Source organism: Streptosporangium fragile (assembly GCF_039534445.1).
Classification (GTDB): domain Bacteria; phylum Actinomycetota; class Actinomycetes; order Streptosporangiales; family Streptosporangiaceae; genus Streptosporangium; species Streptosporangium fragile.
In genome coordinates this window covers 1-57671 of record NZ_BAAAVI010000013.1, presented here as the reverse complement: position 1 = coordinate 57671, position 57671 = coordinate 1, and the positions used below count along the sequence as shown (strand labels likewise).

Sequence of the window (57671 nt, the reverse complement as noted above, 5' to 3'; positions counted from 1 at the left end):
GGCCGCCGCCTTCCCACCCGGCGGGCGGGGGACCGGCCGCGTCCCCCCGCCCCGTCAGGGCGTGCTCGTCGAGGAAACCGGTGTGGGTCTCGCCCGCCCGGAACGCCGGGTGACGCAGGACCTCGACCAGCAGGTCCCGGTTGGTGACGGGGCCGTGGATCCGCGCGCCCGCCAGGGCCGCGGCGAGCATGCGCACGGCGTCGTCGCGGGTCGGCCCGTACGAGACGAGCTTGGCGAGCATCGGGTCGTAGTGGACGCCGATCTCCGAGCCGTCCTCGACGCCGGAGTCCAGCCGCAGGCCGTACCGGCCCGGGGGCGGGGCCTCGAAGCGGGAGCGCACGCCGGGGATCTCGAAGCGGTGCAGGACGCCGCTCTGCGGGAGCCAGCCGCGGGACGGGTCCTCGGCGTAGAGCCGTACCTCGACGGCGTGCCCCGACGCCCCGGGTGGCGCCCCGGGCAGCCGGGCGCCCTCGGCGATCCGCAGCTGGAGCTCGACGAGGTCGACGCCGTGGACGCACTCGGTCACCGGGTGCTCCACCTGGAGCCGGGTGTTCATCTCCAGGAACGCCACCGTGTCGTCCTTGACGAGGAACTCGACCGTCCCCGCACCGACGTAGCCGATGGCCCCGGCGGCCGTGACCGCCGCCTCGCGCAACCGCTCCCCGACCGCGGGGGAGATCCCCGGCGAGGGGGTCTCCTCGATCACCTTCTGGTGCCGCCGCTGGATCGAGCACTCCCGCTCGCCCAGCGCCCACACCGTCCCGTGCGCGTCGGCGAGGATCTGCACCTCGACGTGCCGGGCACCCTCCAGCAGCGGCTCGACGAACACCGTGCCGTCCCCGAACGCGGACGCGGCCTCCCGGCGCGCCGACTCGACCGCCTCGGGCAGGTCGTCGGTCAGCCGCACCACGCGCATCCCGCGCCCGCCGCCGCCCGCCGACGCCTTCACCAGCAGGGGGACGGCCCACCCGGACGCGGGCCCGCTCATCCGCGTGAACACGGTGTCGAGGTCGCGCTCCAGGTCGTCCATCGAGTAACCGGGCCCCGCGGTGAAACCCGGGAGCACCGGGACCCCGGCCGCGGCCATCAGCGCCTTGGCCTCGATCTTGGAGCCCATCGCGGCGATCGCCTCCGGAGGCGGCCCCACCCAGACCAGGCCCGCCTCCAGCACGGCCCGCGCGAAGCCGGCGTGCTCGGACAGGAAGCCGTAGCCGGGATGGACCGCGTCGGCGCCGGACGCGCGGGCCGCCGCCACGATCCGCTCCACCGACAGGTAGGTGTCGGCGGGGGTGACGCCGGGCAGTCGCACGGCGTGGTCGGCCTCGGCCACGTGCGGCGCGCGGGCGTCGGCGTCGGAGAAGACCGCGACGGTCCCGATGCCGAGGTCGCGGCAGGTGCGGAAGACGCGCCGGGCGATCTCACCCCGGTTGGCGACGAGAAGACGGCCGATCACGGTCAAGGGTCACATCCGGAAGACGCCGAAGCCCGAGGGCTCCGGGGCGGGGGCGTTGTTGACGGCCGACAGGCACAGGCCCAGGACCGTCCGGGTGTCGCGGGGGTCGATCACCCCATCGTCGTAGAGGCGGCCGGACAGGAAGAACGGCAGCGACTCGGCCTCGATCTGCGCCTCGACCATCCGGCGCATCGCCGCGTCGGCCTCCTCGTCGTAGGCCTGCCCCCGGGCCTCGGCGGCGGACCGGCCGACGATGGACAGCACCCCGGCGAGCTGGGCGGGTCCCATGACGGCGGACTTCGCACTGGGCCAGGAGAACAGGAACCGGGGGGCGTAGGCCCGCCCGCACATGCCGTAGTTGCCCGCGCCGTACGAGGCGCCCATGACGATCGTGATGTGCGGGACGGTCGAGTTGGACACCGCGTTGATCATCATGGCGCCGTGCTTGATGATGCCGCCCTGCTCGTAGTCCTTGCCGACCATGTAGCCGGTGGTGTTCTGCAGGAAGACCAGCGGGGTGCGGGTCTGACCGGCGAGCTGGATGAACTGCGCGGCCTTCTGGGCTTCCTGGCTGAACAGGACGCCCCGGGCGTTGGCCAGGATCCCGACCGGGTAGCCGTGCAGCCGGGCCCAACCGGTCACCAGACTCCCGCCGTACAACGGCTTGAACTCGTCGAACTCGCTGCCGTCCACGATTCGCACGATCACCTCGCGCGGGTCGAACGGGATCTTCAGATCCTCCGGCACGATGCCCAGCAGCTCGTCCTCGTCATGGAGCGGATCGCGCGCGGGCCGGGGCACGGTGCCGAGCCTGCGCCAGTTCAGGCTCCGGACGATCCGCCGCCCGATCCGCAGCGCGTCGTGCTCGTCGGCGGCCAGGTAGTCGGCCAGGCCGCTGACGCGGGCGTGCATCTCGGCGCCGCCCAGCGACTCGTCGTCCGACTCCTCCCCGGTGGCCATCTTGACCAGTGGCGGCCCGCCGAGGAAGACCTTCGCCCGCTCCTTGACCATCACCACGTGGTCGCTCATCCCGGGCACGTACGCCCCGCCGGCGGTGGAGTTGCCGAAGACGAGGGCGATCGTGGGGATCCCGGCCGCGGACAGGCGGGTCAGGTCGCGGAAGATCCGCCCGCCGGGAATGAAGATCTCCTTCTGCGTCGGCAGGTCCGCCCCGCCGGACTCCACCAGGTTGACCAGCGGCAGCCGGTTCTCCAGGGCGATGTCGGCCGCCCTGAGGGTCTTGCGCAGCGTCCACGGGTTGGACGCGCCGCCCCGCACGGTCGGGTCGTTGGCGACGATCACGCACTCGACGCCCTCGACCACCCCGATCCCGGTGACCACGCTCGCCCCCACGGGGAACTCGCTGCCCCACCCCGCCAGCGGCGACAGCTCCAGGAACGCCGAGTCGGGGTCGACGAGCAGCTCGATCCGCTCCCTGGCGAGCAGCTTGCCCCGCCGCCGGTGCCGTTCGACGTACTTGCCGCCGCCGCCCGCGACCGCCTTGGCGTGCTCGGCGTCGAGCTCGGCCAGCTTGGCGAGCATGGCCTCGCGCCGGGCGAGGTAGTCGTCCCCGGAGACGTCCAGTCGGCTCACGAACCCGCTCCCTTTGTCGACGCGGGCGTCAGGCCGATGGCCCGTGCCCAGAGGGTGGAGAGCATGGCCACGGCGGTCCGCTCGTCCGTCCGCTCGCCGAGGTCGAGCCAGACGTGGGCGAAGTGCTCGACCATCCCGCCGAGCATGACGGCGGTCAGCCGCGGGTCCAGCGACGGATCGGCCAGGCCCTGCTCCTGCAGGCGGCGCAGCCCCTCCGCGCCCCGCCGCACGAAGACCTCGCGCAGCTCCAGCAGGAGCCCGCGGAAGCTCTCGTCGCCCGTCGCGGCCTGCTCCAGCATCCGTACCAGCCGGGAGTTGGCCGCCCAGGCGCGCAGGTAGAGCAGGTTGGCGGCTTCGATCCTGGCGTACGGGTCGTCGGGGACCGTGGGCCCGACGACGCTGGCGGTGAACATCTCGCCCACCACCGCGGCCGCCACCTCGCGGAACAGGTCCTCGCGCGAGCCGAAGTAGGTGTAGAAGGTGCCGTGCGACACCCCGGCCCGCGCGCAGACGTCGTCGACGCGCACGGCCTCGTAGCCCCGCTCCTCGAACGCCTCCCGCCCGGCCTGGACGAGCGCCGCCCGCGTACGCCGGCCCCGGCTGCTCAGCGCCTCCGACTTGACGATCACGTCAGTTACGGTAGTCCACGACCCGTCCGCCCGCCAGAGCCCGCACGCATGTTCCGGCCCACCGGGGAGCCGCGACGCACGGACGGCACGTCAGCGGACCGCACGACGCCCGCGGCGGCCGTCGGCCTGCCCGCCGGAATCGCGATCGGGACCGCCCCGGACGCCGTGCGGCCGGTCGGCCGCACGGCGTCGCGGAGACCTCGGCAGCCCCCGGTCACGGCCGCGGCTGCGAGAGGACATGCGGCACCAGGCTCGCGCGGGAGCGCGCCATGACCGCCAGGAGGGCGTGGCGCTCGTCGGCGAAGTCCGCGGGCTCGCGGTCCTCGCGTTCGGCCCGCTGGTAGAGTATGGCCAGTTCGGTCGCGGCCTGCTGGTAGTCGGACATCGCGTCGCCCATCCCGACCCGCCTGGCCCATCGCCGGGCCCGCCTGCGGGTGCGCAGCGAACCCAGCATGCCGATGTCCTCGGCGGTGATCAGCCCGGTCGGCACGTACACCCGCAGGTCCCGGCCGATCCTGGTGACCAGCCGCTGGCGCTCCCAGACGGTGACCGTGACCAGCCCGCCGGTGACGACCATGCCCAGCAGGTAGACCCCGCCCAGCGCGGCCGGGGAGTTCAGCGCGGCGGCCCCGTTCCACATGCCGTGCAGCACCACGGCGCCCGCGTAGCCCAGCGGGACGGCCAGGAAGCGGCCCCTGCCGCGGGTGGTGACCGCGTAGGCGACGCCGAGCCCGATCATCGAGGTGGCGAGCGGGTGCAGGAGCGGTGTGAGCACGCCCCGCATCACGAAGGTGGCCACCGTCGCCGCCGTCCCGGCCACGTTGAACGCCGCGGAGTAGTAGAGGACGTTCTCCACGGCGGCGAATCCCAGGGCGACCATGGAGGCGTAGACGATGCCGTCGGTCGGCCCGTCGATCTCGTGCCGGCACCGCCAGAGCAGCCACAGCAGCGCGGCGCCCTTGGCCGCCTCCTCGACCATGGGCGCCACCGCGACCATGGTCGCCGTCCGCGCGTCCTGCGGGCCCATCCCGGCGGCGGCCACCGCCGCCTCACCGGCCAACTCCAGTCCGATGGAGACGACCACCGCGATCCCCGCCCCCCACACGAAGGCGAAGAAGAGGGTGAGCCGAGGCTCCGGCTCCAGCCGGTCGAGCACGAGCACGGCGGCGAGCAGGATGGGCAGGGGCGCCAGCCCCAGGGCGACCGACAGGCCGAACCCGTCGCCGCCACTGCTCATCAGGATGAACCCGAGGGTCGCCAGGGCGCAGAGCCCGGAGACCGCCAGACCGATGATCAGTCCCTTGCTCGGGCGGGCCGGCGGCACGCGCGGGTGGGTCTTCGCGGCCCGCGGGACGGCCGCCGGTTGCGTATATGTCATCGTCGTCTCCTTGTGGTCATTTCCGGCGGAGGCGGTCGCTCTCGCTGGAAGGACCTCCACCGTGACCCGGCCCGGTTGACGACGGCTTGCAGCACACGATCGCGATTAACGCTCTGACCTGCGGATATGCCTCAGAGGGTGGGTGTCGGAAGGAGCCCGGAGGACGAGGGCGGGCTCGCCCCGCCCGGCCGCGGCCCCGTTCCCCGGCGGGCGACCCCGGGGGACCGCCCGGTAAGCCACATGAAAGCGGGTTACAAGCGGCAGCCGCCGCGCCGGCCGACGTCGTGACCGGCTTGAAGACCTTGTCGGTTACGTGAAACGGCCCTGCCGGCGGACCGGCACCCGGTCCCGCGGGACGTGGAACGAGTCACCCGCGGGAAGGAGCGTGGATCACCCCGCCGATGGACGAGCGCCGACACGGCCGCCCTCTACCATTTTCACCGCGGGGGTGACGTCATCGGGGAGAACGGCCCCTGAGAATCCTCCCGCACGGCGTTACCGACAGTATTCGCTACACGGTTGAAGGACGGTCGACCGCGACGGTCCTGACGGCTGTGCCGAGGTCTAGGTGGTTCAGTGGAGTTCCGGGTTCTCGGCCCCGTGGAAATCTACGACGACGGAACCCCGGTCGATCTCGGTGGCCGGCGTCCGCGCGCAGTGCTGGCCCGGCTCCTGATCGCCCGGGGAGCGGTGGTCTCCACCGACACTTTGATCGAAGACCTGTACGACGGCGCGCCTCCGCCGAGTGCCCTGTCGACCCTGCAGTCGTACGTCTCCAACCTGCGCCGGATCATCGAGCCGGGGCGGAACCCGCGCACGCCGCCTCGGCTGCTCATCGGGCGGCCGCCCGGCTATCTGCTGGCCACCGGCGACGTCGACGCGCTCCGCTTCACCGAGTTGGTGAACCGCTCGGAGTTCGGGCCGCCGGGGCAGGCGCTCACCTGCCTGGACGAGGCGTTACAGCTCTGGCGCGGGATGCCCTACGGCGAGTTCGGCGACGAGACATGGGCGGTCACGGAGGTGAACCGCCTGCGCGAGCTGCGCCTGGTCGCGATCGAGCGGCGGGCGCAGGCCCTCCTGTCCCTCGGCCGCCCGCAGGTGGTGATCCACGAACTGGAGGCCGAGACGGCTGCCAACCCGCTGCGCGAGCGGCTGTGGTGCCTGCTCGCGCTCGCCCTGTACCGCACCGGCCGCCAGGCTGACGCGCTCGCCGTACTGCGCGGCGTCGGCACCATGCTCACCGACCAGTTCGGCCTGGATCCCGGCCCCGAACTGCGGGCCCTGGAGAACGACATCCTCCAGCAGGTCGAGTCGCTCGATCCTGTCAACGTCACCGCGAGGCTCGCACCTCCCGAGCCCTCCCCGCCGCGGCGGGTGCTGCACGGCAGGGAGAGACAACTCGCGGAGCTGAAGAGGCTGCCGGTCAGGGCGGCGGCGAGCGGCGTGGCCATCGCCGCGGTGAGCGGCGAGCCGGGCATCGGCAAGACCTCCCTGCTGGAGGCCTTCCGCGACCACTGCGCCGACCTGGGCCACCTGGTGCTCTGGGGACGATGCCACGACACCGAGGGAGCACCCCCGCTGTGGCCGTGGCTTCAGGTGCTGGGTGTGCTCGCCCAGCACTGCCCGCCGCCCGACCGGACGGCCCTGGCCGGCCTCCTGGACGACCGGGCGCCCTCCGGGCCGGCCGAGGGGGCGCTGCTCCGCCGGAACCAGGCCATCGCCCAGTGGCTTGCCGCGGCCTCGCGGAACCAGCCCCTGGTGATCGTCCTGGACGACCTGCACTGGGCGGACCCGGCCTCGCTCGATCTGCTCAGAGACGTGATCGTCCTCACCGGCGGACCGGTGGACAGCGCCGCTCTGACGTTGGTCACCGCCTTCCGCGACATGGGATTCCACCGCGGGGCCGCCCACGGGACCGTGCTCCGCAACGGCACGACCGGCCTGTCGGTGGACGAGCTGCTGGGCCGCCTGGTCGGCTACGACCTGCTCCGCCTGCGTCTCACCGGCCTGGAGGCCCACGAGGTACGGGCCGTCGCGACCGAGATGGGCGCGGACGTGGACGAACCGACGGCCCACAAGCTCACCGCGCGTACCGGCGGGAACCCGTTCTTCGTCCGCGAGAGCGTCCGGCTGCTCGCCCAGGGGCACGCGCTGAACACGGTGCCCGACGCGGTCGCGGAGCTGGTCCGCCTGCGGCTCGGCACACTCGGGCCCGAGGTGGGGGAGGCCCTCAGGACCGCCGCGGTGATCGGCCGGGACTTCGACCCCGCGATCGTCGCGGAGATCTGCCGCGGTGAGGCGTACGACCTGCTGGACCAGGCGGCCCAGGCCGGGTTGCTCATCCCTCGCGACGGCCGGATGACCTTCGCCCACGACCTGGTCCGTGAGACTCTCGTGCGGGACATCCCGCCGCTGCGCAAGGCGATGATCCACCGTGAGGTGATGGCCGCTCTGTCGGCCCGGCCCGGCAGTGACGTGGCCGTCATCGCCCACCACGCGGTCGAGGCCGGTCCGGCGGCGTACGGCGAGGCGGCGCGTTGGGCCCAGGAGGCGGCCGAGCAGGCGAGTCTGCGCCTGGCCTACGAGGAGGCGGCCCGGTGGTGGGGGGCGGCGATCAACGCCCATGACGTCTCCGGGGGAGACGCGGTCGATCATGTGGAGTTGCTGCTGCGGCAGGTCCGCGCCCTGCTGGAGGCGGGGGACCCGATCGGCGCGCGGCAGGCGCGGGCGAAGGCCGTGCAGGTCGCCGATCGGGCCCGGACGAGGCCGGAGCCGGCCGTCCGCGCGCTGACCGCGCTCGACGCCCCCGCGCTGTGGACGCTGCGCGATCCGTACAAGGCGGTGGAGCCGCGGCTCGTGCACCGTTTCGAAGCCGCGCTGCGCGAGCTGCCCGAAGGGGACAACCCCGAGCGGGTCCGGTTGCTGGGCGGCCTGGCCCAGGAGCTCTACGACGGGACCGGCGATCCGCGCGGCCACGCCCTGTCGGCCGAGGCCGTCGCGATGGCCCGCCGCCTGGACGATCCGCACCTGCTGATGTGGGCGCTCAACGCGCGCCACCTGGCGCTGCCCCAGCCCCAGCGCATCCCCGAGCTGGTGGACATCGCCGACGAGCTGTACGATCTGGCGCTGTCCACCCGGGCGGCGGGCTTCGAACTGCTCGCTCGCATGCTGCACACCCACAACAAGCTGGAGCTGTTCGACCTGGCCGGTGCCGACGAGGCCGCCGCGCGCTGCGACGCCCTGCTGGAGCGGATGCCGCTGCCGTGGCCGCGCTTCCAGCACACCCTGTGGCGGGCCAACCGGCTCGCCCTGGACGGCCGGTTCGACGACGCCGAGGCTCTGTACGATCAGGCCGAGGCCCAGGCCGAACGGCTCGGCGTGTGGCACGCCAGGCAGTCGGTGGTCATGGGGCGCATCGGCCTGCACTGCCAGCGCGGCACCATGGCCGAGATCGGTCCCCTCGCCGACGTGATCGCCGGTGTCCATCCCACCATGGGCCATGACGCCCGGGTGCTGTACCTGTGCGCGCACGAGCGCGTCCGGCAGGCCCGGGATCTCGCCGGTGAGCGCCGGCCGGTCCCGCCGTCCGACTGGTCGTGGCTCTCCGCGACCTGCCTGCGGGGCGCCGCCCAGGCCGCCCTCGGCCGCCGGGACGAGTGCCGGACGACCTACGCGACGCTGCTGCCCTACGGCAGACGGATCTCGGCGCTGTCCGCGGTGATCTGCGTGGGCCCCGTCGACTGGTACCTGGCCCTGCTCGCCGCGGCCGCCGGTGATCACCACGCCGCCCGCCGGCACCTGACCACGCTGGAGCGGCTCGCGGACCGCAACGGGCTCACCTGGTGGCGTGACCGGGCCAGGGCCGCGGCGCGAACGTCGCCCGCGCACCCGGCGGATTCGGCGACCCGCCGAACAGGCGGTGAGCCGTCCGGCGCGGACAGGACGTTTCCTCTGGCGGTGCCCGGCGACGGCTCCGGATGCCCGAGCCGGGTCGGTTCCGACCTGGCCCAGCCGGCCCTGCCGCACGAGAACCTCGCCACGATCTGCTCCTGGACGACCGCCGGGGCCGCCGGCCGGTGAACCGGTGGCGGACCGGGCGGTCGGCGCCGCACCCGGGGATTCGCCCCGTCAGCCGCAGTGGCTCCAGCCGCTCTTCCACGACAGGGAGCCGTGCGAGCCGCCCCAGATGACGCACTTCCTGGCGGCGGAGAGCCGGACGGGGCCCGCGTACGAGGTGAAGTTGCCGGGGTTGCTCCCGCTCGCGCCGCCCTGCACCTGGAGGATCGCGTTCATCGAGATCCTCCCGGGGATCACGTACTTGGACATCGTGACGACGCAGTTCTTGCCCGCGCCGGAGTTGTAGAGGAGGTAGATGGTCGCGACGCTGCCCAGGGCGTGGGAGTTGACGACCTTGTAACCGCTCCCGCACACGCCGGTCGCCGTGTAGGGGTTGGGCTTCTGCGTCGCGCTCGTGGGCTTCGGGGTCGGTTTGGCGGTGGTGGTCGTGGGCTTCGGGGTCGGTTTGGGGGTGGTGACCGTGGGCTTCGGGGTCGGTTTGGGGGCGGTGACCGTGGGCTTCGGCGCCGGTGAGGGCGCGACGGTGGCGCTCGGCTTCGAGTCCGCCGGGGGTGTGGAGCTCCGCGAGGGCTTCCCCTCCGGTTCCCGGGTCGGTCGTCCCGTACCGCGGCCCTGGCCGTTCGCCGACTGCGCGGAGGACCGCGCCGTCCACCGGGACGCGCCGGGCGTGACCGCCACGGCCTTCTCCACGTCCTCGGACGCGGTGGGAGTGGGCGACCCCTCCGCGCTCGCGGGCGGGTCGTCGGGGACGAGCGTCGGGTCCGGTTCCGCGGTGCCGGCGGGGGGAGCGGTGAGCGCCGTGGCGGCGGCCCGCGAGGCCGCGGCCTTCTCGTCGTTCTGCAGGACCACCGCGGCCCCGGCGGCCACGGCGAGCGCGACCACCCCCGCCACGCCGGAGAGCAGGAGCCCGACCGGCCGGCGGGCGCGCCGTTCCTCCTCGCGGGGCTCCCGGTCCTCCTGCCGGGCTCCGCCGTGCGGCCGGTCCTGCCGCGGCATGTCCGGGTGCCGCCCGGCGGGGTGCGCGGTGTCCGGGTGCGCGACGCCGGGCTGCGGCCCGGCGGGCGCCGGGGGAGCGCCGGGGGCCTGGCTCCGCGCCGGGGCGGTGGGGGTGCCGCCCATCAGGGTGTTGACGAGCTGCTCCGCGGTGGGACGCCGGGCCGGGTCCTTCGACAGGCAGGCGGCGACCAGGTCCCGCAGCGGCCCCTCCAGACCGCCCAGGTCCGGCTCCGCGTTCAGGATCCGGTTGATCACGACGGGGATCGAGTCCTGGCCGAACGCGGGCGTGCCGGTCGCGGCGAAGACCATCGTGACGCCCCAGGCGAAGACGTCGGCCGCGGGGGTCACCTCGCCGGGGCCGAGCTGCTCGGGGGCGAGGTAGGACGGTGTCCCCATCATCGTCCCGGTCGCGGTCATCCCCGGCGAGTCCAGCGCCCTGGCGATGCCGAAGTCGATCACCACCGGGCCCTCGGGGCCCATCAGCACGTTGGCGGGCTTGAAGTCGCGGTGCAGGATGCCCGCCCGGTGGATCGCCGTCAGCGCGGTGGCCGTGCTGATGGCCAGGCGCTCCAGCGCGGCACCGCGCCGCGGCCCCTCCTGGTCGACGAGTTGGCGCAGGGACGGGCCGGGGACGTACTCGCTCACGATGTACGGCTGGCTGCCCGCGAGGTCGGCGTGGAGCACCGGCGCGGTGCAGAACCGGGCCACCCGCTGGGCGACCGACACCTCGCGCAGGAAGCGGGACCGGGCCTCGGGGTCGGAGGTGAGGCCGTGGTGGAGGAGCTTGACGGCGACCTGCTCGCCCGCCGGCCCTCGCCCGAGGTAGACGACGCCCTGACCGCCCTCCCCGATCCGCCCGGTCAGTTCGAACGAGCCCAGGCGTCGCGGATCCTCCGCCGTGAGCGGCTGTGCCACGATACCCCCCGGACGAAACCTGACTAATGGTTTATGTGGTGCAGAACGCTACCAGTGTGAGGAAGGGCGTGAACCTTCATGGAGGCGCGGTAGCGGCCGAGGCCCCCGCACCTCCCGCCGCCGCGGCCGCCCGCACCGGGCCGCTCAGATGGCCTTGCCGGGGTTGAGGATGCCGAGCGGGTCGAAGACCTGCTTGATCCCGTGGTGGAGCTCCTCGGTGACCGGCCCGGTCTCCAGCGAGAGCCAGCGCCGCTTCAGCAGGCCCACGCCGTGCTCGCCGGTGAGCGTGCCCCCCATCCCCAGGGCCTCCCGGAAGACCTCGTCGGCCGCCGTCCACACCGCGGCCGGCGGTTCGGCCAGCGCCCGGTCGAAGATGAAGACCGGGTGCAGGTTGCCGTCGCCCGCGTGGGCGACCGTGCTGATCAGCACCCCGTGCCCGGCCGCGATCGCCTCGATCTTCTCGATCATGTACGGCAGCGCGGAGCGCGGCACGCACACGTCCTCCACCAGGCACTTTCCCAGCCGTTCCTGGGCGCGGTAGGCCATCCGCCGGATCCCGATCAACTCCTCGGTCTCCCGCGCCGACGACGACACCGCCACGAACGACGCGCCGTTGGCAGTGCACAACTCCGCCATGCGCGCGGAGACGGCCGCGCCGTCCGCCGCGTCCGACTGCGCGATCAGCATCGCCCGGGTCGAGTCCGCCAGCCCGATGTTCCGCCAGTCGTCGATGGCCTTGAGCGTGGTGCGGTCGAGCATCTCCAGCAGGGACGGCTGGCACCCGGCCGCGATGATCGCCGAGACGGCGGCGGCGGCGTCCCTGAGGGAGGCGAACTCGGCTCCGATCGTCGCCGGGGAGACCGACGGCGCCCTGCGCAGCCGGACCGTCGCCGCGGTGATCACTCCCAGCGTGCCCTCGGACCCGACGAACAGCCCGGTCAGGTCGTAACCCGTCACACCCTTCACGGTGCGCCTGCCCGTGTCGATCACACGCCCGTCCGCGAGCACGACCTCCAGGCCCAGCGCCGAGTCGCGGGTCACGCCGTACTTCACGCACCGCAGCCCGCCCGCGTTGGTGGCCAGGTTGCCGCCGATCGTGGAGATCTCGTACGAGGAGGGGTCGGGGGCGTACATCAGCCCGTGTTCGCGGGCGGCCCGGTCCAGGTCCGCGGTGATGACGCCCGGCTCCACCACGGCGATCTCGTCGTCGGGGGACAGTTCCCTGACGGCCGCCATCTTGTGCAGCGCCAGCACCACGCATCCCTCGACGGCGGTCGCCCCGCCGGCCAGGCCGGTCCCGGCGCCCCGGGGGACCACGGGCACGCGGTGCGCGGTGGCCCACCTCATCACGGCGACCACATCGTCCCGGCTGTGCGCCAGCACCACGGCGAGCGGCCTGCCCGGTTCGACGAAGGTCTGGTCACGGGAGTAGGTGTCGGTCACGTCGGGGTCCGTCAGGACCTTCTCCGGTGCGAGCGCGGCGACGAGTTCGGCGATAGCGGTCACAGGGGGAGACTGTACGGCCCTCCCCCGCGGGGGCCCGCAGGCGCCCGGAACCCCTGCTCCGACGACGGCCGCCGCGCGGGTGCCGGCCGCCCCGGGGCCGAGGCGGTCAGGACGGGGTCCGGCCCGGCGAATCTCCTCTTCACGACGGCCCGGACCGACAAGGGAGAGCACGGGGGTAAACCGCCCGGGAGGCGGATCCGGCCTGCCGGATCCGGCCCCGCCGCCGCCCGTGGCGGGGCCTACGATTTGAGCGGGCAGGCACCCGACCGGATAGGGGCAGCGTGGGAGAGCTTCGAAGCAAGGCCGAGCACACCGAGGTCATCAAGACCGGGGGAAAGGTCTGCGTGGTCGTCAACACGCGCTCGCGCCGCGGCCGGCGCCGCTACTCCGAGGTGGCCCGCCTGCTCAGGGCGGAGGGGTTCGACCCGATCCGGATCTTCCCCGTGGTCGACCCCAGGCGCCTGCGCGCCACCCTCGAAGAGGCGCTGGCGGCCGGGCCCGACCTGCTCGTCGTGGGCGGCGGCGACGGCACGCTCAGCGCCGCGGTCAAGCACGTCGCCCACCGCGACGTCGCCCTCGGCGTGCTGCCCCTGGGCACCACCAACAACTTCGTCCGCAGCCTCGGCATCCCGCTCGACCTGGCCGGCGCGATCAGGGTGTTCCGCACCGGGAAGGTCGCCGACGTCGACCTGGGCGTCGCCGGCGACCGCGAGTTCGCCAACCTGGCCAGCTTCGGGGTCTCCGTGGAGGTGGCGGGCAGGGTCAGGCATTGGGTGAAGCGCATCCTGGGCCGCGCGGCCTACCCGCTCACCGCCCTGACGATCCTCCCGAGCCACCGGCCGTTCCGCGCCTTCCTCACCGTGGACGGCCGCCGCCACGAGCTCCTCACCCACCAGCTCAACATCGCCAACGGACGCTTCCACGGCGGCTGGCAGGTGGCCAAGGACATCAGCATCGACAACGGCCTCCTGGTGGCCTACCAGCTCGGTTCGGGCAAGCGCCTGCGCCTGCTGGTGGAGACCATGATCCGGGCCACCACCGGCCGCTGGCGCAGCCTCGCGGGCGGCCCGTTCGTCATGGGCCGGGAGATGCGCCTGGAGACCGACCCCCCGATGGCCGCCGACGTCGACGGCGAGGTCCGCCTGATGACCCCCATCACCATCCGCACCGTCCCGAACGGCCTGCGGGTGATGGTCCCCGACGACTTCGTCGACTCCTGAACCGATTGATGTGGCGTTTCGTGGGTAGTCGTCCTTTTCCGAGGGACGGAGGACACCATGGCATCCCTGATCGACCGCATTCGCAACTATTTCAGGACCCCGCAGGGCCGCAGGAACGTCGAGAAGGCCAAGGCGATGGCCCGTGACCCGCGCACCCAGCAGAAGGCCCGCCGGCTCCTGAGCCGCTTCCGCGTCGGCCACACCCACCGGTAGCCCCGCCGGCAGGTGAGGTCCGTACGGGCCCGCCCGCACCCGCCGACCGGCGGGTGCGGCTCCCCCATGCCCGCCTCCGGCCGGCCCGGGCCTGCCACATCACGAGTTCACCTCAGTGAGCGTGCGGGGCCCAGAAGGCGACCAGGCGGGCGACGCCATGCTCCACACTTTTCCAGGAGCCGGTGAAGGCGAGGACCGCAATCGCGGCGGTGGGGAACCCGGAACGGTTCATCCGGGACAACAGATCGCCCTCGGCCTCACCGGCGAGCGCGTCGGCCAGGGCGTGGACGCCGGGGTTATGGCCCACGATCACCAGATCGCCCACCTCCTCGCCCACCTCGTTGACAAGGGCGAGGAGTTCTCCGAGGGAGGCCTCATACAGCCGCTCGTCATAGACGGTGCGGGGCCGCCGGGGCAGTTCGCCGACCGCGAGCTTCCACGTCTCCCGGCAGCGGGCGGCCGTCGAGCACAGGGCCAGGTCGGGTGCGATGCCCGATCCGGCCAGCCAGCGGCCGGCGGCGGGGGCGTCCTTGCGCCCGCGGTCGGCCAACGGCCGCTCGTGATCGTCTCCGTCGGACCATTCGGCCTTGGCCTGGCGCAGGCCACGGCCTGCACCTCCACCTTCCACCTTGATCCAACAAGTTACCGCCAGTGCCGTATCAGGCGACGTTCGCCCTGTGGTCAAGCGTTTCCGCTGACCTGCAAGTGAGGCACAAGTGAGTTCTGCGATTTTTGCCACGATGCTGAGATCGCAGGAGGGTTTCCATGGGGGTTCGCAACTTCTTCCCGGCCGACCGGATGCGCAGGTGGACGACGCCGTTCCTGCCGTACGCGTCCGGACCGGGAGGGGGTCTGGAGACCGCGCGGCTCGATTCGCAGGCCATCGGGGACAGGAAGGAGATCTCGCTGGGAAAGGGGGTGCGCATGAGGGGGCCCATCGAGGCCACACCGGATCTGGAGACCCGGGTGGAGCCGTCGCGACCCTGGCGGACCGCCTACGCGGCGTACTCGGATGTCTCCGACAAGGACGATGAGAAGGCGGCCTCCGTCTCACCGACGAGTGGGAAAGCCGAGACGTCCGACGAGACCACCGCGACGGACGCCCGGAAGCGCCTCAGGAGCCGCGCGCCCGCCCGGCCGAAGATGGCGGCCATCGCCGTCTTCACCGCCGGCTCAACGATCGCCCTGGTCGCCCTGGTCGCGTTCGGCACCGTGCTGGACCAGGTCTGGCTGATGCCCCCGCTTGTCGCCAGCGCCGCCCTGGTCTTCGGCGCGCCGACCCTGCCACTGTCGCAGCCGCGAAGCGTGATCGGCGGTCAGCTGCTGGCGGCGCTCACCGGATTCGCCGTACTGGCCGTCGCCGGCTCTTCCATCTGGGCCGCCGCCGTCGCCGGCGGCCTGGCCCTCGGGGTCACGGCCCTGACGCGCACGCCGCACTCACCCGCCGCCGCCACCGCGACGGTCGTGGTCGCCCAGCAGCAGCCCATGGTGCCGTTCCTGCCGATACTCGTCACCGCAACCGTCGTCCTGGTGATCATCGGCATGCTCATCGGACGCAGCAGGGTGACGGCGCGCTACCCCACCTACTGGTGGTGACGACCACCGACTCTGCCGCTTCGCCCGGGAGACCGCACTGACCGGTTGCCATGCCCGGCTCGCATTCACTCCGCCGGTACGCAGGGCCGCCAGGCCCGAGCACCGGAAACATGGCGTTGCGTTCGAGCCACCGGGAAAACCTCCGGAACAGTTCCGGGCGTTACGCGGATCAACGCGACAGCCACCGGCATTCCACAGCCCATGGACCGGAACAGATCACTGACTTCCGATGCGCTTCTCCCGGTCACGAATGCCGGACGATCGATGCCGACGACCTCCCCGAACTCGCCCAGCACCTTCGCGATCAGGAAGGAACGGGGTCATGAACGCCACGACGGCCGTGGGGCCACGCCCGGGCCACCAGCGGGCGTCCGGCCGGGGAGTATCCGATCGGCGTGGCCGCCGCCGTCGGCCGTGACACCTTCCGGCAAAGCACCTGCTAGCAGGCGAGATCTGAGCGTTGTCGTCGGCCCCGCAGGTTCTCCAGCGCGGCCGCGACCTCACGAACCTGCTCAGGTCGCCGGGTACACCAGTCGGAGACGTCGTTGAACCATCGGTTCCAGACGGAGCCGACAGCGTCAGCGGTGATCTCTTCTCTGCCGCATACGAGAGCGACGAGATCACCGACTTCGGGGTCGTACTCGTCGTCAGGGGCCCCCATGCCCAGCAGACCTTCGGGGTCGTAGCGGTTGATCAACGCGCGGACGGCGACGGCCAGCTGATCATCAGTCATGACTCCAGCATGCCCCGGCACAGCGGCGAGCGGCAGGCGTCAGCTCGGTGACGCGGACCCGAGCGGGGCCAGGGTGCCTGGTGATCTCGCGGCTGTCGATTCCGCTTGACCTTGACACAGTGACAAGGTCTTCACTGCTGCCAAGGAGGTGGTCCCGATGACCATGCAGAGACAGGACACGGATACGATGCGAGCTTTCCGGGAGCTGGAGGACAGCCGCTCGTCAGTGCGGCTGCGGGCGGCGATGGCGATCGGTACGACCCCTGACCCGCGGTTCATCGACAAGCTCATCGAACGATGCGCGACCGAACCCGAATTCTATGTGCGCGATATGCTGACGTGGGCGCTCACCCGCCACCCGGCATCCGTGACGGTTCCGGAGCTTCTCAAGGAGCTCCGCTCGAAGCGCGCGCAGGCGCGAAGCCAGGCGCTGCACACGCTGTCCAAGATCGGGGATCGGCAAGCGTGGCCGGCGATCACACGGGCGCTTCTGTCCGACGCCGACGACGAGGTGGCGCGGAGCGCCTGGCGGGCAGCGGTCGTGCTCGTGCCCGAAGGCGAAGAGCCCGAGTTGGCCGCGGCGTTGTCGAGACAGCTCGGGCGCGGCGGACGTGAGATGCGGCTGAGCCTCAGCCGGGCGCTGGTCGCGCTCGGTGAGGTGATTGTGCCCACGCTGCGCGCTGCGAGGACGGACCTCGACCCGCGCGTGCGCGCGCACGCGATCGCCACGGAACGACTGTTGCGCGACCCGGATGCCGGATTCGAGTTCGCGATCGAGGAGGCCAAGCGCGTCATAGCCCTCGGCAGCACCGGCAAGGAGGAGCGATAGGCAGTGTTGATCGGTGATGTGGCACGGCGGTCCGGGGTCAGCGCCCGCATGCTCAGGCATTACGACGCACTTGGCCTGGTGCGGCCAACGGGTCGTAGCGGCGCGGGCTATCGGGAGTACTCCGGCGAGGACGTGCGGCGGATCTTCCATATCGAGAGCCTGCGGTCCTTGGGGCTGTCGCTGCGTGACGTCGGGCGCGCGCTCGATGACCCCGACTTCACGCCCTCGGAGCTCGTCGACAACCTCATCCGCCAGACGCGAGAACGCATTGCGGCTGAGACGGAGTTGCTCACGCGACTGCGTCGGATCGACGCCGTGGAACCCGCCGACTGGGAGGATGTCCTCCAGGTCGTCGCACTGCTGCAGGCGTTGGGGTCAAAGAGCGCCGGCAAGCGCCAGCGCGCGGCCTTGTCCGCAGCCGAAGAGGTTGCGGTGCCAGTGGAAGCACTGGTCGAGGCAGCGCTGAGCGAAACGGACCCGAACGTCGCCGGAGCCCTTCGCTGGGCTTTGGCGCAATCGGGCGATGACGGCTTGGCGCTGCTGGCGGAGGGCCTCGGCTCACCGGTAGCCGAGGTGCGCAGACGTGCCGTCCAGTCCATCGCCGAGATTCCGGGCGGTGCGGCGACCACACTGCTGCAGGACGCCCTCGCGGACCCCGACATCGCGGTCCGCAGGTATGCGGCTCCGGCACTCGGGGCACGTGGAGTGGCCGACGCGATCCCGACGCTCATCGACATGATCGTCGAGGGGACGAACGACGTCGATGCGGCCGATGCCCTGAGCGCGCTAGCGAGTCGTCCCGCGTTGGTGGATCGGATCGCTACCGGGCTTGTCGATCGCCTCACCCACGGCAGCGTCGAATCGTCCGCACGTCGACGGCTGACACAGGCGCTCGCGGATATCCCGGGAACCACGGCGTCACGAGCCCTCGCAGATCTGTCACATGACGAGGACCGTGCCGTTGCGCTTACCGCGACATACATTCTCGGGATACGCGACGCACGATGACGGATCTTTCCCGGGGTGCTGTGCGCGGCGCCGGACCACGAGGGTGCTGTCCTCGCAGCGGAGGATCTTGAGGCGAATCGGGTAGGGTGGCCCGTCATGGCCGAACACCCCTCCTATCTCACTGCCGCAGCGAATGCCTACGACGCCGTCGCCGCTCTTTACGCCGACCTCACCCAAGGCGCGCTCAAGGACCAGCCGCTGGATCGTGCGGCGCTGGGCGTGTTCGCCGAGGTCGTGCGGACCGCCGGTGGTGGGCCGGTCGCCGAGCTCGGATGCGGCCCTGGACATGTGACGGCGTACCTGCAGAAGCTGGGACTGGACATTTTCGGCCTCGACCTGTCGGCGGTGATGATCGATCTTGCCCGTGAGGCGTATCCGGACCTGCGCTTCGAGGTCGGTTCGATGGACGCCCTGGACCTGGCCGATGGAGGGCTGCGGGGCATCGTGTCCTGGTACTCCGTCATCCATACGCCCCCGCAGGAGCTGCCGGCGTACTTCAGGGAGTTCCGCCGAGTTCTGGCCCCGGGCGGCCATCTCCTGCTCGGCTTCTTCGAGTCCGAAGGAGGGCCGGTGACGCCCTTCGACCACAAGGTGACGCGGGCATATCGGTGGCCGATCGACGAACTGGCCGCGCTGGCACGCGCCGCCGACTTCGTCGAAGTCGGCCGGGTGCTGCGCGAACCTCACGCGGAGGAGCGGTACCGCCAGGGCCGCCTACTGATGCGCCGACAGTAAAGGCCGATCTCGCGCTAAGATCGCATGCTCGAAATCGTTGGAGGGGATCCGAGCCACCACCTGAGCTCCTTGAGCTTATCGACCGCGCCAAAGCCACCGGCCGGCTGCGCCCCCACTTCGCCGACCAGAACATGGTCATCCTGCTCATGGCCAACGCCGGCGTCATCACCGCCCCCGACAGCTCAGCCCGCCTGATCGCCTACACGATCCAAGCCTTCACCGCGCCCCAGCCCGCCACCTTGCCGCCCCCGCCCGACCCCGACGCCCTGGCCCCGGCCATGCTCGGCCTGGCCTGCACCCCGCCACCGTCCTGAGTCCGACCTGCAGACTGCATCCGCGTACGGAAATCACGGCATCACCTGAAGTGCCTGGAGGATATGGGGCCACGCCGCCGCTCCCAAGGCGGCGTCCGCGCCTGGTGATCCCCCATACAGATAGCGTGTCGACGCCGGAGCAGGTGACTCTCCAGGCAGACGAGGGCGGTGGCCCGCATCCGAACTGCTGACGATACGAACCGGACGACCCATCGCCGAGCGGCGGGCGGCCAGTTCTTCGGCGAAGGAAAGCGACGGCCACATCCGGTCATCCGCGCCCGCCACGAGCAAGAGGTCGCCGGTCGCTTGCTCGACGGGAATCGCCGCGGCTTCTGCCGTTCCGGTGAATCTCGTACGGCTGCGTTCATAGAGCGTGCGGTAGGCCACCGGGGAACCTTCCGGCTCTGCCGGAGCCCAGGTGTCGTCATAGGGAACGAACGGCACCGGCTCTCCCCGCCAGGTCCACGAGGACCGGTACGGGTGAGTGCGTCCATCGACGCCCGGCCCGATGTTCGCCCAGACGAGCGAGGTGGGCGACAGCGCGACCACCGCATCGATACGGGGGTCGAGCCCGGCAATGAGCAGCGCGGCCTCGGCACCTTTGGAGACCCCGACAACGCCGACGCGCCGCACCCCGGCATTCAGAAGCAGGCCCACGGCGGTGCTGAAGGTCTCCAGCGGGATCTCGCAGATTCCCCCCGGTTGTCCGGGGCCACCGAACCAGCGGATCGACAACGCGACGGCACCCCGCCGGGCCAGCAGGCGCGACCGCTCGATCTCGATGCGCCCGCTGGAGCCGGCCAGAACAAGGACACCGACGTCTCCGCCGCCCCCGGGCGTGATCATGATCCCTTCGTAAGGGGTGGTAAGGCTGCGCTCGGTGATCTCCACACATACTTCCTATCCAAGATCGGGGCGTCAGCGTGGGGCGCCAACGCCATCGCAGCTCGGTGGATCGTGATCTCAAGGCTGTGGCTGGAGTGGTTCGAAGTCCTGCCCCTGGGCGCGGTGGTGGCGCCGGAAGTCCTCCGGATCAGGCAACGTTTGCCCTGTCGGGTGCTCTGAGAGGATGGGCCGCATGGACGAGGAAGTCATCCCGATTCTTCACGTCAAGGATGCCGCTGTGGCGGTCGCGTGGTACGACCGTCTGGGCTTCACCCAGCAGTGGGAGCATCGCTTCGAACCGGGACTTCCCGCGTTCGTCGAGGTAGCCCGTGGCCGGGTGAGGTTGTTCTTGTCGGAGCACAAAGGCGACGCCCGCCCGGATACGTTGGTCTACCTCCGCGTCCGTGATGTCGACGCCGTCGCGGACGAGTTCGGTATCCAGGTGAAGGACGCTCCGTGGGCGCGCGAGATCGAGCTGCGTGATCCTGACGGCAACCGGCTACGGGTGGGCACACCTACGGAATGAACGCTCCCGGCCGGCGCGTGGCAGCGAAACTGTGCCGGTGGCTGGGGTGCCTTGGAGGCTCCGGACGTGCAGCCCACCAGGGTTGAAATCTCCGGAAGTGGAGAGAGCGCCGAAGCGTGACCAGAGAAGGTTCACCGAGCGCCCGGTCTGAGCTCATCGACGCGGAGAAGGCCAATCACCAGGTCGCGGCGATGCGCGCGTGGCTGGGCGTGTCGCGGCCGGGCTACTACGAATAAGGGGGACCACGTCGACCCCTCCCCGGTCGGTGGGTGGTTGAGCGGACCTCGTGACCGCCTGGCCGCACCGGTTCAAGCGGCTACGCGTCCGCTGGATCTGACCTCGGGCGAGTGAGCGAGGACTGTCTGCCGATCAGTGGTCCGAGTGTGATCCGGCGGCCGTGTCGTTCCTTCGTGCGACTCCGCGGTGCGTCCGGAAACGGTGTGCCCGGAATGCGGAATCGCCCCTGCCCCGTCGAGGCCTCGACTGGGGCAGGGGCGATTTGATCAGTGGAGGTGCGCGGCATGCTGCCGGGCGAAACCTCGGAACACCGGGACGGTCACCGCATCCACCAACCGCTCGCCGATGCCCGGGTGATGGCTGGCCATGAGCGCCTTGGCTGTCTCGTGCTGCTACGGGGTGAGCACCTGACCCCGGGGTCAGGCCGGAGGCGCGCACGCCGTCACCGGCCCACTGCAAGCCACTGGTGACCGGGAGCCGGAAAGGGGGCAGCCAAGGTGGGCCGGAAACCCACAATCGCGATCTTGGCCGAGCGAGTCGAGGGAGGTCGGCTGCCGGGGCGGGCGACCCCTCGCATTCGCAGCTTGAAACGCTCGCCCGATGATCATTTATGGTCACAGCCCTGGGCCACCCGGGCCAGGTTCTCGCCGAAGAACCCGGCGATCCTTTCGACGGCGAGGTCCACGTACTGCTTCCTGTCATAGAGGTCAACGTGACTGGCACCGTCGATCCAGTGGATCTCCTTGGGGCCGGTGGCGCGCTGGAAGGCTTCGACGCTCATCCATGACGTAACGGCGCGGGTGCCGACGATCATAAGCAGCGGCCGGCGCCCGATCAGCGGGATCGGCGCGAAGGCGTCGAAGGCCGCCATCTTGTCGATGCTGTTCCATGTGAGGAAGCCCGCCGAGCGGGGATGCCGGGCACGTTCGGTGCGGTAGTACTCGAAGCCCTCGGCACCGTGCTCTCCACCCAGCGCACAGGCCTGCTCGACGGTGTCGGGAAAGAGAGTCAACACCGGCGGTTCCTCGCCCCGGGCCTCAACGGTGCGGGCGTGGGCCGCGGCGTCCAGCATGCCGAGGAACACGGCCGGGTCCTGGGCGCCGTCGGCCCCCAGGCGGAACTGGCGGGCGACGTCGACGGCGCTGACGGTGGCGAGGGCCTTGACGCGGCGGTCGCCTGCGGTGGCCGAGAGGGCGTAGCCGCCGGAGGCGCAGATGCCGAGCACGCCGATGCGGTCCGGATCGACGTCGCCCCGGCTGGTGAGGAAGGAGACGGCGGCCTTGAGATCCTCGACGCGCTGCGCGGGGTCCTCCAGGCCGCGAGGTTCGCCGCCGCTCTCGCCCTGGTAGGCCGCGTCGTAGGCGAGCGTGACGAACCCCCTTTCGGCCAGGTGTCGGGCGTAGAGGCCGGCGGTCTGTTCCTTCACACCGGTGCCGGGGTGGCCAACGACGATCGCCGGACGCGGCTCCTCGGCCGGGGTGTCGGGAAGGTGGAGATGGCCGGCGAGCGGGATGCCGGCGCTGTGGAAGGTGACGTCGATCTTCGTCATGGGACTCTCCGTCCAGTGGTCAGCCGGCCCGGCACGGTGCCGGGCACGTGTCCACAGTCGTCGCAGTCCTGGGGAGGCAAAAGCGGCGAGTTCCTGCCTAGGAAAAAACCTGCCCCCTCCCCCTCACCACTTCAAGCCCGACAATGGAGGACATGAGCACCATGTCCGGCCCCGGCGAACTCGGCGCCTTCCTCAAGGCTCGCCGGGCACAACTGGCCCCGCAGGACCTCGGCCTGCCCGAGCAGGACTCTCGCCGCAAGGTCGCGGGGCTTCGCCGCGAGGAGGTCGCCCAGCTCGCCGCGATCAGCGTCGACTATTACACGCGGCTGGAGCAGGGTCGTGTCCGAGCCTCCGCGTCGGTGCTCGCCACGCTGGCTCAGGCACTGCGTCTCAACGACGACCAGCAGCGGTACTTGTATCAACTGGCCGACAAGGCCGACGCGCGGCCTCGGAGGCGTCGGCCCGCGCAACGCGTGCGCCCCGCCATGCGGCGCCTGCTCGATCAGCTCACCGGTACCCCCGCCATCGTTCTGGGCAAACGGCTGGACATCCTGGAATGGAACGCGGGCGCCGCCGCCTTGTACACCGACTTCTCGCAGCTCCCCGCGGACCGGCGCAACTACCTGTACCTGCTGTTCACCGACCCGATCATCCGGGGCATGCACCTGGAGTGGGAGCACGACGCCCGCGACGCCGTCGCCGCCCTGCGCATGGAGTCCGCGGCCGATCCCGACGACCCCCAGCTCGCTCGGCTCGTCGGCGAGCTGTCCGTGCGGGACGCCGACTTCCGAACCTGGTGGGCGGAGCATCGCGTCAACAACGCCGCCTATGGCACCAAGCGCTACCGGCATCGGCTGGTCGGCGACCTCACCCTCGATTGCGACACGTGGAGCAGTCCCGACGGCTCGGAACAGCGCCTCATGGTCCTCACCGCCGAGCCCGGTTCCCCGTCGCACGATGCGCTGCTCATCCTCACCTCATGGGCGCCCGGACAGCCGAGCGGGAGTCTCCCTTCCGCGCCGCGATGATCGGCGCGTCCCGGCCGAGCTCGGCCGATTGCCGGTACGGTCGTGGTCTTCCTTCCGCGGGGCCGATCCGGCGGAGGTAGTGCGCCGCTGTCAGCCGCGGCGGGAACTCCGGAAGCAAACACCGGCCGAGCCGCCGTCGCCGGAGGCCCTCGGCTCGACGACCCGCGGGCGCTGTCGTCCTTCTGGCGCGACGTACTGGGCTACGTCCGCCCCGGCCCGCCCGGAGTCGACCTGTCCGAGGACGCCGACCCGCCGGCCGCGTGGGACGACTTCCTCGCGCGGGTCGGCGTACCGGAGGAGCAGCGCGTCCTTCCTTGTCGAATTGCGCTCCGTGACAAGAACTGTGCACTGACAGGCAACAAGCGCCGCTTGTGACGCTTGTACGATTCTTGCGAATTAAGTGCGGAATCGATTCCCACTCAAAATCGGAGAAAGTTCGTATTCTCCTAACCCGCCAATGAGGAGGACTGATGCGCAAGGCCAGAACAACGGTGCTGGCGATACTGGGCGCGGTTGGACTGACACTGTCAGCCGCCCCGGCACAGGCCGGGTCCGCTCAAGCCATGGGCAACGCGCCGAGTTGTGTCGCCGTCTGGCACAAGGTCGGCAACGTCACCAAGACCGGCTACGCCCGCAACGACTGCTCCAAGAGACTCAGGCTGAAGATTGTCTGGGCGCACGGCGCGGATGGCGCCTGCCACACCGTGGACCCCCGCAAGCAGATCAAGCACAAGATCCCCCGCGGCCCGCGGACGTTCGACGGCGCGAGCACGTGCTGACCAGCGCCGCTGCCCTTCCCGGGCGACGGCGAGAGCGATCGGTCACCGTCTGCGACTGAGGATTCATGAGCAAGGCCGGGACAACGGTGTGGTGACACCGGGCGCCGCACGATAGGGCAGGAGGCGCTGCCGTTTCGGCATCTCAGGCGCAGCGGGCACCCGCCGGGGATACCCGGCGGGTGCGCCGGTCGGGTCTGATGCCGGGAACACCGCAGGTAGCAGCCTCTGCCGCCAATTTCTGTACCGATCCTCCCCGAATGCCGATCGAGCTGCGCGAGCGTGGCGAGCCCCGTCACGACCCGTGGGGGTTCAACCCGTTCGAGCGCCGCTGAGCTGCCCTGCTCCCCACAGGTCCACGTGGCCGGCGTCCGGGACGGCGTGAAACCCCCTGGGCTCGGCCGCCATGCGCGGGCTTCCGGCATGGGGTTCATCAAGCCTTGAGGTTGGTGGCTGCCTGGCCGGCGGAGCGGGTCGCCGGACAGGCAGCCACCGGGTGGGGTCAAACGCGCAGCAGGGCCTTGACGGCGCGGCGCTCGTCCATGGCCCGGTAGGCCTCGGCGGCCTGCTCCAGCGGCAGCGTGAGGTCGAAGACCTTGCCGGGGTCGATCCTCCGGTCCCAGATCAACCCGATCAGCTCGGGCAGGAACCGGCGCACCGGGGCCGGGCCGCCGAGCAGACTGACCTGGGCGAAGAAGAGCTCTTCGCCGCTGAGCGCGACGTCGTGGTTGACGCCCACGAAGCCGACGTGGCCACCGGGGCGGGCGGAGCGGATGGCCTGATGCATCGACTCCTGGGTGCCGACCGCCTCGACGACCGAGTGGGCGCCCACGCCGCCGGTCAGGTCCTTGACCTGGGCCACGCCGTCGTCTCCGCGCTCGGTGACGATGTCGGTGGCGCCGAACTCCAGCGCGAGCTTCTGGCGCGTCCTGTGGCGGCTCATGGCGATGATCCGCTCGGCGCCGAGCTGCTTGGCGGCCAGCACCGCCAGCAGGCCGACCGCGCCGTCGCCGACGACCGCGACCGTCTTGCCGGGGCCGGCCTGCGCGGCCACCGCGCCGAACCAGCCGGTGCCCAGCACGTCGGAGGCGGCCAGGAGGCTGGGGATCAGCTCCGCGTCGGGCATGCCCGGGGTGGCCACGAGCGTGCCGTCGGCGTGCGGGATCAGGGCCCGTTCCGCCTGGGTGCCGACCTCGTTCATGAACACGCGGTGGACGCAGGAGGAGGGGTAGCCGGAGCGGCAGATCTCGCAGGTGCCGTCGGAGGCGACGAACGAGCCGACGACGAACTGGCCGGGCCTGACGTTCTTGACCTCGCTACCGACCTCCTCGACGATCCCGACGTACTCGTGCCCCATCGGTATCGGCCGGTCGACGGAGTCCACCCCGCGGAAAGGCCACAGGTCCGAGCCGCAGACACAGGCCGCCGACAGCCGGATGATCGCATCCGTCGGGGCGGTGATCTTCGGGTCGGCGACCTCCTCCACCCGGACGTCGCCGGGGGCGTGCAGCACTACACCACGCATATCGTTCACTCCTTGAGCGTGTTGTCCGGCACCTGTTGCTTTCAGCAGCCCACACCCGCTCGGCACTGGCACGGATCGGGCAGACCGCTCTCCGGCCGTCCGGGCGCCACCTGCAGGTACGCATCGCAGATGCGTCCCAGCGGGGTGGGCATGCTGGTCACCTATCCATAAAAGCGCCGGTCAGGCGGGCGAAGAAGGCATCGGTGAAAGGTGTACCGACAGGGCACCCCTGCCAGGTGCGAGGCCGCATACCGTGAGGAGGGTGGACATCCGGCCCCACGCCGGGCACGGCCATCCACAGCCGAAGCCTCGGCTCTCGCCCCTACCGCCCGACCCGGGGCTTCCGGTGGACGCGGCCCGTTCCAGCCGTATTCCGGCGGCACCCCACCTAGGCCCGCACCGTCTTGCGGAGGTGCGGGCCGGGCGGATGGGCGAGGTCGCCGCCGCAGAGGCACCGCAGGTAGAACGTGGGGTGGCGGACGCAGCCCGCGCAGAAAAGGCGATGGCAGGCGCCGCAGACGGACAGGCCCTCGACCCTGAAGGAGTCACGGCACACGGCACAGTGCCGGGTACCGCGGAGCAGCGCAGCGGCGTCCGAGCCGGCCAGTGCGCGGCTGTGCTCAATCAGCTCCGGCACGTCCGCCGAGATCCCGACGGGAGCGGAGCCCGCCCAGCGCTCCGCCGCGACGAGACAGAGCCCGATCAGCGGGTCGTCGGGCCGCCCGTCGGCCGACCACAACTCCGCCCGGTTGTTCAGCCGCGCCGTCAGACCGCGGTCCGCCGGATCCCGGCCGAGGGCGACGGCCTCCACCGCGGCCCGGTCCCGATGGTTGACCGGCCTGCGGATCACCGGTTTTGCGCGGACGGCCCGGGCCCGGCGCATCGCGTACTCGATCTCACCGCGCTGGTAGGCCGCCTCGACCAGGTACCTGAGCTTCTGCACCGAGGTCGTGCCGCTGACGGCCGTGAAGTGCTCGCGCAGCGCCACCCACGCGGCGTCGGGCCGGACCGGCCCGCGCCGTCCGTCGAGCACGCACCGGAGCAGGTCGCCGACGTCCAATCCCGCCTGGGAGAGCAGATCCAGGACCTGGTCGAGGAGCCGGGAGTCGTCCGCTTCGACGAGGTCCACCGCGGCCATGGCGAGCCACCGGAAGTTCATGGCCATGTCCTCGGTGTCGGTCTGCAGCGCGACCTTCGCCGCCAGCTCGTCATCGCCGCTCACGACGTAGAACAGGTGCATCGCCGCGCGCGCCGACGGGTCGTCGGGATCGGCGGCGTAGGAGTGCCGCACATACGGCAGCGCACGTTCCGGATCGTCGAGGCTCAGCCACGCCTGAGCGAGAATCGCGGTGTCGGCCTCCTCGGCGAACTCGCCGACGGCCTCCCACGCCTCGGTCACCTCACGGAGGCGGACGACGTCGGCCTCAGCCCCGGTCGCCTCGACGAGCTCCACCAGTGCCACCACCAGGTGCCGCACGAAGGTCAGCGCGGTGCCGCGGGGGATCACCCGAGCGATAGGCCGCGCCTCGCCCGGCCGATCCGCCTGCTTCCCGGATCCGACGGGCAGGACGTTATCGCCGGGAAGGTCGTGGAACGCCCGCCACAGGGATCCGGGCCGCCCCGGTTCGCCGAGGACCCGGGTGCACAGCTCCTCGATGCGCCTGAGCGCCGGGACGGAGCCGACCTCGTACAGCCGCGCGCACTCCGGCAGCCAGGCGGCCCACCCGAAGGACACCCGCAGGTGGACCGCGTCGTGCCGCACCGCCGCCAGGGACTCCGCCATCTCCGACGGCGCGGACTCCATCGGGTACCACACGACGGCCGTCCCCGCCGTGCCGCCGAGCCGCGGCCGCTCCCGATCGCCGAACCCCACGTACCGGCCGTAGACGTCGATGATCTCCGCGGCGGTGGGTCGTCCGGCCGGCTCGTCCGACAACGCCCGCCCGACCAGGCCGGCCAGCCACGCCCACTCGCGCGGCACGGCGGGGCCGAGCCCGTCACGCAGGGTCGCGCCCCACGCCCAGATGTCCATGGCGGGATCGGCGGGAGCGCCGCCGAGCTGCTCCGGGGCCGCGTACTCAGGGGTCATCCGCCAGCTGGTCGCCGCTCCCGCCGGAGCGAGCGTCTCCAGGTCCGCCAGCAGCGTGCGCCAAGTGACCGCCTCACCGGTGATCTCGTCGCCCCAGTGCGCGAAGAGCACGTTCTCCGGCTTGACGTCGCCGTGGACGACTCCGTGGTCGTGGAGTTTGCGGAGCGCGCACACCAGGGCCATCCCGTGGTAGGCCAGTTCCGCCACGCCGGTGTCCCCGGCCTCCAGCCGGTTCCTCAGGCTGCCGCCCTGGCAGTACGGCAGGCACAGATAACCCAGACGGGTTCCGCTGATCAGGCTCAGGCGCTCCTCGATCGGCAGGAGGCCGCCGTACCCGAACCGGATCAGGCGCAGGGCCTCGTCGATGTGGGTGGTCCAGGCCCGCGCGCTCACCGGCGCCCGCCGCCCGAACCCCTTGAGCGCCTGGAGCACTCCGTCCGGGCGGCGTCCCACCAGCACTTCCGCGTGGGGTCCGGTGATCCGCCGGACGATGTCGTAGCCGGGCAGCTCGTCGATGGCCGGGGCGGTCACGAGGGTCTCTGCCGCGCGGAGCGCCTCGGTGAAGTAGACGGCACCGAACGGGTCGGTGAACGATCCGCCGCTCATGCCTGCCCGATCTGGAGCGCCGCGTAGGAGTCGCAGACCTCCGACCAGCGTTGCCGGTGGAACGCCAGCGTGCTCCGGATGAGGGCGCCCAGCTCCTGGCCGAGCTCGCCGTCGAGCGAACGGTAGAGGTGGTCGAGCACGGTGGTGCCGGAGGTCCGCCAGCGGCCGTCGGCCTCGTCGCCGCGCAGTTCGCCGGTCGGGAAGTACGCCAGCACGGCGCCGATGAACGTACGCTGCGGCACTGCCGTCAGGGCGTCGCCGTAGGCCTTCGCGGCCGCGTGGACCCGCACCCGCACCGGCTCGTACTCGAGGCGGAGCCTGCGCAGGAGAGCGGCGACCTCCCGCACACTCTCGGTGTAGTGCGGGGTGCCCTCCTCCCAGGCGTCCGGCGTGCGCTCGAGGAGCGTCTCGAACATCACCAGGTAGTCCCGGTGCACGGCCTCCAGGTCGGACAGCAGGCGTTCCAGCACGTCTGGGCCCGCGGTCCGCGGGGACGCCCGGATCTCCCCGACGGAGTCGAGCACCGCCCGCGCCATCGCCACAGAGCCGCCGCCCGGGTAGTGATGGTGGTGGACGGTCTGGTCCCCGGCGATCTGGGTGATCCGGCCCTGTCCGGAGGCGGTGGCGTCCTGGGACGTGCCGCCCGTGCCGCGGTCGCGTCGGGTGGTCACGGCGGCGGCGCCGAGGAGGGAGCCTGGTCGCCGCCGACCTGGGTGACCGCCCCGTCTCCGGCCGCGGTCGCCCGCTGGGTGACCGCCCCGTCCACCGCGGTGCCTTCGCCGATGCCCGTGGAACCGCCGATCTGGTGGATCCGGCCGCGATCGGACGCCGTGGCCCGCTGCGATACCCGACGGCCCGCGGGGGAGGGCGCCGTCAGCCCGTACACCGTCACCGCCAGCGCGACCACGGCGACGAGGACACCGATCGAGCTGGCGATCTTGTCGGCCTTGTCCGGCCCGACCATCATGAAGTAGACGCCCAGCCCGATCACCGCCGCGGCCGTCACTCCGGCGCCGATTCCCGTGCGAACGTGTCTGGCCATGCGCCTATCATCAGCCACCGTCCGGCCCCGCGCCAGCGATCGCCGGCACCCGGGAGGGCCGCCCGGCCGATTCTCCCGGTCGCCATGACTTTTCGACGAGCGCGACGTGGCCGTCGCGCGCCGGCGCCCCAGGGGCCCGGGACCCGGGGGACGGCCATCTGCCGGGGTCCCTTCCGCGGGTTACCCGCCGCTCCGCCGCGGGTCCGGGCCGCCTTCCCGGTCAGCGCCCGGACATCCGGCGGAACCTCATCTTTATCTTGTCGAGCAGCGCCTCCCGCTCGGGTGCGCCGCTCTCGCGCGCGGGCTCGCCCGCCCGGGGGCGGTCCGGCACGTCGGCGTGTACCGGGTGGGGGGCGACCGGGTGCCGCCGGCGCGCCCGCCGCAGGTCGACCAGGGCCTCGCCGGCGGTGGGGCGTTTGTGCGGGGCGTGGTCGCGCATGCGGCGGAGCACGTCCATGACCTCCGCGGGCGCATCGCCCGCGGGGGGTTCGGCGTCCGGGCCGGCCGGCGGCAGCTCGCCCGTCAGCAGCTGGAAGGCGATCACCCCGGCCGCGTACACGTCGGACGCGGCCGTCATCCGCTCGGACATCGCCAGGAACTCCGGGGCCGCGTAATGCGTGTCGAGGACGTTGGGCAGCTCACCCGCCACGGTGTGCGCGCGGGGGCCCGGCTTGGCGTAGTCGAACCCGGTGAGCATCGCCCGGCCGTTCTCGGCGACGAGCACGCACGCGGGGCTCAGCGCCCGGTGGATCACGTTGTTGGCGTGGACGTGGGACAGGCCCAGCAGCATGTCCTCCACCACGTCCAGCCTGGCGTCGGTGGAGAGCGTCCGCCGGGAGGCGGTCAGATGCAGGTGCAGCGCCTGCCCGTGCACGTCGTCGAGGACGAGCACGAACCGGCTCTCGTCGTCGATGGCGAAGAAGTCGCGCGCCCGCACCACACACGGGTGCGGCGGGATCCTGGTCAGGGCCTGGTAGGCGTTGGTGATCAGTCGCCGCTCGGCCGCCCGCGGCCCTTCCTGGGCCAGCGGGTCGGCCCGGTAGACGCGCAACAGGACCGTCTCGCTCTCCGGGACCGTCGCGTTGATCGCGCGGTACTCGGTGACCCGGGTGTCCCCGCCGAGCTGTTCCTCGACCTCCCAGTTGCCGAACCGCGGCGGCGCCGTGGAGCGCCGCACGCTGCCGTTCAGCGCCTCGATGATCGCGGTGCCGTACGGTGCGGTGTCGGTGGTGTAGCCGCGCCTGACGCGGGAGACGTCGCTCAGCGTGCGGACCAGCCCGGCCAGGTCGGTGACGTGCCGCGAGTCCCGGCCGGCCGGATCGACCAGCTCCGCGTCCTGGCCGGTCAGCACGACGACGCTGTCGACGTAGACGCGCTCCAGTTCGCGGCGGCGCTGCATGAGCAGGCCTTTGAGCGCGCGCCCGTTGCCGCGCAGCTTGGTCACCGGGGAGCCGAACGCCTCCCGCCGCGCGGGGAACCAGCGCGTCCCGGCGACCTCGATCCGGCCCCGCGTGCCCTTGACGTCGATGATGCAGAGCGAGTGGCCGGTCAGCACGATCACGTCCACCTCGAAGGTGTCGTCGCCGCGCGGCACCTCGATGTTGTGCAGCAGCAGCCAGTCATCCGGGGCGTTGTCCCGCAGATGCGCGATGACCCGTCGCTCGGCGTCGTTGACCGGGCTACCGCCGCCGACGATCTGTGCCATCTCGAGCGCGCCGCCTTTCTGATCGTGCTTATTCTTCACGTGAAGTATCGCAAGACGCTTGAACTCCCGCGTATCCCTACCTTTTCATCAATCGACCACATGTCGCTCCCGCCTCGGCCGGCGGGTCACTCGTGGCCACGGCGGGGGTGGACGAGGCCGGTCTCGTAGGCCAGGGCGACGGCCTGGGCGCGGCTGGACAGGCCCAGCTTGGTCATGGCCCGGTTGAGGTGCGTCTTCACCGTCGCCTCGCTCACGCACAGCCCGTCGGCGATCTCCCGATTGGACAGCGCCCGGCCGACCATGCGCAGCACCTCCAGCTCACGGGCGGTGAGCGTGTCCAGCCCGGCGTCCGAGGCGAGGGCGGTGTCCCGCCCGCTGGTGTACGCCTCGATCAGCCGCCGGGTCACGGTCGGCGCGAACAGCATGTCGCCCGCCGCGATCGTGCGGATCGCCGCGATCAGCCGTTCCGGCGGCGTGTCCTTGAGCAGGAAGCCCCAGGCGCCGGCCCGCAGCGCGTCGTAGACGTACTCGTCCAGGTCGAACGTGGTCAGCACCAGGACCCTGGGCGGGGCGTGCCCGGCGGCGGCGAGGATGCGCTCGGTCGCGGCGATGCCGTTCAGCCCGGGCATCCGCACATCCATCAGGATCACGTCCGGGCGGGACGCCGCCGCCAGCGCGACCGCCTCCTCCCCGTCGGACGCCTCGCCCGCCACCTCCAGATCCGGGGTCGCCCTGATCAGCGCGGCGAACCCGGCCCGGACCAGCACCTGGTCGTCCACGACGAGAACCCTGGTCATCCGTCTCCTCGCTCATCGTTCGGCGACGACAGCGGCAGCGTCGCGGTGACCTCGAAGCCGCCCCCGGGCAGCGGGCCCGCGAGCACCGTGCCCCGGTAGAGCCTGACCCGTTCGCGCATCCCGAGCAAGCCGTGGCCTCCGCCGCCCGCCGCGGTGGGGGACGGGGAGCCGTCGTCGGTGACCGTCACGACCAGCTCGTCACCGCCGTAGTTCAGCCGCACCTTCGCCCTGGCCGGAAACGCATGCTTGATCACGTTGGTCAGGCTCTCCTGGACCACCCGGTACGCGCACAGCTCGATCCCCGGGTTGAGCCTCCGGACGCTCCCGGTCACCTCCACGTCCACCGGCACCCCGGCGACGCGGACCCGTTCGACGAGCTGCCCGAGCTGTGCCAGGCCGGGGGTCGGGTCGTAGACGCCGTTGTCGCCGCCGTTCCCGTCGGTGCCGGGGTCCACCCGGAGCAGCGCCAGCAGCCGCCGCATCTCCTCCAGCGCCTCGTGGCTGGTGTCGGCGACCGTGGACAGCGCCGCCCTGGCGGTGCCGGGGTCGCTGCCGAACACGTAACGGGCCAGGCCCGCCTGTACCGAGATCACCGACATGTGGTGGGCGACGACGTCGTGCAGTTCCCTGGCGATGCGCACCCGCTCCTCGGAGACCGCCCGCCTGGCCCGCTCCTCCTGCTCCAGCCGGAGCCGCGCGGTCAGTTCCGCCAGTTGCCCGTTGCGCTCGGCGAGCCTGCGGGTGCGGGTGCCGAACGCCCAGGCCGCCGTGACGATCAGCACGCTCTGCGCGCCGTTCAGCACCTCCAGGCCGCTCGCGGCCAGGAACGAGGCCCACCCCCAGGTCGCCATCGTGATCACCGTCCCGGCCAGCGCGACCCGGGGCGGGCGCCGGGCGGCGACGGTGTAGAGGGCGAGCAGCGTGGAGGTGTTGTTCAGGTCGGCCTGGTAGCCCAGCGCGTGATGACAGATCGTCGCGACGGAGCACACGCCGAGCACGGTGAAGGGGGCCCGGGTCCGCAGTGCGATCGGCAGGTTGGCCAGGCAGGTCAGCGTGACCGCCACCGTGTCCGGCCGCCGCCACGGACCGCTGTGGTCGGTCGCCGCCCAGGTGAGCATCAAGCCGGTGATCACGAGGGCGAACACCGTGTCGACGGCACGGGGGTCGATCTCGCTCATCCGCCGCGCCAGCGCCGCCGCTCGTACGTGCATGCGCGCATGCTAGCCAGGGAAGGCGCCCCGCTCATCGGACGGCCGGGTGACCGTGTATACCGCGGAAGTCGTATGCCGGAGGGGCATGTACCGCCGTAGTCGCCGATGAATCACCCGGGTGGGCGATGCGCCGCCCGGCGCCCGCGCTCTACGGTAGGGCTCGCCGCGGGATGAGGGTCTCGTTCCGGCGGTGCTCGTCAGCTGCTCGTCCGACGCTCGTCCGGTGCCCGTTCCCGCGGGGACCGGCCGCGCGCCCGAGCCGGGGCACCGCCGCGTGGCGACCGTGTGCGCGCTCAGCCGGTGAGCGGGGGCCGGCTGCGCGTCCAGCCGGCGGGCGGGGGCCGGACGGGAGACCCGGCCCCCGCCCGCTTTCTCCGGCCCGCCCGTCTTCTCCGGCCCGCCCGCTTTCTCCGGCCCGCCCGTCTTCTCGGGTTCGCCCGGCGCCCGGGCGGGAGCCCACCGGCCCTGATCATCGCCGCCGGACGGATGTTTGCCGCTGCCGGAGGGGGTAGACGCCTTCCCCAGGAGGGAGGAGGCATGCCATGACCACCACCAAGGAGTCACTGTCGACGGCGGAGCTGATCCGGCAGCTGTCGGAGCAGGTCTCGCGCCTCGTCAGGGACGAACTCCGCCTGGCCAGACTGGAGCTCGCGGAGAAGGGAAGACACGCGGGACGCGGTGCCGGGCTGTTCGGCGGGGCGGGCGTCGTCGCCCTGCTCGGGGCGGGCTCTTTCGTCGCCGCAGTGATCCTGCTCCTCGCCCAGGTCATGCCCGCGTGGGCGGCCGCGGCGGTCGTGGGCGCGGTGCTGTCGATCGTGGCGGCCGTGCTCGGGCTCCTCGGCAGGCGACACGTCGCCGAGGCCGCGCCGCCGACACCCGAGCGGACCATCGAGAGCGTCAGGGACGACATCGACGCCGTGAGAGAGAGGGCGCACCGATGACCGAGACCGATCCGGGACGGCCCGACTCCACGCCCACCGCCGGGACCACCGGGGCCCACCGCAAGGCGGTCGGAGAACCCGTGACGCCGGACGAGCGGGAGTCGCTGAACATCCCGCCCAACCAGCCGATCGGCACGCCTGTGGAGACGGCCGAGGAGCTCGGCGTCCCGCCGTCCGAGCGTGACGGCACGCCCCGGCTCCCGGGCGGCGCGGCCGGCGCGGCCGGCGCCCCGGCCGAGGTTTCCGGGGCCGCCGCCCCGTACGCCGACACCGGTGACAGCGCGGTCGGCACGACCACCGGCGCGGCCGGCCGGGAAGACGACAAGGAATCCGTGCGGCGGGACATCGAGGAGGCCCGCCGCGAACTGGGCGACACCGTGGAGGCATTGGTGCACAAAACCGACGTGAAGGGCCGCGTCCAGGAGACCGCCGCCCATGTGGGCGACGACCTGCGCAGGATGAGGACGGCCACCGCCACCACCGCCACCGAGGTGATGGAGCGGGTCAAGGGGGCGGCACCCGAGGTCGTCGGAAGGATGCGGGGGGCCGCCCCCGAGGTCGTGGGCCGGGTCAAGGAGAGGACCCCCGTCGAGCTCAGGGACGCCGCGCAGAAGGTCACCACCGAGGCCGGCAAGCGCCCCGCCGTGACGACGGCGCTCGTCGCCGCGCTGGTCCTGATCCTGTTCCGGCTCCTGCGGCGAGGCAAGAGGAAGTAGATGCCGCACGCCACCGGCGGTGCCGTCTCCGGTCTACGGGGGCGGTCCGCCGCCCCCGAGTCCCCCTCGGCGCTGTCCCGGCGGGCGTGGTGGGGAGTGCTCAGGCGGACGGTCACCGAGTTCCAGCGGGACGGTCTGCCCGACTGGGCCGCCGCTCTGACCTACTACGCGGTGTTGTCGATCTTTCCCGGGCTGATCGTGCTGGTGTCCGTGCTCGGCCTGGTCGGTCAGGACGTGATCTCCACGATCCTGTCCCAGGTGGCGGCACTGGCCCCGGGTGACGTGACCGAGCTGGTCCGGGAGCAGCTCACCCGGTTACGCGGCAGCGGGAACGCCAGGGGCATCCTGGCGATCACCGGCCTGCTGGTGGCCCTCTGGTCGGCGTCGGGGTACATCGCGGCCTTCATCCGGGCGGGCAACGCCATCTACGACATCCGCGAAGGACGCCCGCTGTGGAAGCTGACCCCGCTGCGGATCGGGCTGACGCTGGTGTTCGTCGTGCTGATGGCGGCCGGCGCGGTGGCCGTCACCTTCACCGGGAGGCTCGCCGAGGTGGCGGGCGAGGCCCTGGGCGCCGGGCGGACCGCGGTCACGGTGTGGAACTACGCCAAGTGGCCGGTCCTGGTCCTCGTCGCCGCGGGGCTGGTGATGCTGCTGTACTGGGCCGCGCCCAACGTCCGCCAGCCGGGGTTCCGCTGGATCAGCCCGGGTGGCCTGCTCGCCGTGCTGCTCTGGGTCGTCGTCTCCGCGGGCTTCGCGGTCTACGTGGCCAACTTCGGCTCCTACGACAAGACCTACGGCACGCTCGGCGCGGTCGTGGTCTTCCTCGTCTGGCTCTGGCTGTCCAACATGGCCATCCTGCTGGGCGCCGAGTTCGACGCCGAGCTCATCCGCCAGCGCCAGATCGCCGCGGGTCACCCGCCCGAGGTCGAGCCGTACGCCGAGCCCCGGGACGAGCCCGAGGAGGACGGCCACCAGCCCGGTCCGGGCGAACGCTGACCTGACCGGCCCGTTCTCGCGGGTTCGGGGTGCCCGCGCCGCGGGCCGGGACGCCCGCGACGGGACTCCGCGGCCGGATTCGCCGCCACCCGCGCGGTATGCGGGCCAATAGGCGAGCCAAACTCAGGTATTCCGGGGTAGTCTGACCGTTTCCGGGTGGGCGGCGGACCCCCTCCTCTCCGCCCACCCGGGCCTTCCTGTCACAGTTCCCCCGATCTGCCCGGTTACGTGCTACTGCGCGCACTATCCTGATCTCGAACGCCGAGGTGCCGGGAAGGACGGCGTTCTCGGGGCAGGACACACAGGAGGTCTGATGCGCCGCGTCCTGGGGATCGTCGCGAGCCTCGCCCTGATCGCCGCTTCCCTGATCCCACCCACGACCGCCGAGGCCGCCTGTCTCGTCGCCGCCGCCAGGAAGTGCCCGGGGCAGCCGCTGATAGACATCGACGTCACGGCCGGGAGCGCGTCCCGCGCCGACGGGCGGATCGTCTACACCCTCGGCTACTCCATGACCTGGACTCCCTCCTTCGCCCCCTACTGGGGTGTCTTCTGGGTGGGCGGCCGGTTTCCGGCCGGGGCCCAGGGCCCGTCGCGGGCGACGCTGTTCGACGACGCCGGCAAACGCGTGGCGGTCCTCACCTGCCGGAAGCACTCCGACGGCGTATGGTGCCGCGCCGGCGGCCGGATCCCGAACCGGGGCAAAGTGATCTTCAGCGCCCGGATGCCCGCCGATGCCCGGGGAGCGGGCACGGCCGCGCTCGGCTTCGACAGCTTCGAGGTGCTCGACCGTGAGGAGTCCATGCGCGACTACAGCCGGAAGGCCGCGCGGGCGAAGTTCTGCAATCACCGTTTCAGCACGTCCGTCACCACGACGGCGGACTCCTGAGGAGGCGCGTTGAAGGCCGCACTGACCGGTGTCCACCACCTGAAGATCTGGGTGAGCGACCTGTCCCGGAGCCGCTCCTGGTACGAGCGGGTCTTCGGACTGGAGCACCACACCAGCTTCGAGGACGACGACGGCGTGATCAGGGGCATGGCCTTCAAGGTCCCGGGGGCCGGTTTCCAGATCGCCCTGCGGGAGAACCCCGAGCTGGCCCGCGCCCTGTCCGACGCCGACCCCTTCGCGCTCGAGGTGACCCGTGAGGGACTCGACGCCTGGCTCGCCCATCTCGACGACCTCGGCATCCCGCACAGCCCGGTCATCAGGGCCTCCGGCGGGTACGCGATGGGCTTTCGCGACCCCGACGGCGTGCAGCTCCGCCTGTATGCCGACGACGACGCCGTCCACGCCGCCCAGGTGGGATCCGGAGGCGTCTACCGCGCCGGCCCCGCCCCGGTCGTCGAGCACGGCTAGCGCGGCCGGGCGGGGCCGGCGCTTTCCGCAGCCCGCGGGGCCGGGCGGAGCGGTGCGCCCGCCGGACCCGGCACCCTCCCTCACCACCAATTTTAGGTAAGGCTAAGCTAATGCCCGATTATTAGGACAGCCTTGCCTTAGGAGTGGAAATGTCCGTATCGAGGAGGGGGTTCCTCGCGATGGCCGGTGGCGTCGGCACCCTGCTGGCCCTTGCGGCCTGCGGGGAGTCGGCTCCCGCACCCGTCGCGACCGCCGCGCAGACGAGCGCGGCCCCCGCCGGTCCCTGGACGTTCACCGACGACCGCGGCAAGAAGATCGAGCTGCCCCGGCGGCCGACCCGGGTCGTCGCCCAGGTCGGCTCGGCCGCGGCTCTGTGGGATTTCGGGATCCGGCCGGTCGCGGTCTTCGGCCCGCACAAGCTGAAGAGCGGCGAGAAGGACCCCCAGGTGGGCAACGTCGACATCACCAAGGTCACGGGGCTCGGCAACGTCTGGGACGAGTTCAACGTGGAGCAGTACATCGCGCTGCAGCCCGAGCTCCTGGTCAGCAGCATGTACGTCAAGGGCACGCTCTGGTACGTCCCGGACAAGTCGAAGGACACGATCGAGCAGGTGGCGCCCACCGCCGGAGTCATGCTCACCGGCCAGAGCGCGGCCCAGGTGATCGGGAAGTACGCCGAGCTCGCCCAGTCGCTGGGCGCGGATCTCAACGCCCCCGAGGTGAGCTCGGCCAAGGCCCGCTTCGAGGCGGCGACCGAGGAGCTGAAGAAGATCTCCGCGACCGGCCTGAAAGTCCTCATGATGTCCGGCGGCCCCGACACCATGTGGGTGGTCAACCCTCCGGAGTACCCGGACATCGTGCACCTGACCCAGAGCGGCCTCGACGTCGTCACACCCGACAAGGTGGACGAGGGAGGCTTCTTCCAGAGCCTGAGCTGGGAGAACGCCGACAAGTACGACGCCGACGTGATCCTGTACGACGCCAGGACCCAGGCGCTGAAGCTGGAGGAGATGATGAAGAAGCCGACCTTCGCCAAGCTTCTCGCGGTCAAGGCCGGGCACGTGTATCCGTGGCGGGCCGAGGCGCCGTTCAGCTACCAGGGATACGCCGACTACCTGGAGGAACTGGTGGCCAACCTGAAGAAGGCCGGCCAGGAGTCCTGAGCCGCGGAGCCCGCTCGGCGGACGGTCACGGGCGGCCGGGGGAGCCGCCCGCCGCCATGTCGAAGAAGCGCAGCTCCAGCCGTACGGCGCGCCGGAAGACGTCGAGCACGCGCAGCCGCCCCTCCTCGTCGAGCGCGGGTCCCAGCCGGTCGAGTTCGCCGCGCAGGAAGGCGACCCAGGCGCGGAACGCCGGCCCCTCGTGCAGCTCGACCCACTCACGGTGCACGAAGTTCTCCGGCGGCGGCCCCTCGGCACGGCCGGCCCAGCCGAGGTAGCTCCACTCCGCCACGCACAGCACCGCCAGGATCAGCGGGTAGTCCAGGCTGGTCCTGGCCTCGTCCATCAGCGCGCGGAAGTCGGCCGTCACCGGCTCCAGTTCGGGTGAGGTCATCTCGGCGGGGGTGGCGCCGAGTGCGGCGAGCGCCCGGTGGAAATAGGTCTTCTCCTCCGTGGTGGCGGTCTCGCCCAGGAAGCGGCCGAAGGGCACCCGCGACTCGAAGCTGTCCGCGCTGGCGACCGCGGCGCCGAGCAGGGCGGTGAAGGCGTCGACGAACTGGAAGTCCTGGACCAGGTAGCGGCGCATGTCGGCGTCGGGGACGTCGCCCCGGGTGATCGAGGCGGCGAACGGGTGGCACACCACCGCGGTCCACTCCGGCTCGCTGTGCGCCCGCAGCCACTCGCTGAAAACGGGCTCGGCGGCGCTCGCGCGCCACTCGTCGTAGGGGACCGGTGTCACCGGGGCTCTCCTCGGGATCTCGGCATGGCGGTCACCGTGATGCTAACTCCCGGCCGGGCGGAGGAACCGGCCGGGAGAGTCCCCGGAAGGCCCGGTCGATCCTCCGGAGGCCGTCCCGGCCGCGCGCTCCTCGCCGGTAGCCGGGTCTCCTCGGGGTCTCCCCGGACACCCGGTCGACGGGGACGGACGCGGAGGCGGGTGGACAGCCGGACGTTCTCCCCTACGATCGCTGGGTGTGACCGCCTACCAGGCACTCGCCGAGGATCTGCGCCGTCGCATCGTCGCGGGGGAGTTCCAGCCCGGTGACCGGCTGCCGGTCGAGCCCGACCTGTGCGCCCGGTACGGCGTCAGCCGCAGCACGGTCCGCGAGGCGCTGCGCCTGCTGGCCAGCCAGAACCTGATCAGGACCGTCCGGGGCGTGGCCGGCGGCAGCTTCGTCGCCCGCCCCGACCCCGACCACATCAGCGCGTACCTGCGGACCAGCTTCGACCTGATGCGGGTGGGCATCGACCAGCTCACCGAGATCCGCGAACTGGTGGAGGTCCCCGCGGCGGGCCTGGCCGCCCTGCGCCGCACCGACGCGGACCTGGACCTGCTGCGCGGCTGCATCGCCGGTGCGGGCGGTCGCGGCCCCGGTGAGGTCTTCGAGCCCAACCGCGACTTCCACGTGGTCCTGCTCCGCGCGGCCGGCAACCCGCTGCTGGAGGTGGTCGCCCGGCCGGTCTTCGAGGTGCTGGAGGGCCGTTTCGTCCGCGACCGGGCCCCGCGGGCCGCCCTCGACCGCATCGACCGCGAGCACCGCGCGATCCTGGAGCGCGTCGAGGCAGGGGACGCCGAGGGAGCCCGCCTGGCCACCCTCGGACACCTGGAGAGCCTCCGGACCGCCTACTACCCCAGCGTGGAACGATCAGGGCAGTAGGGCGGCCGGGGCCGGCCGCGAGCCTTCACGACGGGACGGCGCGCATGATCGTTCAACCTTCCGGTGACCCGGCGGGAGACCTGCGGGACTTCGTCCGGGTCCGCGCCTGCGCGGCCGGGGCCGAGACGGTCTCCTGGTGGACCGGCGACGTGTACGGCTGGCTGCCCGACGGCGGGCCGCTGCACCTGTTCGGCTTCGAGGGCCTCAACGTCGCCCGCGCCCGCGCCGTGCCCGGCGGTTACGAGCTGCTGACCCGCGAGGCCGCCGTCTACCTCGACCCCCGCACCCGCGAGATCCTGCGCGCCTGGGACAACCCCCTCACCGGCCGCCCGGCCGAGGTGATGCACGTCTGGAACGACCCGGCCAACCAGCGCCTGCTGGAGCGGGGCCGTTCCGGTCCCTTCCGCGCGCCGCGGGTCCTCCTCGGCGACCAGGTGGTGTTCAACGCCGACGTCCTGCTGGCGTACCCGTCGCCGCTCCCGGTCGCCGAGTTCCCCGGCCACTCGGCGGGAGACACCTACCGGGCGATGGAGCTGTTCCAGTTCTTCACCGCCGCCGCCGGGCTCGCGTCCGGGGCGAGCTCGGTGCCCGCCGCCTTCTCCTGGACGAGAGTGTCGCCCTGGCTGCCGTGGATGGAGCTCGGGACCCGGCCCGGAGCGCTGGTCTACCACTGCAGAGGGGCCAAGCTCGGCGGCTACGACGAGGTTCCGGACCGTCTCCGCGAGCACGTCGCCGCGCACGCCCCGCGCTTCGCCCGTGCCCCCGAGGAATGGTCGGAGCCCAACGAGACCAGCTGGACCGCCTTCCGCAAAAGGCACCGCTCCCCGGCCGAGAAATGACCAAGCAAGCCATTGACCGGAAAAACATCAGACCATTAGCGTCGAGGTCTCACCGCTGAGGGAGAGACCGTGACCGTTCACGAACCCGGCCTCGGCCGCTACTACGAGGACTTCGTCGTCGGCGACGTCTACCAGCACCCGCTCGGCCGCACGATCAGCGAGGCCGACAACACCTGGTTCACGCTGCTGACGATGAACACCAACCAGAACCACTTCAACGCCCACTTCGCCGGACGCGCCCCGGTCGGCAAGATCATCGTCAACTCGGGGCTGACCGTGGCGATCGTGCTCGGCCTGTCGGTGATCGACGTCAGCCAGACCGCCCTGATGAACCTGGGCTGGGACGAGATCAGGCTCACCCACCCCGTCTTCGTGGGCGACACCCTCTACGCCGAGTCGATCGTGCTGGAGAAGCGGGAGTCGAATTCGCGACCCTACGCCGGGATCGTCACCTGCCGCACCCGCGGTCTCAACCAGGACGGTGACGAGATCATGTCCTGGCGCCGCACGGTCATGGTCTACCGGCGCGACGCCCCGCACGACAAGAACTACTTCCCGCAGGCCAAGAACGGCCCGCTCACCCCGTAGGGGCCGCTCACCCCGTAAGGGCCGCTCACCCCGTAAGGGCCGCTCACCCCGTAAGGGCCGCCGCCGGCCCCGGGGAGGCGCCTGCGGGAGACGCCCGTACGGGGCGCCTCGCGGGGAGACGCCCGTAAAGGGGACACCCCTGGGGGAGACCCCGTGAGGGAGACCCCGTGAGGGAGACCCCGTGAGGGAGACCCCGTGAGGGAGACCCTTCCCGTCTTCGAGAGGACCCCTGATGGACTTCGAGCTGAACGACGAGCAGAAGCTGTTCCGCCAGACCCTGCGCGAGTTCGTCGACAAGGAGATCGTGCCGGTCGCCGCCGAGTGGGAGCGGACCGGCCGCTACCCCGCCGAGATCGTCGAGCGCTTCAAGCAGATGGGGCTGTTCGGGATCACGATCCCCGAGGAGTACGGCGGGATGGCGCTGGACCGGGTCTCGTTCGCCCTGGTCTTCGAGGAGATCGCGCGCGGGTGGATGGGCGTGGCCGGGGTGCTCGGCTCGCACTCCCTGGCCTCGTGGATGATCGCCCGGTACGGCACCGAGGAACAGCGCGACGCCTACCTGCCGGACCTCGCCACCGGGGCCCGCCGTACCGGCATCGCGCTGACCGAGCCCGCGGCCGGCACCGACCTGCAGGGCATCCAGACCCGGGCGGTCCGCGACGGCGACCACTATGTGATCAACGGGACCAAGACGTGGATCACCAACGCCCGCCACGCCGACCCGATGCCCGTCCTGGTCAAGACCGCCGTCACCGAGCCCGCGCACCGCGGCATGTCCCTGATCCTCGTCGAGGCCGGCACCCCGGGCTACACCGTCAGCCGCGACCTGCCCAAGCTCGGCTACAAGGGCACCGAGACGTGCGAGATCGTCCTGCAGGACGTGCGCGTCCCGGTCTCGCAACTGCTCGGCGGGGTGGAGGGGCGGGGCATGCAGCAGGCGCTGTCGGCCCTGGAACTCGGCCGGATCAACATCGCCGCCCGCGCGGTCGGCATCTCCCAGTGCGCCTACGACGCCGCGCTGAACTACTCGCGGGAGCGCCACGCCTTCGGCCGGCCCATCGCGGACTTCCAGGCCGTCCAGCTCAAGATCGCTGATATGGCCACCGAGATCCAGGCCGCCCGGCTGCTCACCTACTGGGCGGCGGTCCGCTCGGAGGCCGGCGCGGTGAACGCGGAGGCGGCGATGGCCAAGTACTTCGCCTCGGAGGTCGCCCTGCGGAGCACCATGGAGGCCATGCGGATCCACGGCGGTTACGGCTACTCCCAGGAGTTCGTCCTGGAGCGCCTGTACCGTGACGCGCCCCTGATGGCCATCGGTGAGGGGACCAACGACGTTCAGCGGATGGTCATTGCGAAATCCCTCATATCGGGTGCCGCCAAAGTCGGATGGTGATCGGACCCGCCCCCCCCGCCCGGGGTGACCGGCCCGTCAGGCCCGCCACGGTGCCCGGCAGGGGATCGGCCCGTCAGCAGGCCCGCCACGGTGCCCGGCGGGGGATCGGCAGCCGGGGCCGGACGGTCGGCGAAGCGGTCGTCCGGACAGTCCGCCGCCTATTCTGACGTGACGTCGGTCCGCCGCCTATTCTGACGTGATGTCAGACGGACAGTGCGCGTTCTGCGCCATCGCGGCGGGGGACCGGCCGGGCCACGTCGTCCTCTCCGACGACGTGTGCGCGGCGTTCCTCGACACGCGGCCGGTCTTCAAGGGCCACGTCCTCGTGGTCCCGCTGACCCACGTCGAGACCCTGCCGGACCTCCCGGCACCGCAGGTGGGCCCGCTCTTCGAACGGGTCCGCGCCGTCGCCGCCGCCGTCGAGCACGGCCTGGCGGCGGGCGGCACGTTCGTCGCGCTGAACAACCGGATCAGCCAGAGCGTCCCGCACCTCCACGTCCACGTCGTTCCCCGCAACCGCAAGGACGGCCTGCGCGGCTTCTTCTGGCCCCGCACCACGTACGCCGACCCGGCCGAGGCCGAGTCGTACGCCCTCCGCATCCGTGAGGCCCTCGACTCCGCCTCCTGAGCGGTTCGTCTCCGAAGCTCCTCGGCCCCGCCTGCCGAGTGGTTCACCCTCCGGGCCCGTGAGGTTCCCGGTCCCGCCTCCTGAGCGGTTCGTCTCGGGAGCCCTCCGGTTCCGCCCCCTACGTGCGGTTCGTCTCCCCGGCTCCGTGAGCCCGATCCTTCGGCCCCTGAACCACCCGGCCTCTTCCGGCCCCGGGATGGCGGCCGGGAGATCCGTGCGGTCATGATGATTACCTGCGGGTGACGGGGCGGCCTCTCACGGGCACGGGGGCGGGGCAGTCAGGCGATCACCCGATACGGCGGGGACACCGCGGTCATGACGGTTGCGCGGAGGTGGGGAAGACGTGGGGGACACGCCGACGGTGACACCGGGGACCGGGCCGCTCTCGCCCGGCTTCAGCGGGATCGACCCGGCGCTGATGCGAGGCTTCATCACCGACCTCGAACGGGCCGGTCAGGTCATCGCCGAGCACACCGAGGCGATCCGCAGGGAACTGGCCGCGGCCGGCCTCCCCGCCGCCTCGCTCACCCCGGTCAGAGAGATCGGCGGCTGGGCCGAGGAGCAGCTTCCCCGGCTCCGCCGGCGGATGGACACCATCGCCGCCGAACCTGCCGCGCTGCTCGGCGGCGGACTGACCGGATACCGGGAAAGCGCTTCGCTCTCCCCCGCGGAGGCCCGGCGCCAGGGCAAGGACCTGGGCGAACGTTTCACGGACATCGACCTCGACGAGTTCTCCCTCCTCGGCCCGTACGCCTCCGACCGGATGGCCGCGCTCGTCGAAGAACTCGACGCCCACCGGCACGACGCCGACTTCACCGCGGCGTTCTTCGCCGCCCTCGGCCCCCGGGGAACCCGCGCGCTCGGTGAGCAGCTCAGCCGCCTGGCCGACGGGGAGGAAGCGCTCGGCGTCGCCGGGACGGCCCTCGCCACCGCGATCGCGGGCGGGGCGAAGGTGCCGGGCTTCGCCGCGGTCGTCAGAGCCGTGGAGAAGGCCGACGCCCTGGACGAGGTCGCCGATCTGCTGAGCCACGGCCGCTACCCGGCCGAGTGGCTGGCCGGGATCGCGGCTCCCGCGCTCGCCGCGGGCAGCAAGGTGACCGGCCCCACCCTGGGCAAGCTCCTCAACGCCCTGGGGAACAACCCCGCCGCGGCCAGACTCGCCATCAGCTCCGTCACGAACCTCAGCCCCGTCCCGGCCTCTGCGAAATCCCCCTTCGGGGCGCTGCCCGGCTCCCCGCAGCTGTGGAAGGCCCGGCCCGAACTGGCCGCGTTCCTCAGGACGCTCAACGAGCGCGTGAACGGATCCCCCGAGGCGGCGAGCGGCTTCGGGCGGCTGCTGGCCGCCGCGTCGGGCGCCTACGACGAGCAGCAGGGCAGACACAGCAAGGAAGCCGCCTTCTTCGCGTACACGGTGATGACCACCGCCGACGACCTCGAACTGGGTGACGCCACCCGGCCGCACCTGGCGGAGATCGCGGGCTCCTACGCCCCCGAGATCACCCTGGGCGCCGACATCGGCGACACCGACATGACCAAGGACAGCGCGCTCCAGGTCACCCCGGGGTTCTTCGAACCGCTCACCGTTCCCGGCCTGCGCGGCGCCTTCCGGCTCAGCCCCGAGGACACCTTCCGCTTCCTCACCACCTTCACCGGAACCGCCGAAGGCCGCGCCCCGTTCGAAGCGGGCATGGGCGAACTCACCGGGCGACTGCTTCCCGAGGCGTCCCGCCACGTCAGGAACACCGGCGACGTCACCGCCCTGGACAACCTGTTCACCGCCCTGGGCAACGTCCGCGGCTTCGAACTCGCCGCGGCGGTCCGCGTGCTGAAGCCTCAGGACGAGGCGCTCAAGGACGCCAAGGACGCGCAGGACATCCTCGAAGGTGCGTTGATGGGCGTCACCGGCCTGCTTCCGCCCTTCTCTATTTACGTCAGAACGTGGACCCTGATCTCCGCGGGGAAATCCGCTTATGACACCTACGGTTCCGAACCAGGGGAGAAGGTGGCCGAACTGGAGGAACTGGACGGCAGTGAAACCCTGGGCCGCCAGCACGCGATAGCCCAGCTTCTCATGGAACAGGGCTTCACCCCCAGGGTTCCCCCGTCCGGTGCGGCCATCGCCGACGCGAACGGCAACCTGCGCCCCTTCAGTGAGATCGCCAGACAGGGCAATGCCGGAATGAAAGCGTTGGAACAGTGGTTCATCGACAACGGCATGGGTGCTGAAGGCAAGCGGAGTGTCGGGAAACTCAGCATCGCCCTCTCGGGCCACTTTGATGGACGTAAAGATCACCCTTTCCGCCGTGCGGGTCTCTATAAAGGAAGCCTCACAACCGATTGAGGCAATCGGTCTCTCCGCGTACTGAGTATTGGCCATCGACCGAGGACTGTAATATCAGAGAGGTTCTGGATGGCGTGCTGGTCAACGTCATGGCGTCATTTATGTCGTTGGGGTCGCCGATATCGGCAAGATCATAATCTGCCACCCGCTTTGACGCTCCTACCATCACTTCGTTGAGACCGCTTGCTCTGCGTTCAGTTGCGATGTCCTGCCCGGTGGCGGCGAAGGTGCGTTTGGCTCTGCCGTCACCGCAGGGAATGTCCTTCCCGCCCGGATCGGTGATCTGGATGTTCTGCGCGTTGACTTCTTCGAGAAGCTTCAAAACATGCGCCTTGAGGGTTTCCCCCGCTTCGGCCGCGGTGGGTTCCTCCTCTCCGCAGGCGGTCAGGGCCGTCCCGGCCAGTAGAAGTGACATGCCAATCCTTATTGGGAAATAGAGCGTAGAACGGGGCATCGAGTCTCCTTCGAAGCACTGGCCGACTTAGCGCACGATCTCATATCGTCCAGGAGAACACGTAAGCCGTACCGGAGGAACGCTGAAACGGAAGGCGGAATAGATGGTTTCCGGTCCGGATGGAATGGTGCCCAATCCCCGGCGTGAGGAACTGCAGCGTGCCCTGGCGCAGGTGCGGGCGCACGCGGCGCGGCTGGAGACGGCGCTGGATCCGGCGCACGCCTCGTTCACCGGGAAAGCAGTCTGGGTGGGACCGGCGGCGCGGACATTCGCCGAGGAGCTGACCGGAAGGCGCAACCGGCTCCGGACGCTCGTGCGGCGGATCGTCGAGGAGTTGGAGGCGGAGCTCCGGGCCACCCCAGAGAAGGTGGACCGGTCAACGGCCAGGTGGTGAGCGAGGGGAACTCCCGGGACTCCCTGAGCGCCGGGGAGCTTCGCAGGGCAGCTCCCCGCGGGATGAGGCGCCTGACGGTGAGGTGTGGCGGCGGTGCCCCTCCGTGCGACGCGCCGTCACGCCCGTCCACGAGGCGGGTCACGACGCCCGCCGCAAGGGGGCGTGTTCCCACATCTGCTTCTCCAGCCGAAGCTCGGCCTCCAGGTGGTGGTTCAACTCGACGAGATCCGCCCCGCATCGGACGTCGGACAGGCCGTGTTCCAGCCCGTGAGCGGAGAGAGGGGCACGCCGGACCGCGTACCACCCGGCACCCGCACCGTCCGAGATCATCCAACGCCGTCCGAAGCGGGTCCTCAGTTCCCCCGGCGTCACCCTGTTGCTCTTGCGTGGTCCGCTGGGGACGATTCGACGGTTGAGCCCACCACCGGATGCCTTTCCCGAAGGCTGGCGTAGCGTCGCGCTACCCGACGTGCCGCCCGGCGAGGTTCGGTGGAAGGATGCCACGCGTAGACGGGTCGTCTGTGCTCGATGTTCCAGCCGGTACGCCACCAGAAGCGCTCACCGTCCGACCACACCACCAGCCCTACCCATACGGAGACCATTGCCATGCCGTGGCCTGCGTGAACGTCGGATCCAACCCCCAGGTGACCCAATTCTGCCTGGAGCCGCTCGGCTGATACGAGCGCCCTACGGCCGGAAAGTTCGGTCTGCATGAGTGCGACGGTAGCCACACGAGAACACTATTTGTTTACGACTGTGAACCCGGTGTGACCGTCACCTATGAGATTCCGAACCGGTAGGCCAGGCCCCGCAGATCTCGTCCCACGGCAGGACCTCGTCCCCGGCTGAGAAGGTTGCTCACGGTCTCACGGACGAGAGGGTTGTTACGCACCTGCTCTGCCGCCAGGGCTTCGGCCTGGCGGATCTTCGCCACCGCGTCGCGCTCGCGTGCGGGCAACTGGGCGAGCGCGCGACCCCAGTCGGCGTAGAACGACGCCTTACGGCCGGCGGAGGTAATGAGGTCGGTCTTCACCGATCGGGCGATCTCGTCAGCCTTGCCGCCGTCTCCGCGTTCCAGCGTGAGCGCGACCTGCCACACCCCCACGTTCGTCGGTCCGAAGTGCAGACCGAAGGCGTTGCCTTCTCCGGTGCGCCCAGCTGTCTCCACGGCTTCGTCGAGGTGGGCCTCCGCGTCGCCGAACCGGTTGAGGCTCACCGAGGCGAGCGCGGCCGACAGATGCAGCATGCCGTACAACTCCCGGGCCGGGCCGGCGGCGACCAGTTGGAGCCGGTCCGCGGCCCGTTCGGCGTTCTTGAGCGCGACGGGGTAGACCCCGGCAGGCATCAGGGCGTGGGTCCGAACGAAGGCCGCCAGACCGGTCAGCGCGGGGTCGTCGAGCATGGCCGCCGCTTCACGGGCCTGTTGCACGGCTATCTGGGACAGGTCCAGGTAGCCGAGGTCTTTCAACAGGTAGAACGTCGCATGGCAGGCACGGACCACCGCGCGCAATCCCTCCTGGCGCTGCCGCTCGTCGCCCGTCTCCACGACCACGTGGAGTTGGGGAAGGAGATCCGGGAGCAGTTGCCCGAACTCCCCGTAGCGCGATGCCTCGCAGAGCCTTTCCACCAGTTCGGTCTCCGCAAGGAGGTGATCCAGGGGCCGGGCTGGAACGTCGGCGGGTTCGTCCAGCGAAGAGCCGAGCAGGGCGACGCGAACCCGGGGAACGGCATCGTGGCCGCCCGCGCCATCGGATTTCGGGGGAGGACTGTATGGCTGACCGGTCAGCTCTGCCACCGACACTTCGAGCGCGTCCGCCAGGGCGGTGATGTGGGAACGGCGCTCAAGGGAGCGTCTGCCGTTCTCGACCATGGACAGGAAACCCTTGGACAGACCGCTGCGGTCGGCGAGGAGTTGCAGGCTCATGCCGCGATACCGGCGCGCCCGCCGGAGCCGCTGCCCGATCGTGCTGTCGTCACTCACGGTGGCACCCCATGTCGACGGAGGACGTCCTCCCGTCAGAGTACGGCCGTAGGCGGAACGCCGTTCTCCGGTTTCCCGAAGGCGCTCGCCCGGCCCACGGGTGAGGTGGGCGCCTTGGGGCGGGGCCTTGCGCGCGGGGGGACCGGGCCGCCCGGCCGGTATCGGCCCGGGGTGCACCGGCGGTCTTCCGGGGAAGCCGCGCCGGTGGCCTTCCCGGAGGGAGCGGGGACGGGGCGGGGCGTATAAGGTCCGGAATGTGGAACCCGTTGTCGCGGTGCTGCTGGTCACCGCCCTGGTGGGGGTGCCCGCCCTGGTGCTGTGGCGGGTGTTGCGCGGGCGCAGGGAGTTGGGCAGCAGCCCGGCCGAGCGGGCCACGTTCGAGACCCTGCACACCGCCTCCCTCGCCGCGCCGCCGCTGCGGGCCGGGCTGACCGAGGCGGGGGCGCAGAAGGCCTCGCGGTACCTGCGCGAGCTGCTGGGCTCGCCGGCCCTGGCGATCACCGACGAGGAACGGCTGCTGGTCTACGACGGCGAGGGGGAGCATCACGCCCGCGAGGCGTTCACCCACGCCGCCAAGACCCTCTCCGGAGGCCGCACCCGGGTCCTGGGCCCCGAGGTCGTCTCGTGCGACCTCCCCGAGTGCCCGATCAGGTACGCCGTGGTGGTGCCGCTCACCACCGACGGCCGGGTGGTCGGCTCCCTGGCCGCCTACGGCGGGCATGCTTCGGCGGGCCTGGTCAGGGCCGCCCACGAGGTGGCGAACTGGGTCGACTCGCAGCTGGAGCTGGCGGAGCTGGACCGGTCCAGGACGCGCCTGATGGAGGCGGAGGTGCGGGCGCTGCGTGCGCAGATCTCCCCGCATTTCATCTACAACTCGCTGACGACCATCGCGAGCTTCGTCCGCTCCGACCCGGACCGCTCCCGCGAGCTGCTGCTGGAGTTCGCCGACTTCACCCGCTACTCCTTCCGGCGGCACGGGGAGTTCACCACCCTGGCCGAGGAGTTGCGCTCCATCGACCGCTACCTGACCCTCGAACGCGCCCGCTTCGGGGACCAGCTCCAGGTCACGCTGCGCATCGCCCCCGAGGTGCTGGCGGTCGCGGTGCCGTTCCTGTGCCTGCAGCCGCTGGTGGAGAACGCGGTGCAGCACGGGCTGGAGAGCAAGCCCGGCGTGGGGCGCATCTCGATCGTCGCCGAGGACGCCGGTTCGGAGTGCCGGATCAGCGTCGAGGACGACGGCGTCGGCATGGATCCCGAACGCCTGCGCCGGATCCTCGCCGGTGACGCCGACGAGCGCTCGGGGGCCGGGGGAGTGGGCCTGGTCAACGTCGACGAGCGGCTGCGCCAGGTCTACGGTGACGAGTACGGGCTGGTGGCCGAGACGGCCAAGGGGGCCGGTACCAAGGTCAGCGTCCGCCTGCCGAAGTACCATCCGAACGTCTCCGCCCGCTGACAGGGCGTGCGGCACTTCCAGACCTGAGACAGTTGACACATGATGTCTGATTTATAACTCTCTAGAAATTCGCATGTGAACGACCCGGAGGAGTGACCGTGACCGGCCTTCGCGTCCTTGCGGTGGACGACGAGCTCCCCGCCCTGGAGGACCTGGCCTACCTGCTGCGGGACGATCCGCGCATCGGCGAGGTCTCCACGGCGAGGGACGGCGCCGCCGCGCTGCGGGTCCTCGACCGGGCGATCGCCGACGGGCGCCCGATCGACGCCGTCTTCCTCGACATCCGGATGCGGGGCCTGGACGGGGTGGTGCTCGGCCGGTTGCTCTCGCAGTTCGCCAATCCTCCCCGGGTGGTCTTCGTGACCGCCTACGAGGAGCACGCGGTCGACGCCTTCGAGATCAAGGCGGAGGATTACCTGCTCAAGCCGGTCCGGCCGGAACGGCTGGCCGAGGCCATCCGGCGGGTGTGCGTCTCGTCGGAGCTGCCGGAGAGCGAAAGCCCCGGCCGTACCGAGCCGGACACCATCCCGGTCGAGCTCGGCGGTGTCACCCGGTTCGTGGCCAGCACCGAGGTCCGCTACGTCGAGGCGCAGGGCGACTACGCCCGCCTGCACACCGCGGGTGGCAGCCACCTGGTGCGCATCTCGCTGGCCACGCTGGAGGAGCGCTGGTCCTCGGCGGGGTTCGTCCGGGTGCACCGCAGCCACCTGGTCGCGGTCAAGCACATCGACGAGCTGCACATCGACTCGGGCCGCTGCGTGGTCCGCGTCGGCGGCACCGAGATCCCGGTCAGCCGCCGCCACACCCGCGAGCTGCGCGACCTCCTGGTCCGCCGGGCGCGTCGGGGCCGGTCCGAATGAGCCGTGACCCCGGATCCCGTGACGGGACCGAGCCGCTGCGGTGGATCACGGGCCGCTTGACCCGCCCGGCCGACCGGCCCCCGGGAGAGCCCGCGGGGCGGTCCGGCGGGCCCGCGAGAGACCCCGAGCGGTCCGCGAGAGACCCCGAGCGGTCCGCGAGAGACCCCGAGCGGCCCGTGAGGGAGCCGGGCCGGGCGCGCCGGGGGCCCGACCGGGCCCGGCCGGACGGGGAACGTCCGCACAGGGACGGCCGGGACGCGGGGGCACGCCGGGAGCCGGAGCGACCGCGCCGGGAGGTCGTGACCAGTCCCCGCACCATGGCCGCGCGCCACTTTCGCTACCCGGCGACCCGCGAGATCGACGAGCAGACCCACCTGGGCGAGGTGTACATGCGCTCGCTGATCCGCACCCAGTTCCGGCTGGCCCTGTTCGTCTGCACGGTGCTCGGCTGCGTGGTCGGCGGTCTGCCGCTGCTGTTCCTGCTGGTGCCGGAGCTGCGCGAGGTCCGGTTGCTGGGGATCCCGCTGCCCTGGGCGGTGCTGGCCGGCCTGATCTACCCGGCCTTCGTGACCGGTGCCTGGCTCTACGTCCGGCAGGCGGAGCGGAACGAGCGCCACTTCGCCGAGCTGGTGGACCGGGAGCGATGAGGACCGCGTACCCGGGCCGGGAGCGATGAACACGGCGTACGGCGTGACGGCGGTCGTGCTGGTGGTGCTGGCCGCGGTGCTGATCGGCGCGTTCGGCATTCGCCTGTCACGGACCACCTCCGACTTCTACGTCGCCTCCCGTACGGTCTCCCCGCTGTGGAACGCCTCGGCCATCGGCGGGGAGTACCTGTCGGCGGCGAGCTTCCTGGGCATCGCCGGGCTGATCCTCACCTACGGCGCCGACATGCTCTGGCTGCCGGTCGGCTGGACCGGCGGCTACCTGGTCCTGCTCGTCCTGGTCTCGGCGCCGCTGCGCCGCTCGGGCGCGTACACGCTGCCCGACTTCGCCGAGGCCCGGCTGGAGTCGATGGCGGTGCGGCGGATGGCCGGGGTGCTGGTCGTGCTGATCGGCTGGCTGTACCTGATGCCGCAGTTCCAGAGCGCGGGCGTGGTGCTGCGGGCCATCACCGGCGCCCCCGCCTGGGCCGGCGGGCTGCTGGTGGCCGCGGTGGTCTCGGTGAACGTGATATCGGGCGGCATGCGCTCGATCACGTTCGTGCAGGCCTTCCAGTACTGGCTGAAGCTGACCGCGCTGGCCGTGCCGCTGGTGTTCCTGCTCCTGGCCTGGCGCGCCGGGGGAGCGCCGGGGGTGAGCGCGCGGGACGCGGCGACCTGGGCGCTGCCGCTGTCCAGCGGCAGGGAGTACGGCCTCTACTCGACCTACTCGCTGATCGTGGCCACCTTCCTGGGGACCATGGGGTTGCCCCACGTGCTGGTCCGCTTCTACACCAACCCCGACGGCCGGGCCGCCCGCCGTACGACGCTGGTGGTGCTGTCGCTGCTGGGCGCCTTCTACCTGCTGCCCGCCGTCTACGGCGCCCTGGGCCGGATCTACGTGCCGGAGCTGGAGGGCAGCGACACCGTCGTGCTCACGCTCCCCGGGCGGCTGATCGGCGGGGTGGCCGGCGACCTGCTGACGGCGCTGGTGACGGCCGGGGCGTTCGCGGCGTTCCTGTCGACTTCCTCCGGGCTGACGGTGTCGGTGGCGGGGGTCATCGGGCAGGACATCCTCAAGGGAGGGGTGCGCTCGTTCCGGGCGGCGGCGGTGCTGGCCGTGATCGTGCCGCTGGCTCTGGCCACCTCGGCGCGCGCGCTGCCGGTCGCCGATGTCGTGGGCCTGGCGTTCGCGGTCGCGGCCTCCTCCTTCTGCCCGCTGCTGGTGCTCGGCATCTGGTGGCGGCGGCTGACCCCGGTGGGCGCGATGGCCGGGCTGCTCGTGGGCGGCGGGCTCGCCTGCGGCGCGGTGCTGATGACGATCGGCGGCGGGCCGCACACCGGCCTGCTCGGTGCCCTGCTGGCCCAGCCCGCCGCGTGGACGGTTCCGGTCGCCTTCCTCGTCATGATCGTGGTGTCGCTGTTCACGCCGGGTCGCGTCCCGCCGAACGTGGCCCGCACGATGGTGCGTCTGCACACTCCCGAGACCCTTGACCTCGACCGTGGCGATTGGCGTCCTCGATCCTCTTGACGCGCTCATTGCGCTATGTCGGAATAACCATACGAACCGAAATTTAGGTTGTTTTGATTAGTTTTGTTAGGAATTAGAGCTTTTCGTGAGGTGGCCGCCGTCGTCGGCGGCGTCCTTGCCGTGCCACCCGCCCACCGGGCGGTCCTGTCGCCCACTCATCGGGCCGCCTCGCCGTTCGCGCACCGGGCCGTCCCACCTCCCGCTCATCGGGCCGTCCGGCCATCCGCTCATCGTGCCGTCCCGCCACCCGCCGACCGGGCCGCCGGGCCGCCTCGCGGTCGCCGGTGATGCGGAACGTCCTGCGCCGGCCAGGGTTCCGGCTCGTCTACGTCGGGATGGCGGTCAGCCTTCTCGGTGACGCCTCGCTGCTGCTGATCCCCGGCATCCTGGCCAAGAGGCTCACCGGCTCGGACGGCGCCGCCGGGTTGACCCTGTTCTTCTTCACCCTCCCCCTGTGCTTCTCGCCCCTGTTCGGGTACGTGATCGACCGGGTCGATCGCCGAAGGTTCCTGGTCGTCGCGTGCGTGCTGTCGGGGGTCTCCCTCGCCCCGCTGACCGCGGTCACGGGGCCGGAGACGTTCTGGCTCGTCTACCCGGTGTCGGCGGCCATGGGCTGCTCGTACGCGATGATCTTCGGGGCGCTCAGCGGGTTGCTCAAGAGCATCCTGCCCGAGGACCTCCTGGCCGAGGCCAACAGCGCTCTGCAGACCACCCGGCAGGGGGTGCGTCTGGTCGGGCCGCTGCTGGGGGTGGCCATCCACGAGTGCTTCGGGATCGGGGCGCTCGTCCTGTTCGACGCGTTCACCTTCCTCGCCGCCGCGGTGGCCTTCGCGGCGCTTCCCCCGCCGCCGCCCGTCGCGCCGGTCCCGCGTGGACGCTGGCGCGAGGAGCTCTCAGCCGGGGCCCACCACCTCGCCGCCGATCCGTACCTGCGCCGTGCGACCGGGGCGTTCTGCCTGATGTTCACGCTGGCCGGGGCGACCGAGTCGCTGATCTTCGCGGTCATCGAGCACGGCCTCGGCAGGTCTCCGGAGTTCACCGCGTTCACCTCCGTCGCGATGGGGATCGGGGCGATCGGCGGGGGAGTGTGCGGCGCCGCGGTGATCGCGCGCCGCGGTGAACTGTTCGCGATCGGCGCGGGCATCGGCCTGTACGGTGTGGCGGTCATGCTGTGGATGCTGCCCGTCGAGGCGGTCATGCTGGGAGCGATGATGATGGCGGGCGCGGGACTGAACCTCGCGGGGGTGGCCAGGATGACCCTCGTACAGCGCCGCAGCCCCGATCACCTGGTCGGCCGGGTCACCACCGCCTTCGAGGCGGCGGCCGGGGTGACCCAGCTGCTCTCCCTGGTCGCGGGCGCGGTGCTGGTCTCGCTGGTCGACTACCGGGTCCTGCTCGCGGTGGTCGGGGTGACCGTCTGCTGCGCCGGCGCGCACGCGCTCAGGCGGCGGAGCGCCGACCGCTCGTCGCACGATACAGACCTTTCACCGCAAGGCCCTCCCAGTTGAACGCGACTCGGCGGCGCCTCGGCGAAGAGTCCGCCTGCGGGGCTCCTCTCGGGGTAGCGTCCCCTCCTACGTTGTCCGTGATCCAGATCACATCCGTGGGAGGTCCGGTGACCGCCAGGCAACATGATGCATCGGTCTATGAAGAGATCCAGGCCAATGAACGGTTCCAGGAACTGAAGCGGCGTTTCCGGAACTGGGCGTTCCCGATGACCGCGGCGTTTCTCGCGTGGTACCTGCTCTACGTGGTGTTGTCCGGCTGGGCGCGTGGCTTCATGGGCGCGAAGGTCTTCGGCAACATCAACGTGGCATTGATCTTCGGTCTGCTCCAGTTCGTGTCGACCTTCTGGATCGCCTGGGCCTACGCCCGTTATGCCGAGAAGAAGCTCGACCCGCTGGCCGACGAGATCCGTCACGAGGTCGAGGGGAAGACCGAATGAGCCACCAGACACTGTCCACGATCCTGTTCCTGCTGTTCGTCGCGGGGACGCTGGGGATCACCTTCTGGGCCAGCCGCCACACCAAGGACGCCACCGACTACTACGCCGGTGGCCGGTCCTTCAGCGGTGCGCAGAACGGCCTCGCGATCGGCGGCGACTACATGTCGGCCGCGAGCTTCCTGGGCATCGCCGGGATCATCGCCCTGTCCGGGTACGACGGCTTCCTGTACTCGATCGGCTTCCTGGTCGCCTGGCTGGTGGCGCTGCTGCTGGTCGCCGAGCTGATGCGCAACTCCGGCAAGTTCACCATGGCCGACGTGCTGGCCTTCCGGATGAGCCCGCTGCCGGTCCGCACGGCGGCGGGTGTCTCCACCATCACCGTGTCGATCTTCTACCTGCTCGCCCAGATGGTCGGCGCGGGCGCGCTGGTCGGTCTGCTGCTCGGCGTCACCTCGCCGACCGGCAAGGCGCTCACCATCGTCGGCGTCGGCATCCTGATGATCGTCTACGTGGTGGTCGGCGGCATGAAGGGCACCACCTGGGTACAGATCGTCAAGGCCGTGCTGCTCATGGGCGGCGCGACCCTGGTCACGCTGCTGGTGCTCGGCAGGTACGGCTTCAACCTCTCCGGGCTGCTCGGCGACGCCGCCGCGCAGAGCGGCAAGGGCGCCGCCTTCCTGGAGCCCGGCCTGAAGTACGGCACCGAGGCGCAGGGGATCGCGGGCAAGATCGACCTGGTCAGCCTGGGCCTGGCGCTGGTGCTCGGCACCGCCGGCCTGCCGCACATCCTGATCCGCTTCTACACGGTGCCCACCGCGAAGGAGGCCCGCAAGTCGGTCCTGTGGGGCATCGGCATCATCGGCACCTTCTACCTGCTCACCCTCGTGCTCGGGTTCGGCGCCGCGGCCCTGGTCGGCGGCAAGGCGATCCTCGCGCAGGACAAGGCGGGCAACACCGCCGCCCCGATGCTCGCCGAGGCGGTCGGCAGGGCCATCTTCGGAGACGTGGGCGGGACGATTCTGCTGGCCGTCATCGCGGCGGTCGCGTTCGCCACGATCCTGGCGGTCGTCGCCGGTCTGACCCTGGCGTCGAGCTCCTCCTTCGCCCACGACCTGTACGCGCACGTGTTCAAGCGCGGCAACGTCACCGACCGGGAGGAGGTCCTGGTCGCCCGGATCTCGGCCTTCGTCATCGGCGCGATCTCCATCGGCCTCGGCATCCTCGCCCAGGGCCAGAACGTGGCCTTCCTGGTCGCGCTCGCCTTCGCCGTCGCCGCCTCGGGCAACCTGCCCGCGATCCTCTACAGCCTGTTCTGGAAGCGGTTCAACACCGCGGGCGCGGTCTCGGCCATCTACGGCGGCCTGGTCTCCGCGCTGGTCCTGGTGATCTTCTCGCCGGTCGTGTCGGGCAGCGCCACCGCCCTGTTCCCGAACGCGAACTTCGCCTGGTTCCCGCTGAGCAACCCCGGCATCGTCTCGATTCCGATCGGTTTCCTGGCCGGGTTCATCGGCGCCCGCCTCAGCAAGGAGTACAGCGCGAGCAAGTACGCCGAGATCGAGGTCCGCTCGCTCACCGGCATCGGCGCGGAGAAGGCCGTCCACCACTGATGCCGTCTTTCGGGCCCGTCCCCTGGGACTCCGTCCCTTGAGAGCCCGCCCCGGAAGGGCAGGCCGCCATCGCGGCCGGGCCTTCACCGCGTTCTTCCCCGGGTTCGGGCCGTTCTGCGGGAAGCGGCCCGAGCCGGTGGGCGCGGGCCGCATGCTTGGTGGCCGGCGGCCCGCGGGTGTCAGGACTCCGCGTGCCTCACCGTGTCGGGTGAGGCCCGCACTCGCGGGCCTCAGGAGGTGCGAGGCCCGCGGGTGGTGCGGGGGTCAGCCGCTGACGCGGAGAATGCCCCGCACGGTGGGGGCGGTGGCGCCGGTGCGCTGGTTGTCGTAGATCAGCGTGCCGTTGCTGTCCCAGACCTTCAGCCGGACCTGGTCGGTGCGGTCGGCGGGCGTGCCCGGGTCGGTGGCGACGAGCTCGAAGGTGACCTTCGCGTCGTTCGCCGTGCCGGTGCCGCGCAGGATCGCGGTGCCGCCCGCGGCGGCCAGCGCCCGGGGGGTGCCGGTCAGGGTGAACCCGGGCGCGGTGTAGGTGACCTTCCCGGTGAGTGCGCTCTTCCCGCTCGCCTCGCCCTTGCTTTCCGTGCCCTTGCTTTCCGTGCCCTTGCTCTCCGTGCTCTCCGTGCTCTCCGTGCTCTTCGTGCTCTTCGTGCTCTTCGTGCTCTTCGTGCTCTTGGTGTCCTTGGTGTCCTTCGTGCCGTGGGTGGTGCCGGGGTGGTGCGCCCGGACGGTGAGGCTGGCCTCCCCGGCCTTGGCGCAGGCGGTGCCCAGCGTGCAGGCTCCGGCCGGGGCGGTGAGCGTGCCCTGCCCGACCAGCGCCCCGGTCGGGGCGGTGACCAGCACGTACACCTTCCGCCCGGCGGCGCTGTCGGCGCCGGCGGTGCCGCGGTGGTTGTCGGTGACCGTCACCGCCACCGGGTACAGGCCCGGTGTGGTGAAGGTGTGGGCCAGGGTGGTCGTGCCCGTGCCGCCGTGCTCGGCCAGCGCCCCGGCCACCGTGCGGTCACCGATGGTCCAGGT

General features: G+C 71.4%; 51 protein-coding genes and 1 pseudogene (1 of these 52 running past the window's edge). 31 read left to right on the top strand and 21 right to left on the bottom strand.

Features of this window, described 5'->3' with window-relative positions:
- The 4 genes from ABD841_RS11150 to ABD841_RS11135 all read right to left on the bottom strand — a co-directional run.
- Positions 1-1453 carry the 5' portion of an acetyl/propionyl/methylcrotonyl-CoA carboxylase subunit alpha gene (locus ABD841_RS11150; RefSeq protein ID WP_344970365.1) on the bottom strand. Its footprint begins 641 nt before the window's first position, so the window shows 1453 of its 2094 coding nt (coding positions 1-1453); it begins with the start codon at positions 1451-1453; its stop codon lies beyond the left edge, outside the window.
- A 9-nt stretch (positions 1454-1462) separates the two neighbouring features.
- Positions 1463-2995 (bottom strand): acyl-CoA carboxylase subunit beta, encoded by a 1533-nt coding sequence (locus ABD841_RS11145; protein WP_344970487.1) that lies wholly within the window; start codon positions 2993-2995, stop codon positions 1463-1465.
- Between the two features lie 47 nt (positions 2996-3042).
- On the bottom strand, positions 3043-3675 hold the full coding sequence (locus tag ABD841_RS11140; RefSeq protein ID WP_344970364.1) for a TetR/AcrR family transcriptional regulator: 633 nt from the start codon (positions 3673-3675) through the stop codon (positions 3043-3045).
- A 214-nt stretch (positions 3676-3889) separates the two neighbouring features.
- Entirely contained in the window at positions 3890-5053 is a 1164-nt protein-coding gene (locus ABD841_RS11135; protein WP_344970362.1) for a PrsW family intramembrane metalloprotease, read from the bottom strand.
- Positions 5054-5629: 576 nt separating this feature from the next.
- Between ABD841_RS11135 and ABD841_RS11130 the strand changes: the two genes are divergently transcribed.
- The gene (locus tag ABD841_RS11130) at positions 5630-9133 is read left to right on the top strand and encodes an ATP-binding protein (RefSeq protein ID WP_344970360.1); all 3504 of its coding nucleotides are present in this window, start codon (positions 5630-5632) and stop codon (positions 9131-9133) included.
- Positions 9134-9181: 48 nt separating this feature from the next.
- Here ABD841_RS11130 and ABD841_RS11125 read toward each other — a convergent pair whose 3' ends face one another.
- Entirely contained in the window at positions 9182-11041 is a 1860-nt protein-coding gene (locus ABD841_RS11125) for a serine/threonine protein kinase (protein WP_344970359.1), read from the bottom strand.
- A 144-nt stretch (positions 11042-11185) separates the two neighbouring features.
- Positions 11186-12547: an FAD-binding oxidoreductase gene (locus tag ABD841_RS11120; RefSeq protein WP_344970358.1), complete on the bottom strand. Its 1362-nt coding sequence runs from the start codon at positions 12545-12547 to the stop codon at positions 11186-11188.
- Between the two features lie 281 nt (positions 12548-12828).
- Between ABD841_RS11120 and ABD841_RS11115 the strand changes: the two genes are divergently transcribed.
- Positions 12829-13767, top strand: coding sequence for a diacylglycerol/lipid kinase family protein (locus tag ABD841_RS11115; protein WP_344970356.1), 939 nt, complete (start codon positions 12829-12831; stop codon positions 13765-13767).
- 57 nt (positions 13768-13824) lie between these two features.
- Positions 13825-13980: a hypothetical protein gene (locus tag ABD841_RS11110; RefSeq protein WP_344970354.1), complete on the top strand. Its 156-nt coding sequence runs from the start codon at positions 13825-13827 to the stop codon at positions 13978-13980.
- A 112-nt stretch (positions 13981-14092) separates the two neighbouring features.
- On the opposite strand, the gene ABD841_RS11105 is transcribed toward ABD841_RS11110, so the two are convergent.
- Positions 14093-14608 carry a SixA phosphatase family protein gene (locus ABD841_RS11105; protein WP_344970352.1) on the bottom strand — a complete coding sequence of 172 codons (516 nt, stop codon included), beginning with the start codon at positions 14606-14608 and terminating at the stop codon, positions 14093-14095.
- Positions 14609-14745: 137 nt separating this feature from the next.
- Here ABD841_RS11105 and ABD841_RS11100 point away from each other — a divergent pair, with 137 nt between their 5' ends.
- Positions 14746-15576, top strand: coding sequence for an HPP family protein (locus ABD841_RS11100; RefSeq protein WP_344970351.1), 831 nt, complete (start codon positions 14746-14748; stop codon positions 15574-15576).
- 439 nt (positions 15577-16015) lie between these two features.
- Here the strand turns inward: ABD841_RS11100 and ABD841_RS11095 are convergent, their stop codons facing one another.
- Positions 16016-16309, bottom strand: a complete 294-nt coding sequence (locus ABD841_RS11095) for a hypothetical protein (RefSeq protein WP_344970349.1) — start codon at positions 16307-16309, stop codon at positions 16016-16018.
- 157 nt (positions 16310-16466) lie between these two features.
- On the opposite strand from ABD841_RS11095, the gene ABD841_RS11090 reads away from it, so the two are divergent.
- The 4 genes from ABD841_RS11090 (at position 16467) to ABD841_RS11075 (ending at position 19195) form a co-directional block, all read left to right on the top strand.
- Positions 16467-17138 carry a HEAT repeat domain-containing protein gene (locus ABD841_RS11090; RefSeq protein ID WP_425581973.1) on the top strand — a complete coding sequence of 224 codons (672 nt, stop codon included), beginning with the start codon at positions 16467-16469 and terminating at the stop codon, positions 17136-17138.
- Between the two features lie 3 nt (positions 17139-17141).
- Positions 17142-18146 (top strand): HEAT repeat domain-containing protein, encoded by a 1005-nt coding sequence (locus tag ABD841_RS11085; RefSeq protein ID WP_344970347.1) that lies wholly within the window; start codon positions 17142-17144, stop codon positions 18144-18146.
- A 96-nt stretch (positions 18147-18242) separates the two neighbouring features.
- The gene (locus ABD841_RS11080) at positions 18243-18881 is read left to right on the top strand and encodes a class I SAM-dependent methyltransferase (protein WP_344970346.1); all 639 of its coding nucleotides are present in this window, start codon (positions 18243-18245) and stop codon (positions 18879-18881) included.
- Positions 18882-19012: 131 nt separating this feature from the next.
- Positions 19013-19195, top strand: a complete 183-nt coding sequence (locus ABD841_RS11075; protein WP_344970345.1) for a hypothetical protein — start codon at positions 19013-19015, stop codon at positions 19193-19195.
- Between the two features lie 33 nt (positions 19196-19228).
- Here ABD841_RS11075 and ABD841_RS11070 read toward each other — a convergent pair whose 3' ends face one another.
- A complete protein-coding gene (locus ABD841_RS11070) occupies positions 19229-20086 on the bottom strand; it encodes an acyl-CoA thioester hydrolase/BAAT C-terminal domain-containing protein (protein WP_344970343.1) in 858 nt (285 codons plus the stop codon).
- A gap of 187 nt (positions 20087-20273) precedes the next feature.
- Between ABD841_RS11070 and ABD841_RS11065 the strand changes: the two genes are divergently transcribed.
- Positions 20274-20606, top strand: a complete 333-nt coding sequence (locus tag ABD841_RS11065; protein WP_344970342.1) for a glyoxalase superfamily protein — start codon at positions 20274-20276, stop codon at positions 20604-20606.
- A gap of 841 nt (positions 20607-21447) precedes the next feature.
- On the opposite strand, the gene ABD841_RS11060 is transcribed toward ABD841_RS11065, so the two are convergent.
- Entirely contained in the window at positions 21448-22392 is a 945-nt protein-coding gene (locus ABD841_RS11060; RefSeq protein WP_344970340.1) for an alpha/beta hydrolase, read from the bottom strand.
- 152 nt (positions 22393-22544) lie between these two features.
- Here ABD841_RS11060 and ABD841_RS11055 point away from each other — a divergent pair, with 152 nt between their 5' ends.
- Together ABD841_RS11055 and ABD841_RS11050 are read left to right on the top strand one after the other, a co-directional pair.
- Complete coding sequence (locus tag ABD841_RS11055) at positions 22545-23420, top strand: helix-turn-helix domain-containing protein (RefSeq protein WP_344970339.1); 876 nt, start codon at positions 22545-22547, stop codon at positions 23418-23420.
- 563 nt (positions 23421-23983) lie between these two features.
- Entirely contained in the window at positions 23984-24199 is a 216-nt protein-coding gene (locus ABD841_RS11050) for a hypothetical protein (protein WP_344970337.1), read from the top strand.
- 499 nt (positions 24200-24698) lie between these two features.
- Here the strand turns inward: ABD841_RS11050 and ABD841_RS11045 are convergent, their stop codons facing one another.
- The 7 genes from ABD841_RS11045 to ABD841_RS11015 form a co-directional block, all read right to left on the bottom strand.
- Positions 24699-25721 (bottom strand): zinc-dependent alcohol dehydrogenase family protein, encoded by a 1023-nt coding sequence (locus tag ABD841_RS11045; protein WP_344970336.1) that lies wholly within the window; start codon positions 25719-25721, stop codon positions 24699-24701.
- Positions 25722-26109: 388 nt separating this feature from the next.
- Positions 26110-28416: a protein kinase domain-containing protein gene (locus ABD841_RS11040; protein ID WP_344970334.1), complete on the bottom strand. Its 2307-nt coding sequence runs from the start codon at positions 28414-28416 to the stop codon at positions 26110-26112.
- Positions 28413-29087, bottom strand: a complete 675-nt coding sequence (locus ABD841_RS11035) for a hypothetical protein (protein ID WP_344970333.1) — start codon at positions 29085-29087, stop codon at positions 28413-28415. Before ABD841_RS11035 ends, ABD841_RS11040 begins: the two co-directional genes overlap by 4 nt.
- Positions 29084-29458 carry a hypothetical protein gene (locus tag ABD841_RS11030; protein WP_344970331.1) on the bottom strand — a complete coding sequence of 125 codons (375 nt, stop codon included), beginning with the start codon at positions 29456-29458 and terminating at the stop codon, positions 29084-29086. The genes ABD841_RS11035 and ABD841_RS11030 overlap by 4 nt, the downstream gene beginning before the upstream one ends.
- Positions 29459-29678: 220 nt before the next feature.
- A complete protein-coding gene (gene mads6 / locus ABD841_RS11025; protein ID WP_344970329.1) occupies positions 29679-31163 on the bottom strand; it encodes a methylation-associated defense system protein kinase MAD6 in 1485 nt (494 codons plus the stop codon).
- 125 nt (positions 31164-31288) lie between these two features.
- Entirely contained in the window at positions 31289-31960 is a 672-nt protein-coding gene (locus ABD841_RS11020) for a response regulator (RefSeq protein WP_344970328.1), read from the bottom strand.
- Positions 31957-33171 carry a sensor histidine kinase gene (locus tag ABD841_RS11015; protein ID WP_344970326.1) on the bottom strand — a complete coding sequence of 405 codons (1215 nt, stop codon included), beginning with the start codon at positions 33169-33171 and terminating at the stop codon, positions 31957-31959. The genes ABD841_RS11020 and ABD841_RS11015 overlap by 4 nt, the downstream gene beginning before the upstream one ends.
- Positions 33172-33713: 542 nt before the next feature.
- Here ABD841_RS11015 and ABD841_RS11010 point away from each other — a divergent pair.
- The 6 genes from ABD841_RS11010 to ABD841_RS10985 all read left to right on the top strand — a co-directional run bounded on the left by ABD841_RS11010 (position 33714) and on the right by ABD841_RS10985 (position 38344).
- A complete protein-coding gene (locus ABD841_RS11010; protein WP_344970324.1) occupies positions 33714-34112 on the top strand; it encodes a phage holin family protein in 399 nt (132 codons plus the stop codon).
- Positions 34109-34828 (top strand): DUF3618 domain-containing protein, encoded by a 720-nt coding sequence (locus tag ABD841_RS11005; protein ID WP_344970322.1) that lies wholly within the window; start codon positions 34109-34111, stop codon positions 34826-34828. The genes ABD841_RS11010 and ABD841_RS11005 overlap by 4 nt, the downstream gene beginning before the upstream one ends.
- Entirely contained in the window at positions 34829-35827 is a 999-nt protein-coding gene (locus ABD841_RS11000) for a YihY/virulence factor BrkB family protein (protein ID WP_344970321.1), read from the top strand.
- A gap of 313 nt (positions 35828-36140) precedes the next feature.
- Positions 36141-36713, top strand: coding sequence for a hypothetical protein (locus ABD841_RS10995; RefSeq protein WP_344970319.1), 573 nt, complete (start codon positions 36141-36143; stop codon positions 36711-36713).
- A gap of 9 nt (positions 36714-36722) precedes the next feature.
- Complete coding sequence (locus tag ABD841_RS10990) at positions 36723-37181, top strand: VOC family protein (protein ID WP_344970317.1); 459 nt, start codon at positions 36723-36725, stop codon at positions 37179-37181.
- Positions 37182-37330: 149 nt separating this feature from the next.
- Positions 37331-38344, top strand: a complete 1014-nt coding sequence (locus tag ABD841_RS10985; protein ID WP_344970316.1) for an ABC transporter substrate-binding protein — start codon at positions 37331-37333, stop codon at positions 38342-38344.
- Positions 38345-38369: 25 nt separating this feature from the next.
- Here the strand turns inward: ABD841_RS10985 and ABD841_RS10980 are convergent, their stop codons facing one another.
- On the bottom strand, positions 38370-39080 hold the full coding sequence (locus ABD841_RS10980) for a TenA family protein (RefSeq protein WP_344970314.1): 711 nt from the start codon (positions 39078-39080) through the stop codon (positions 38370-38372).
- Positions 39081-39315: 235 nt separating this feature from the next.
- Between ABD841_RS10980 and ABD841_RS10975 the strand changes: the two genes are divergently transcribed.
- The 6 genes from ABD841_RS10975 (at position 39316) to ABD841_RS10950 (ending at position 45788) form a co-directional block, all read left to right on the top strand.
- Positions 39316-39999 (top strand): FadR/GntR family transcriptional regulator, encoded by a 684-nt coding sequence (locus tag ABD841_RS10975; protein WP_344970312.1) that lies wholly within the window; start codon positions 39316-39318, stop codon positions 39997-39999.
- Between the two features lie 44 nt (positions 40000-40043).
- Positions 40044-40838 (top strand): DUF1838 family protein, encoded by a 795-nt coding sequence (locus ABD841_RS10970; protein ID WP_344970311.1) that lies wholly within the window; start codon positions 40044-40046, stop codon positions 40836-40838.
- 69 nt (positions 40839-40907) lie between these two features.
- Positions 40908-41426 (top strand): MaoC family dehydratase, encoded by a 519-nt coding sequence (locus tag ABD841_RS10965; RefSeq protein WP_344970309.1) that lies wholly within the window; start codon positions 40908-40910, stop codon positions 41424-41426.
- Positions 41427-41658: 232 nt separating this feature from the next.
- A complete protein-coding gene (locus ABD841_RS10960) occupies positions 41659-42819 on the top strand; it encodes an acyl-CoA dehydrogenase family protein (RefSeq protein ID WP_344970307.1) in 1161 nt (386 codons plus the stop codon).
- 199 nt (positions 42820-43018) lie between these two features.
- A complete protein-coding gene (locus tag ABD841_RS10955; RefSeq protein ID WP_344970305.1) occupies positions 43019-43447 on the top strand; it encodes an HIT family protein in 429 nt (142 codons plus the stop codon).
- Between the two features lie 343 nt (positions 43448-43790).
- On the top strand, positions 43791-45788 hold the full coding sequence (locus tag ABD841_RS10950) for a hypothetical protein (RefSeq protein ID WP_344970304.1): 1998 nt from the start codon (positions 43791-43793) through the stop codon (positions 45786-45788).
- Here the strand turns inward: ABD841_RS10950 and ABD841_RS10945 are convergent.
- Positions 45775-46203 (bottom strand): hypothetical protein, encoded by a 429-nt coding sequence (locus tag ABD841_RS10945; RefSeq protein WP_344970302.1) that lies wholly within the window; start codon positions 46201-46203, stop codon positions 45775-45777. The two genes, ABD841_RS10950 and ABD841_RS10945, sit on opposite strands and share 14 nt — an antisense overlap.
- A gap of 142 nt (positions 46204-46345) precedes the next feature.
- Between ABD841_RS10945 and ABD841_RS10940 the strand changes: the two genes are divergently transcribed.
- Positions 46346-46636, top strand: coding sequence for a hypothetical protein (locus ABD841_RS10940; RefSeq protein WP_344970300.1), 291 nt, complete (start codon positions 46346-46348; stop codon positions 46634-46636).
- 778 nt (positions 46637-47414) lie between these two features.
- Here the strand turns inward: ABD841_RS10940 and ABD841_RS10935 are convergent.
- Positions 47415-48617 (bottom strand): helix-turn-helix domain-containing protein, encoded by a 1203-nt coding sequence (locus ABD841_RS10935; protein ID WP_344970298.1) that lies wholly within the window; start codon positions 48615-48617, stop codon positions 47415-47417.
- A 256-nt stretch (positions 48618-48873) separates the two neighbouring features.
- On the opposite strand from ABD841_RS10935, the gene ABD841_RS10930 reads away from it, so the two are divergent.
- The 7 genes from ABD841_RS10930 to ABD841_RS10900 all read left to right on the top strand — a co-directional run bounded on the left by ABD841_RS10930 (position 48874) and on the right by ABD841_RS10900 (position 56654).
- On the top strand, positions 48874-50070 hold the full coding sequence (locus tag ABD841_RS10930; protein WP_344970297.1) for a sensor histidine kinase: 1197 nt from the start codon (positions 48874-48876) through the stop codon (positions 50068-50070).
- Between the two features lie 98 nt (positions 50071-50168).
- The gene (locus ABD841_RS10925) at positions 50169-50930 is read left to right on the top strand and encodes a LytR/AlgR family response regulator transcription factor (protein ID WP_344970295.1); all 762 of its coding nucleotides are present in this window, start codon (positions 50169-50171) and stop codon (positions 50928-50930) included.
- A gap of 299 nt (positions 50931-51229) precedes the next feature.
- Positions 51230-51577 carry a hypothetical protein gene (locus tag ABD841_RS10920; protein WP_344970293.1) on the top strand — a complete coding sequence of 116 codons (348 nt, stop codon included), beginning with the start codon at positions 51230-51232 and terminating at the stop codon, positions 51575-51577.
- 25 nt (positions 51578-51602) lie between these two features.
- Positions 51603-53102 carry a sodium/solute symporter gene (locus tag ABD841_RS10915; RefSeq protein ID WP_344970292.1) on the top strand — a complete coding sequence of 500 codons (1500 nt, stop codon included), beginning with the start codon at positions 51603-51605 and terminating at the stop codon, positions 53100-53102.
- Between the two features lie 287 nt (positions 53103-53389).
- The gene (locus tag ABD841_RS10910; protein WP_344970290.1) at positions 53390-54610 is read left to right on the top strand and encodes an MFS transporter; all 1221 of its coding nucleotides are present in this window, start codon (positions 53390-53392) and stop codon (positions 54608-54610) included.
- A gap of 107 nt (positions 54611-54717) precedes the next feature.
- Entirely contained in the window at positions 54718-55047 is a 330-nt protein-coding gene (locus tag ABD841_RS10905; protein ID WP_344970288.1) for a DUF485 domain-containing protein, read from the top strand.
- Complete coding sequence (locus tag ABD841_RS10900; RefSeq protein WP_344970287.1) at positions 55044-56654, top strand: solute symporter family protein; 1611 nt, start codon at positions 55044-55046, stop codon at positions 56652-56654. The genes ABD841_RS10905 and ABD841_RS10900 overlap by 4 nt, the downstream gene beginning before the upstream one ends.
- Before the next feature lie 264 nt (positions 56655-56918).
- Here ABD841_RS10900 and ABD841_RS10895 read toward each other — a convergent pair.
- Positions 56919-57671: pseudogene (locus ABD841_RS10895) on the bottom strand (hypothetical protein); the annotation flags it as partial.

What these genes read in the sequence shown, in the direction of transcription:
- ABD841_RS11145 (WP_344970487.1), bottom strand. Translation starts at nt 2,995, where the DNA reads ATGCTCGCCAAGCTGGCCGAGCTCGACGCCGAGCACGCCAAGGCGGTC.
- ABD841_RS11135 (WP_344970362.1), bottom strand. Translation starts at nt 5,053, where the DNA reads ATGACATATACGCAACCGGCGGCCGTCCCGCGGGCCGCGAAGACCCAC.
- ABD841_RS11110 (WP_344970354.1), top strand. Translation starts at nt 13,825, where the DNA reads ATGGCATCCCTGATCGACCGCATTCGCAACTATTTCAGGACCCCGCAG.
- ABD841_RS11100 (WP_344970351.1), top strand. Translation starts at nt 14,746, where the DNA reads ATGGGGGTTCGCAACTTCTTCCCGGCCGACCGGATGCGCAGGTGGACG.
- ABD841_RS11095 (WP_344970349.1), bottom strand. Translation starts at nt 16,309, where the DNA reads ATGACTGATGATCAGCTGGCCGTCGCCGTCCGCGCGTTGATCAACCGC.
- ABD841_RS11090 (WP_425581973.1), top strand. Translation starts at nt 16,467, where the DNA reads ATGACCATGCAGAGACAGGACACGGATACGATGCGAGCTTTCCGGGAG.
- ABD841_RS11080 (WP_344970346.1), top strand. Translation starts at nt 18,243, where the DNA reads ATGGCCGAACACCCCTCCTATCTCACTGCCGCAGCGAATGCCTACGAC.
- ABD841_RS11075 (WP_344970345.1), top strand. Translation starts at nt 19,013, where the DNA reads ATGGTCATCCTGCTCATGGCCAACGCCGGCGTCATCACCGCCCCCGAC.
- ABD841_RS11065 (WP_344970342.1), top strand. Translation starts at nt 20,274, where the DNA reads ATGGACGAGGAAGTCATCCCGATTCTTCACGTCAAGGATGCCGCTGTG.
- ABD841_RS11060 (WP_344970340.1), bottom strand. Translation starts at nt 22,392, where the DNA reads ATGACGAAGATCGACGTCACCTTCCACAGCGCCGGCATCCCGCTCGCC.
- ABD841_RS11055 (WP_344970339.1), top strand. Translation starts at nt 22,545, where the DNA reads ATGAGCACCATGTCCGGCCCCGGCGAACTCGGCGCCTTCCTCAAGGCT.
- ABD841_RS11050 (WP_344970337.1), top strand. Translation starts at nt 23,984, where the DNA reads ATGGGCAACGCGCCGAGTTGTGTCGCCGTCTGGCACAAGGTCGGCAAC.
- ABD841_RS11045 (WP_344970336.1), bottom strand. Translation starts at nt 25,721, where the DNA reads ATGCGTGGTGTAGTGCTGCACGCCCCCGGCGACGTCCGGGTGGAGGAG.
- ABD841_RS11040 (WP_344970334.1), bottom strand. Translation starts at nt 28,416, where the DNA reads ATGAGCGGCGGATCGTTCACCGACCCGTTCGGTGCCGTCTACTTCACC.
- ABD841_RS11030 (WP_344970331.1), bottom strand. Translation starts at nt 29,458, where the DNA reads ATGGCCAGACACGTTCGCACGGGAATCGGCGCCGGAGTGACGGCCGCG.
- mads6 (WP_344970329.1), bottom strand. Translation starts at nt 31,163, where the DNA reads ATGGCACAGATCGTCGGCGGCGGTAGCCCGGTCAACGACGCCGAGCGA.
- ABD841_RS11020 (WP_344970328.1), bottom strand. Translation starts at nt 31,960, where the DNA reads ATGACCAGGGTTCTCGTCGTGGACGACCAGGTGCTGGTCCGGGCCGGG.
- ABD841_RS11015 (WP_344970326.1), bottom strand. Translation starts at nt 33,171, where the DNA reads ATGCACGTACGAGCGGCGGCGCTGGCGCGGCGGATGAGCGAGATCGAC.
- ABD841_RS11010 (WP_344970324.1), top strand. Translation starts at nt 33,714, where the DNA reads ATGACCACCACCAAGGAGTCACTGTCGACGGCGGAGCTGATCCGGCAG.
- ABD841_RS11005 (WP_344970322.1), top strand. Translation starts at nt 34,109, where the DNA reads ATGACCGAGACCGATCCGGGACGGCCCGACTCCACGCCCACCGCCGGG.
- ABD841_RS11000 (WP_344970321.1), top strand. Translation starts at nt 34,829, where the DNA reads ATGCCGCACGCCACCGGCGGTGCCGTCTCCGGTCTACGGGGGCGGTCC.
- ABD841_RS10995 (WP_344970319.1), top strand. Translation starts at nt 36,141, where the DNA reads ATGCGCCGCGTCCTGGGGATCGTCGCGAGCCTCGCCCTGATCGCCGCT.
- ABD841_RS10985 (WP_344970316.1), top strand. Translation starts at nt 37,331, where the DNA reads ATGTCCGTATCGAGGAGGGGGTTCCTCGCGATGGCCGGTGGCGTCGGC.
- ABD841_RS10970 (WP_344970311.1), top strand. Translation starts at nt 40,044, where the DNA reads ATGATCGTTCAACCTTCCGGTGACCCGGCGGGAGACCTGCGGGACTTC.
- ABD841_RS10960 (WP_344970307.1), top strand. Translation starts at nt 41,659, where the DNA reads ATGGACTTCGAGCTGAACGACGAGCAGAAGCTGTTCCGCCAGACCCTG.
- ABD841_RS10955 (WP_344970305.1), top strand. Translation starts at nt 43,019, where the DNA reads ATGTCAGACGGACAGTGCGCGTTCTGCGCCATCGCGGCGGGGGACCGG.
- ABD841_RS10945 (WP_344970302.1), bottom strand. Translation starts at nt 46,203, where the DNA reads ATGTCACTTCTACTGGCCGGGACGGCCCTGACCGCCTGCGGAGAGGAG.
- ABD841_RS10940 (WP_344970300.1), top strand. Translation starts at nt 46,346, where the DNA reads ATGGTTTCCGGTCCGGATGGAATGGTGCCCAATCCCCGGCGTGAGGAA.
- ABD841_RS10915 (WP_344970292.1), top strand. Translation starts at nt 51,603, where the DNA reads ATGAACACGGCGTACGGCGTGACGGCGGTCGTGCTGGTGGTGCTGGCC.
- ABD841_RS10910 (WP_344970290.1), top strand. Translation starts at nt 53,390, where the DNA reads ATGCGGAACGTCCTGCGCCGGCCAGGGTTCCGGCTCGTCTACGTCGGG.
- ABD841_RS10900 (WP_344970287.1), top strand. Translation starts at nt 55,044, where the DNA reads ATGAGCCACCAGACACTGTCCACGATCCTGTTCCTGCTGTTCGTCGCG.